Source organism: Kribbella sp. NPDC005582, from assembly GCF_040605415.1.
Classification (GTDB): domain Bacteria; phylum Actinomycetota; class Actinomycetes; order Propionibacteriales; family Kribbellaceae; genus Kribbella.
In genome coordinates this window covers 1-56924 of sequence record NZ_JBEXCU010000006.1, presented here as the reverse complement: position 1 = coordinate 56924, position 56924 = coordinate 1, and the positions used below count along the sequence as shown (strand labels likewise).

The 56924-nt window shown below is 68.3% G+C and carries 54 protein-coding genes and 1 pseudogene (1 of these 55 running past the window's edge); 19 read left to right on the top strand and 36 right to left on the bottom strand.

All coding sequences use genetic code 11. From position 1 onward, the window contains the following. The 4 genes from ABZS29_RS29585 to ABZS29_RS29570 all read right to left on the bottom strand — a co-directional run. On the bottom strand, window positions 1–321 hold the 5' end (the start) of the coding sequence (locus tag ABZS29_RS29585; RefSeq protein ID WP_355466730.1) for a LacI family DNA-binding transcriptional regulator. It extends 711 nt beyond the left edge of the window; only the first 321 of its 1032 coding nucleotides appear in the window; its start codon is at window positions 319–321; its stop codon lies off the left edge, out of view. A 204-nt stretch (window positions 322–525) separates the two neighbouring features. Further along, window positions 526–2220: a ribonuclease J gene (locus ABZS29_RS29580; RefSeq protein WP_355466728.1), complete on the bottom strand. Its 1695-nt coding sequence runs from the start codon at window positions 2218–2220 to the stop codon at window positions 526–528. Further along, window positions 2217–3131 carry a 4-hydroxy-tetrahydrodipicolinate synthase gene (dapA, locus tag ABZS29_RS29575; RefSeq protein WP_355466726.1) on the bottom strand — a complete coding sequence of 305 codons (915 nt, stop codon included), beginning with the start codon at window positions 3129–3131 and terminating at the stop codon, window positions 2217–2219. Before dapA ends, ABZS29_RS29580 begins: the two co-directional genes overlap by 4 nt. A gap of 117 nt (window positions 3132–3248) precedes the next feature. Then, complete coding sequence (locus ABZS29_RS29570; protein ID WP_355466724.1) at window positions 3249–4073, bottom strand: metal-dependent hydrolase; 825 nt, start codon at window positions 4071–4073, stop codon at window positions 3249–3251. A gap of 123 nt (window positions 4074–4196) precedes the next feature. Here ABZS29_RS29570 and argG point away from each other — a divergent pair, with 123 nt between their 5' ends. Then, a complete protein-coding gene (gene argG, locus ABZS29_RS29565; protein ID WP_355466723.1) occupies window positions 4197–5630 on the top strand; it encodes an argininosuccinate synthase in 1434 nt (477 codons plus the stop codon). 475 nt (window positions 5631–6105) lie between these two features. On the opposite strand, the gene ABZS29_RS29560 is transcribed toward argG, so the two are convergent. Genes ABZS29_RS29560 through paaA form a run of 6 tightly spaced genes read right to left on the bottom strand, consistent with a single transcriptional unit; the run spans window position 6106 to window position 10298 of the window. After that, entirely contained in the window at window positions 6106–6771 is a 666-nt protein-coding gene (locus ABZS29_RS29560; RefSeq protein WP_355466721.1) for an alpha/beta hydrolase, read from the bottom strand. Between the two features lie 38 nt (window positions 6772–6809). Next, window positions 6810–7901 carry a 1,2-phenylacetyl-CoA epoxidase subunit PaaE gene (gene paaE / locus ABZS29_RS29555; RefSeq protein ID WP_355466719.1) on the bottom strand — a complete coding sequence of 364 codons (1092 nt, stop codon included), beginning with the start codon at window positions 7899–7901 and terminating at the stop codon, window positions 6810–6812. After that, on the bottom strand, window positions 7902–8381 hold the full coding sequence (paaD, locus tag ABZS29_RS29550) for a 1,2-phenylacetyl-CoA epoxidase subunit PaaD (protein ID WP_355466717.1): 480 nt from the start codon (window positions 8379–8381) through the stop codon (window positions 7902–7904). Beyond that, window positions 8375–9109: a 1,2-phenylacetyl-CoA epoxidase subunit PaaC gene (gene paaC, locus ABZS29_RS29545; RefSeq protein WP_355466715.1), complete on the bottom strand. Its 735-nt coding sequence runs from the start codon at window positions 9107–9109 to the stop codon at window positions 8375–8377. The genes paaD and paaC overlap by 7 nt, the downstream gene beginning before the upstream one ends. Further along, window positions 9106–9384, bottom strand: coding sequence for a 1,2-phenylacetyl-CoA epoxidase subunit PaaB (gene paaB, locus ABZS29_RS29540; protein ID WP_132414127.1), 279 nt, complete (start codon window positions 9382–9384; stop codon window positions 9106–9108). The genes paaC and paaB overlap by 4 nt, the downstream gene beginning before the upstream one ends. Continuing rightward, window positions 9381–10298, bottom strand: a complete 918-nt coding sequence (gene paaA / locus ABZS29_RS29535) for a 1,2-phenylacetyl-CoA epoxidase subunit PaaA (RefSeq protein WP_355466713.1) — start codon at window positions 10296–10298, stop codon at window positions 9381–9383. The genes paaB and paaA overlap by 4 nt, the downstream gene beginning before the upstream one ends. 172 nt (window positions 10299–10470) lie before the next feature. Here paaA and ABZS29_RS29530 point away from each other — a divergent pair, with 172 nt between their 5' ends. Together ABZS29_RS29530 and ABZS29_RS29525 are read left to right on the top strand one after the other, a co-directional pair. Next, window positions 10471–11664: a DUF418 domain-containing protein gene (locus ABZS29_RS29530; RefSeq protein WP_355466711.1), complete on the top strand. Its 1194-nt coding sequence runs from the start codon at window positions 10471–10473 to the stop codon at window positions 11662–11664. Window positions 11665–11681: 17 nt separating this feature from the next. After that, entirely contained in the window at window positions 11682–12290 is a 609-nt protein-coding gene (locus ABZS29_RS29525; RefSeq protein ID WP_355466709.1) for a GNAT family N-acetyltransferase, read from the top strand. Here the strand turns inward: ABZS29_RS29525 and ABZS29_RS29520 are convergent. Beyond that, a complete protein-coding gene (locus ABZS29_RS29520; RefSeq protein WP_355466707.1) occupies window positions 12287–12715 on the bottom strand; it encodes a VOC family protein in 429 nt (142 codons plus the stop codon). The genes ABZS29_RS29525 and ABZS29_RS29520 overlap by 4 nt on opposite strands. A gap of 373 nt (window positions 12716–13088) precedes the next feature. Between ABZS29_RS29520 and ABZS29_RS29515 the strand changes: the two genes are divergently transcribed. Both ABZS29_RS29515 and ABZS29_RS29510 read left to right on the top strand, forming a co-directional pair. Beyond that, on the top strand, window positions 13089–13652 hold the full coding sequence (locus ABZS29_RS29515; RefSeq protein ID WP_355466705.1) for a helix-turn-helix domain-containing protein: 564 nt from the start codon (window positions 13089–13091) through the stop codon (window positions 13650–13652). Between the two features lie 78 nt (window positions 13653–13730). Further along, complete coding sequence (locus ABZS29_RS29510; RefSeq protein ID WP_355466704.1) at window positions 13731–15434, top strand: alpha/beta hydrolase; 1704 nt, start codon at window positions 13731–13733, stop codon at window positions 15432–15434. 412 nt (window positions 15435–15846) lie between these two features. Here ABZS29_RS29510 and ABZS29_RS29505 read toward each other — a convergent pair whose 3' ends face one another. The 13 genes from ABZS29_RS29505 to ABZS29_RS29445 all read right to left on the bottom strand — a co-directional run bounded on the left by ABZS29_RS29505 (window position 15847) and on the right by ABZS29_RS29445 (window position 32505). Further along, window positions 15847–18402: a tetratricopeptide repeat protein gene (locus tag ABZS29_RS29505; RefSeq protein ID WP_355466702.1), complete on the bottom strand. Its 2556-nt coding sequence runs from the start codon at window positions 18400–18402 to the stop codon at window positions 15847–15849. A gap of 44 nt (window positions 18403–18446) precedes the next feature. Next, a complete protein-coding gene (locus ABZS29_RS29500) occupies window positions 18447–18893 on the bottom strand; it encodes a hypothetical protein (RefSeq protein ID WP_355466700.1) in 447 nt (148 codons plus the stop codon). Next, complete coding sequence (gene dapB / locus ABZS29_RS29495; RefSeq protein ID WP_355466699.1) at window positions 18894–19640, bottom strand: 4-hydroxy-tetrahydrodipicolinate reductase; 747 nt, start codon at window positions 19638–19640, stop codon at window positions 18894–18896. A gap of 184 nt (window positions 19641–19824) precedes the next feature. Continuing rightward, window positions 19825–20829 carry a dipeptide ABC transporter ATP-binding protein gene (locus tag ABZS29_RS29490; RefSeq protein ID WP_355466698.1) on the bottom strand — a complete coding sequence of 335 codons (1005 nt, stop codon included), beginning with the start codon at window positions 20827–20829 and terminating at the stop codon, window positions 19825–19827. Beyond that, window positions 20829–21830: an ABC transporter ATP-binding protein gene (locus ABZS29_RS29485; RefSeq protein WP_355466696.1), complete on the bottom strand. Its 1002-nt coding sequence runs from the start codon at window positions 21828–21830 to the stop codon at window positions 20829–20831. Before ABZS29_RS29485 ends, ABZS29_RS29490 begins: the two co-directional genes overlap by 1 nt. After that, entirely contained in the window at window positions 21827–22723 is an 897-nt protein-coding gene (locus tag ABZS29_RS29480) for an ABC transporter permease (protein ID WP_355466694.1), read from the bottom strand. The genes ABZS29_RS29485 and ABZS29_RS29480 overlap by 4 nt, the downstream gene beginning before the upstream one ends. Then, on the bottom strand, window positions 22716–23642 hold the full coding sequence (locus ABZS29_RS29475; protein WP_355466692.1) for an ABC transporter permease: 927 nt from the start codon (window positions 23640–23642) through the stop codon (window positions 22716–22718). Before ABZS29_RS29475 ends, ABZS29_RS29480 begins: the two co-directional genes overlap by 8 nt. After that, a complete protein-coding gene (locus ABZS29_RS29470; protein WP_355466690.1) occupies window positions 23639–25222 on the bottom strand; it encodes an ABC transporter substrate-binding protein in 1584 nt (527 codons plus the stop codon). Before ABZS29_RS29470 ends, ABZS29_RS29475 begins: the two co-directional genes overlap by 4 nt. Window positions 25223–25528: 306 nt before the next feature. Beyond that, complete coding sequence (locus ABZS29_RS29465; protein ID WP_355466688.1) at window positions 25529–27229, bottom strand: ABC transporter ATP-binding protein; 1701 nt, start codon at window positions 27227–27229, stop codon at window positions 25529–25531. A 129-nt stretch (window positions 27230–27358) separates the two neighbouring features. Further along, a complete protein-coding gene (locus ABZS29_RS29460; RefSeq protein WP_355466686.1) occupies window positions 27359–28672 on the bottom strand; it encodes a pitrilysin family protein in 1314 nt (437 codons plus the stop codon). Then, on the bottom strand, window positions 28669–30885 hold the full coding sequence (locus ABZS29_RS29455) for a polyribonucleotide nucleotidyltransferase (protein ID WP_355467516.1): 2217 nt from the start codon (window positions 30883–30885) through the stop codon (window positions 28669–28671). Before ABZS29_RS29455 ends, ABZS29_RS29460 begins: the two co-directional genes overlap by 4 nt. 270 nt (window positions 30886–31155) lie before the next feature. Next, window positions 31156–31428 carry a 30S ribosomal protein S15 gene (gene rpsO, locus ABZS29_RS29450; RefSeq protein ID WP_344151080.1) on the bottom strand — a complete coding sequence of 91 codons (273 nt, stop codon included), beginning with the start codon at window positions 31426–31428 and terminating at the stop codon, window positions 31156–31158. 114 nt (window positions 31429–31542) lie between these two features. Continuing rightward, window positions 31543–32505, bottom strand: coding sequence for a bifunctional riboflavin kinase/FAD synthetase (locus ABZS29_RS29445; RefSeq protein ID WP_355466684.1), 963 nt, complete (start codon window positions 32503–32505; stop codon window positions 31543–31545). 118 nt (window positions 32506–32623) lie between these two features. Between ABZS29_RS29445 and ABZS29_RS29440 the strand changes: the two genes are divergently transcribed. After that, window positions 32624–33637 carry an SGNH/GDSL hydrolase family protein gene (locus ABZS29_RS29440; RefSeq protein WP_355466682.1) on the top strand — a complete coding sequence of 338 codons (1014 nt, stop codon included), beginning with the start codon at window positions 32624–32626 and terminating at the stop codon, window positions 33635–33637. 65 nt (window positions 33638–33702) lie between these two features. Here ABZS29_RS29440 and ABZS29_RS29435 read toward each other — a convergent pair whose 3' ends face one another. Genes ABZS29_RS29435 through ABZS29_RS29425 form a run of 3 tightly spaced genes read right to left on the bottom strand, consistent with a single transcriptional unit; the run spans window position 33703 to window position 35514 of the window. Continuing rightward, entirely contained in the window at window positions 33703–34584 is an 882-nt protein-coding gene (locus tag ABZS29_RS29435) for an NAD-dependent protein deacetylase (RefSeq protein WP_355466680.1), read from the bottom strand. A gap of 13 nt (window positions 34585–34597) precedes the next feature. Beyond that, window positions 34598–35158 (bottom strand): transcriptional regulator, encoded by a 561-nt coding sequence (locus ABZS29_RS29430; RefSeq protein ID WP_355466678.1) that lies wholly within the window; start codon window positions 35156–35158, stop codon window positions 34598–34600. Beyond that, on the bottom strand, window positions 35155–35514 hold the full coding sequence (locus ABZS29_RS29425; RefSeq protein ID WP_355466676.1) for a hypothetical protein: 360 nt from the start codon (window positions 35512–35514) through the stop codon (window positions 35155–35157). Before ABZS29_RS29425 ends, ABZS29_RS29430 begins: the two co-directional genes overlap by 4 nt. Before the next feature lie 56 nt (window positions 35515–35570). Here ABZS29_RS29425 and ABZS29_RS29420 point away from each other — a divergent pair, with 56 nt between their 5' ends. After that, the gene (locus ABZS29_RS29420; protein WP_355466674.1) at window positions 35571–36578 is read left to right on the top strand and encodes a PEP/pyruvate-binding domain-containing protein; all 1008 of its coding nucleotides are present in this window, start codon (window positions 35571–35573) and stop codon (window positions 36576–36578) included. Between the two features lie 364 nt (window positions 36579–36942). On the opposite strand, the gene truB is transcribed toward ABZS29_RS29420, so the two are convergent. From truB to rimP, 6 genes are all read right to left on the bottom strand, one after another. After that, window positions 36943–37830 (bottom strand): tRNA pseudouridine(55) synthase TruB, encoded by an 888-nt coding sequence (gene truB / locus ABZS29_RS29415; protein ID WP_355466672.1) that lies wholly within the window; start codon window positions 37828–37830, stop codon window positions 36943–36945. Further along, window positions 37830–38267, bottom strand: coding sequence for a 30S ribosome-binding factor RbfA (gene rbfA / locus ABZS29_RS29410; RefSeq protein WP_355466670.1), 438 nt, complete (start codon window positions 38265–38267; stop codon window positions 37830–37832). Before rbfA ends, truB begins: the two co-directional genes overlap by 1 nt. 98 nt (window positions 38268–38365) lie before the next feature. After that, complete coding sequence (infB, locus tag ABZS29_RS29405) at window positions 38366–41563, bottom strand: translation initiation factor IF-2 (protein ID WP_355466668.1); 3198 nt, start codon at window positions 41561–41563, stop codon at window positions 38366–38368. 162 nt (window positions 41564–41725) lie between these two features. Beyond that, window positions 41726–42007: a YlxR family protein gene (locus ABZS29_RS29400; RefSeq protein WP_355466666.1), complete on the bottom strand. Its 282-nt coding sequence runs from the start codon at window positions 42005–42007 to the stop codon at window positions 41726–41728. Window positions 42008–42051: 44 nt separating this feature from the next. Continuing rightward, a complete protein-coding gene (gene nusA, locus ABZS29_RS29395; protein WP_355466664.1) occupies window positions 42052–43044 on the bottom strand; it encodes a transcription termination factor NusA in 993 nt (330 codons plus the stop codon). 1 nt (window position 43045) lies between these two features. After that, on the bottom strand, window positions 43046–43564 hold the full coding sequence (gene rimP, locus ABZS29_RS29390) for a ribosome maturation factor RimP (RefSeq protein WP_355466662.1): 519 nt from the start codon (window positions 43562–43564) through the stop codon (window positions 43046–43048). A gap of 152 nt (window positions 43565–43716) precedes the next feature. Here rimP and ABZS29_RS29385 point away from each other — a divergent pair, with 152 nt between their 5' ends. From ABZS29_RS29385 to ABZS29_RS29340, 10 genes are all read left to right on the top strand, one after another. Beyond that, window positions 43717–44253: a cell division protein FtsK gene (locus ABZS29_RS29385; RefSeq protein ID WP_355466660.1), complete on the top strand. Its 537-nt coding sequence runs from the start codon at window positions 43717–43719 to the stop codon at window positions 44251–44253. Next, a complete protein-coding gene (locus tag ABZS29_RS29380) occupies window positions 44250–44660 on the top strand; it encodes a ferritin-like domain-containing protein (RefSeq protein ID WP_355466658.1) in 411 nt (136 codons plus the stop codon). The genes ABZS29_RS29385 and ABZS29_RS29380 overlap by 4 nt, the downstream gene beginning before the upstream one ends. A gap of 289 nt (window positions 44661–44949) precedes the next feature. Then, window positions 44950–45288 (top strand): cupin domain-containing protein, encoded by a 339-nt coding sequence (locus ABZS29_RS29375; protein WP_355466656.1) that lies wholly within the window; start codon window positions 44950–44952, stop codon window positions 45286–45288. Next, window positions 45281–46627 (top strand): class I tRNA ligase family protein, encoded by a 1347-nt coding sequence (locus ABZS29_RS29370; protein ID WP_355466654.1) that lies wholly within the window; start codon window positions 45281–45283, stop codon window positions 46625–46627. Before ABZS29_RS29375 ends, ABZS29_RS29370 begins: the two co-directional genes overlap by 8 nt. Before the next feature lie 6 nt (window positions 46628–46633). Next, a complete protein-coding gene (locus ABZS29_RS29365; protein ID WP_355466652.1) occupies window positions 46634–48985 on the top strand; it encodes an FAD-dependent oxidoreductase in 2352 nt (783 codons plus the stop codon). Further along, on the top strand, window positions 48982–49335 hold the full coding sequence (locus ABZS29_RS29360) for a hypothetical protein (protein ID WP_355466650.1): 354 nt from the start codon (window positions 48982–48984) through the stop codon (window positions 49333–49335). Before ABZS29_RS29365 ends, ABZS29_RS29360 begins: the two co-directional genes overlap by 4 nt. Then, complete coding sequence (locus ABZS29_RS29355; protein WP_355466648.1) at window positions 49332–50570, top strand: ATP-grasp domain-containing protein; 1239 nt, start codon at window positions 49332–49334, stop codon at window positions 50568–50570. Before ABZS29_RS29360 ends, ABZS29_RS29355 begins: the two co-directional genes overlap by 4 nt. Continuing rightward, a complete protein-coding gene (locus tag ABZS29_RS29350; RefSeq protein WP_355466646.1) occupies window positions 50567–51817 on the top strand; it encodes an MFS transporter in 1251 nt (416 codons plus the stop codon). Before ABZS29_RS29355 ends, ABZS29_RS29350 begins: the two co-directional genes overlap by 4 nt. After that, on the top strand, window positions 51814–53052 hold the full coding sequence (locus tag ABZS29_RS29345) for an ATP-grasp domain-containing protein (protein ID WP_355466644.1): 1239 nt from the start codon (window positions 51814–51816) through the stop codon (window positions 53050–53052). The genes ABZS29_RS29350 and ABZS29_RS29345 overlap by 4 nt, the downstream gene beginning before the upstream one ends. Window positions 53053–53108: 56 nt before the next feature. Continuing rightward, the gene (locus tag ABZS29_RS29340) at window positions 53109–53474 is read left to right on the top strand and encodes a YchJ family metal-binding protein (RefSeq protein WP_355466642.1); all 366 of its coding nucleotides are present in this window, start codon (window positions 53109–53111) and stop codon (window positions 53472–53474) included. On the opposite strand, the gene ABZS29_RS29335 is transcribed toward ABZS29_RS29340, so the two are convergent. Further along, window positions 53471–54352, bottom strand: coding sequence for an SDR family oxidoreductase (locus ABZS29_RS29335; RefSeq protein WP_355466640.1), 882 nt, complete (start codon window positions 54350–54352; stop codon window positions 53471–53473). The genes ABZS29_RS29340 and ABZS29_RS29335 overlap by 4 nt on opposite strands. 85 nt (window positions 54353–54437) lie before the next feature. On the opposite strand from ABZS29_RS29335, the gene ABZS29_RS29330 reads away from it, so the two are divergent. After that, on the top strand, window positions 54438–55013 hold the full coding sequence (locus ABZS29_RS29330) for a helix-turn-helix domain-containing protein (RefSeq protein WP_355466638.1): 576 nt from the start codon (window positions 54438–54440) through the stop codon (window positions 55011–55013). Window positions 55014–55023: 10 nt separating this feature from the next. Here the strand turns inward: ABZS29_RS29330 and ABZS29_RS29325 are convergent, their stop codons facing one another. Beyond that, window positions 55024–55554 carry a hypothetical protein gene (locus ABZS29_RS29325; protein WP_355466636.1) on the bottom strand — a complete coding sequence of 177 codons (531 nt, stop codon included), beginning with the start codon at window positions 55552–55554 and terminating at the stop codon, window positions 55024–55026. 224 nt (window positions 55555–55778) lie between these two features. On the opposite strand from ABZS29_RS29325, the pseudogene ABZS29_RS29320 reads away from it, so the two are divergent. Continuing rightward, window positions 55779–56205 (top strand): annotated as a pseudogene (locus ABZS29_RS29320) (AfsR/SARP family transcriptional regulator). A 23-nt stretch (window positions 56206–56228) separates the two neighbouring features. Here ABZS29_RS29320 and ABZS29_RS29315 read toward each other — a convergent pair. Further along, window positions 56229–56753, bottom strand: a complete 525-nt coding sequence (locus ABZS29_RS29315; RefSeq protein ID WP_355466634.1) for a flavoprotein — start codon at window positions 56751–56753, stop codon at window positions 56229–56231. Between the last annotated feature and the right edge of the window lie 171 nt (window positions 56754–56924).

Genomic DNA, 56924 nt, shown 5'->3' with positions numbered 1-56924 from the left:
GCCGATCATCACGACCGAGCCCGACGAGCGGGCCCACAGCTCGACCGCGCGGCCGAGCGAGGCGAAGAACGGGTCGCCGATGTCGCGGATGACCACCGCGATCGTCCCGGTCTTGCCGCGGCGCAGCATCCGGGCCGACTCGTTCGGCGTGTAGTTCAGTTCCTTGATCGCCGCCTGGACCTTCGCGGTCAGCTCGGGGCTGACGTTCGGCTCCTCGTTGACCACCCGCGACACCGTCTTCAGCGCCACGCCGGCCCGGGCCGCGACCTCCTTCATCGTGGGCCGGCGCTGCCCCGTGCCGTTCACACCGTTGATGCTCATCGCCGGCCCACTCCCTGTCTGTCCCAGTACCGAAGTACTTAGGGTATGTCTCTTGAGTCCGCGCCGTAGCGAGCATGTGCTCGGCGCGGTGCATCGGTGCGCTGGAGGGGAGGCCTCGATGCTTTTCCATCGTGGCCTTTCCTCCAGTGCGGCGAGGTGCCGTGCCGAGTGCAGCGCAGTAGGCGGGGAGTCAAGAGAGATGCCCTAACTCTGCACGACGATCGGGATGATCATCGGGCGCCGGCGGTGGGTGTCACTGACCCACTTGCCGACCACCCGGCGGATCACCTGCTGCAACTGGTAGATGTCGTCCACCCCGCCGCCGATCGCCTTCGCGATCTCCGCCTCGATCTTCGGCTTCAGGTCGTCGAAGACGGTGTCGTCCTCGGCGAACCCGCGGGCCTGGATCTCCGGTCCGGCGGTCAGCTTCCCGGTGACGGAGTCCATCACGGCGATCACCGAAATGAAACCCTCGTCGCCCAGAATCCGGCGATCCTTCAGCGACGTCTCGGTGATGTCGCCCACCGTCGAGCCGTCCACGAAGACGTAGCCGCAGTCGACCTTGCCGGCCACGACGACCTTGCGGTCGATCAGGTCGACCACCACACCGTCCTCGACGACGACCACGTTCTCCCGCGGTACGCCGGTCTGGATCGCCAGCTCGGCGTTCGCGTGCAGGTGCCGGATCTCGCCGTGCACCGGCATCACGTTGCGCGGCTTGACGATGTTGTAGCAGTAGAGCAGCTCGCCGGCACTCGCGTGCCCGGAGACGTGCACCAGGGCGTTGCCCTTGTGGACCACGTTCGCGCCGTGCCGGGTCAGGCCGTTGATCACCCGGTAGACCGAGTTCTCGTTGCCCGGGATCAGCGAGGACGCCAGGACGACGGTGTCACCCGGCTGGATCTGGACGACGTGGTGGTCGTTGGCCGCGATCCGGGACAGCGCCGACATCGGCTCGCCCTGGGATCCGGTGGAGACCAGCACGACCTGCTCCGGCGGGTAGTTCTCCAGCTCACGCATGTCGATCAGCGTGTCGCCGGGCACCTTCAGGAAGCCCAGGTCCCGCGCCACGGCCATGTTGCGCACCATCGAACGGCCGACGTACGCGACCTTGCGGCGGTGCTTGACCGCCGCGTCCATGACCTGCTGGACGCGGTGCACGTGGGAGGCGAAACAGGCCACGATGATGCGCTGGTTCTTCGCCTTGGTGAAGACGCCGTCCAGCACCGGCGCGATGTCGCGCTCGTGCGTGGTGAAGCCGGGGACCTCGGAGTTGGTGGAGTCGACGCAGAACAGGTCGACGCCCTCCTCGCCCAGCCGCGCGAACGCGTTCAGGTCGGTGATCCGGCCGTCCAGCGGCAGCTGGTCCATCTTGAAGTCGCCGGTGTGCAGCACCATGCCGGCCGGCGTCCGGATCGCGACCGCGAGGGCGTCCGGGATCGAGTGGTTGACCGCGACGAACTCGCAGACGAACGGGCCGATCTGCAGCTTCTCGCCCTCGACCACGGTCTGCTGCGGCACGTTGCGGTGCCGGTGCTCCTTCAGCTTGCCCTCGAGCAGCGCGAGCGTGAGCTGCGACCCGATCACCGGGATGTCGCCCCGCTCACGCAGCAGGTAGGGCAACCCGCCGATGTGGTCCTCGTGGCCGTGCGTCAGCACCACCGCGACGACGTCGTTCAGCCGGTGCCGGATCGGCTGGAAGTCCGGCAGGATCAGGTCCACGCCGGGCTGGTTCTCGTCCGGGAACAGCACTCCGCAGTCGACGATCAGCAGCTTGCCGTCGTACTCGAAGACGGTCATGTTGCGGCCTACTTCACCGAGGCCGCCGAGCGGGATGACCCGCAAAGCGCCCGGAGCCAGCGGTCCGGGCGCGTCGAGATGTGGATGGGGATGGCTCATGCAATCAGTCCTGCCAGTTTCAAGTCGGTGGTGAGCCGATCCATCTGTTCGGCGGTCGCCTCAACCAACGGCGACCGCAACGTCGCGTGCTCGATGACGCCGGCCAGCTGGAGCGCGGCCTTCACCATGATGGCGCCCTGGGTAATGGTCATAATCGTCTCGACGGCGGGCACCAACCGTCGATCAATCTCTTGTGCTCGGGCGAGGTCGCCGGCCAGTACGGCGTCAATCAGCTGCCGGTACTCCGGGCCGGCGACGTGGGCAACGACACTCGCGATGCCGACTGCGCCGATCGCCAGCATGGCGAGGTTCAGCTCGTCGGCACCGCAGTAGTAGAACAGATCGGTGTTCGCGAGCACCTTCGTGGTCGCGGCCAGGTCGCCCTTGGCGTCCTTCACCGCCACGATCCGCGGGTGCTCGGCGAGCGCGATCAGCGTCTCGGTCTTGATCTCCACCCCGGCCCGGCCGGGGATGTCGTAGAGCAGGTTCGGCAGGCCGGTCGCGTCCGCGACCTGCGTGAAGTGCCGCCGCAGACCCTCCTGCGGAGGCTTGTTGTAGTACGGCGTCACGACCAGCAGCCCGTCGGCGCCGGCGGCCTCGGCCTGCCGGGCGAGCTCGATGGTGTGCGCGGTGTCGTTCGTCCCGACGCCGGCGACGAGCTTGGCGCGATCGCCGACAGCCTCGCGGACCGCGCGGATGATGTCCGCCTTCTCCTGGTCGGAGGTGGTCGGGGCCTCGCCGGTCGTCCCGTTCAGGATCAGGGCGTCGTTCCCGCCGTCGACAAGGTGCGTGGCCACCTTCTGCGCCGCGGCCAGATCAAGGGATCCGTCGGGCTGGAAGGGGGTCACCATGGCCGTGGTCAAGCGGCCGAAAGGCAGCGCCGACGCGGCGAGGAGTTCTGGCGAGGACATGGTGCTCAGATTACCGTCCCGACGCCCTGAAGAAATGAGTAGGCCTGGTGGCTGTCCGCTCGGGGGTCCGGGCAGCCACCAGGCTCACTCGTCCTATCGGGCAGACCCATGGGGTCGTTACAGGTTCCACGAAAAAAGTCCGGAAAAAATTCTGTGTGCACTTTGAGTAACGTCTCCATCACTGAATGTAGACAAAACGAACGGATAGACGCCTGGCAGCAGCAGGATCCCGGCAATCAGCAACGCCGGTACGACGATCAGCCGCTCGACGCGGCTGTTCGTACTGAACCGGAGCAACCGGGGCAGGCGTAGTTCGTACCAGGTCTCGCCGCGGATCGGCAGCGGCCACAGCCACGGACAACCGGAGCGGGTCAGGCTGTCGCCCAGACAGTGCGTGAACATCCCGAGCCCCACGGCCACACCTATCCAGCCGCCGATCCCCGACAGACCCGCCTGGAGCGCGTCGGCCGGCGTCGTACCGGGGAGCGCCGTACCGAAGACGGAATAGGCAGTGGCTCCGAGGACCGCGAACAAGACCCAGTCGCCGAGCACGTGGGCCGCGAGCAGCAGTCCGGTGGCCGCGATGGCCAGCACTGCCCACTTGCCGCGGTCGCCCAGGCTGGCGGCGAGCATGCCGAGACCGATCGCGGCCGCCAGCGTATGCGTGGCATGGCGATGCTTACCGGTGCTGTCCTCGTCGCGTGGACCTTTGGTGAGGCGGTAGAGAACACCGGAGAAGGTCCGGATCGCACTGGAGATCAGGCCGGTCACCGGCCCGAGAATCCGGGACGCGCTCCCGCCGGGATGATCCAGGTCCGGTACCAACGCGTACCCCGCGGTCGCCGCGGCGAACGGCACCACCTCGGCCACCGAGGTCAGCCCGACCAGCGGCGCCACCGCCAGCCCCACGACCCACCCCGACAACGCATGCGACCGCCCCATCATTGGTGCGCCTCACTCCCCTCCAGCAGACCTCCATCCTCTCAATCCAGCCCCAGCAGTCACAACAGCCACACCCATCCCGGGCATTTTGCATAATCATTCAGGGTCATGCATACTCTTCCTATGTCCAAGGTGCTTACGTCGTTGCCGGTTGGTGAGCGGGTCGGGATCGCGTTCTCGGGAGGTCTCGACACGTCGGTCGCGGTCGCGTGGATGCGCGACAAGGGAGCGGTGCCCTGTACCTACACCGCCGATCTCGGTCAGCCCGACGAGCCCGACATCGCGTCGGTGCCCGGCCGGGCGACGGCGTACGGGGCCGAGCTGAGCCGGCTGGTGGACTGCCGCGCGGCGATGGTCGAGGAAGGCCTGGCCGCGCTCGCCTGCGGCGCCTTCCACATCCGGTCCGGCGGCCGGACGTACTTCAACACCACGCCGATCGGCCGGGCGGTGACCGGCACGATGCTGGTCCGGGCGATGCTCGACGACGACGTCCAGATCTGGGGCGACGGGTCGACGTTCAAGGGCAACGACATCGAGCGGTTCTACCGGTACGGCCTGCTCGCGAACCCGCAGCTGCGGATCTACAAACCCTGGCTGGACGCGCAGTTCGTGCACGAGCTCGGCGGCCGCAAGGAGATGTCGGAGTGGCTGGCCAGCCACGACCTCCCCTACCGGGACTCGGTCGAGAAGGCCTACTCCACCGACTCCAACATCTGGGGCGCCACGCACGAGGCGAAGACGCTCGAGCACCTCGACCAGGGCCTCGAGGTCGTCGACCCGATCATGGGCGTCGCGCACTGGGACCCGTCGGTCGAGATCGCCACCGAGGACGTCACGATCGGCTTCGTCCAGGGCCGGCCGGTGACGATCAACGGCAAGGAGTTCGGTACGGCGGTCGACCTGGTGCTCGAGGCGAACGCGATCGGCGGCCGGCACGGGCTCGGCATGTCCGACCAGATCGAGAACCGGATCATCGAGGCGAAGTCGCGGGGCATCTACGAAGCCCCGGGCATGGCGCTGCTGCACGCGGCGTACGAGCGGCTCGTGAACGCGATCCACAACGAGGACACGCTGGCCAGCTACCACAACGAGGGCCGCAAGCTCGGCCGGCTGATGTACGAAGGCCGCTGGCTCGACCCGCAGTCCCTGATGCTGCGGGAGTCCTTGCAGCGCTGGGTCGGTACGGCGGTCACCGGCGAGGTGACACTGCGGCTGCGGCGCGGTGAGGACTACTCGATCCTCGACACGACCGGCCCGTCGCTGTCCTACCACCCGGACAAGCTGTCGATGGAGCGCATCGAGGACTCGGCCTTCGGCCCGGTCGACCGGATCGGTCAGCTGACGATGCGGAACCTGGACATCGCCGACTCCCGCTCCAAGCTCGAGCAGTACGCCGGTCTCGGCATGTTCGGCTCGTCGAACCCGGCGCTGGCGTCGTCGACCGACCTGATCGGCCCGATGCCGACCGGTGGCGCGCAGGCCATCGCGTCCCGCGGCGAGGCCTCCGACGAGGACCTGCTGCTCGACCGCGCCGCCATGGAATCCGGCACCGACTGACGCAGTACCTGAGGTTTGGCTGGCCGGTCGCATCCGCTGCGGCCGGCCGGTTCCATTTGACGGGTCAGCCACTCGGCATGTGGGTGGGCTGGCCGCATGCAGTTGGCCCACCCACAACGCGCTGGGTCAGCCTGCCGGGTGAGCTTGTGCCAGCGCGACCGAAGCCACCGTGCCGAGTGCGAGCAGTCTGCGCTCGACTGTGGCCTGTGTGCTGTTCTCTATCGATTACCGGCGGCACTGTCCTCACAGTCGAGCTGGACTGCATCTCCGACCGCCACCGAAGCCACCTTGGTGAGTGTGGCTAGTTGCCGGGCAACTGCCGCGTGGCTGCTACGGGGCGCGCTTGCCCGTGGGCGCTCGTACGACGTGCGTGTGGGTAGGTGGGGTGATGCTCGCTCGGCGTCCGCTTTGGTGACGCTTGCTGGTACGACGCACACGGGCGGGTGGCGTTCGTGCGACGTGCTCGGGGGTGCAGTTAGGCGGGGAAGTGGGCTGTTAGTGCTGCTAGGAGTTGGGTGGGTTGGGTTTGGTGGATGTTGTGGCCGGCGCCTTCGAGGGTGACGAGGGTGCAGGTGGGGATGCGGGCTGCGGCGGCGGCTAGCTTCTCTTGCGGGACTGGGCTGGTGGTGCCGCCGCCGAGGATGAGGGTTGGTACGGCGATCTTCGGGAGGTCGGCGACGTAGGCGGGGTCGGGGTCGGCCAGCTGGGCGAAGATGGCGGGGAGGCAGGGCCAGTCGAAGCCGGGGTCTTCGGTGGGGCGCGGCGGGACGGTCCAGTCGCCGTCACCGTCTGGTGGTGGGGCGTCGACCAGGACCAGGCCGGTGAGACGGTCCGAGTGGTGTTCGGCGAAGAGGGCTGCGACGGTGCCGCCCATCGAGTGGCCGATCAGCAGGAACGGCCCAAGGCCGAGGGCGTCGACGAATTCCAGCAGGTCGTCACGCATCGCCTCGAACGAGTACGTCGGGGTGCGGACGCTCAGGCCGTGTCCGCGCTGATCGAGAACGAGCACTCGGCGGTGCTTGGCGAGCTCCGGGGTGACCAGGTCCCACCGCGTGCTGTTGCCGCTCAGTCCGTGCAGGAGGACGACCGGTGGAGCACCCGGGTCGCCGGCGTCGACGTACTCGAACTCTCCTGCAGACATAGTGATGCGCATGCCTGCAGTACTAGCCCCGCAGAGGGTCAGGCGTCGAAGTCGACGGTCACAGCCGAAGTGGTCGGGTGGGACTGGCAGGTGAGGACGTAGCCGGCGCGGATCTCGTCCGGCTCGAGCGCCCAGTTGGTGTCCATGCGAACGGAGCCGTCGAGGACCTTGGCTCGGCAGGTGCCGCAGACGCCGCCCTTGCAGGCGAAGGGGGCGTCGGAGCGGACGGCGAGGGTGGCGTCGAGAATCGGTCGGCCGTGCTCGCCCAAGGGGAAGGTGGAGCGGCGGCCGTCGAGGATGACGGTGACCTGCGCGGCGTCGGCGTCGGCGGTGGTGTCTTCGACGGCGGGCTTGGGGGCTTCGTCGCCGATGTGGAAGAGCTCGGCGTGCACGTGGTCGCGGGCGACGCCTTCGGCGAGCAGGAGCTCCTGGGCGCCGACAACCATCGCGTACGGACCGCACAGGAACCACTCGTCGACACTGGTGATCGGCAGGATCGTCGCGAACATGCGCTGCAACCGCTCCGCGTCGATGCGGCCGCTGAACAGCTCCACCTCGGTGGACTCGCGCGACAACACGTGCACCAGGTGGAAGCGCTCGGCGTACACGTCCTTCAGGTCGGCCAACTCGTCGGCGAACATCACCGACCCCGCAGTGCGGTTGCCGTAGAGCAGTGTGACGCGACTCGACGGCTCGACCGCCAGAATCGTGGCGACCAGTGAGAGCACCGGCGTGATCCCGCTGCCTGCGGCGACAAACGCGTAGTGCTTTGCGTTGGCCGGGTCGAGCGTCGTACCGAATCGGCCGAGTGGCGTCATCACCTCGAGCTCGTCGCCCACCTTGAGCTCATGCGCGGCGTACGCCGAGAACGTGCCACCGGGGATCCGCTTCACCCCGATCCGCAGCACGCCGGAACCAGCCGGTGAGCAGATCGAGTAACTGCGCCGCACGTCCTCACCAGTACGGCGAACTGTCAGGTGCTGACCCGCAGTGAAGTCGTACTCCCCCGCCAGCTCCTCCGGTACGGCGAACGTGATCGCCACCGAGTCGTCGGTGATCGTCTCGATCGCCGCGACCTTCAACGCATGGAACGTCGCCCGGCGCCGACCCACAACCGCAGTACTAGTCATCTAGATCGCCTTGAAGTGATCGAAGGGCTCGCGGCAACTGTTGCAACGCCAGAGCGACTTGCAGGACGTGGATCCGAACCGGCTGAGCTCCGACGTGTCAGGTGAGCCGCAGAGCGGACAGCGGATCGTCAGCGACACTGAAACCGGTCCGCCGACAGCACGCCGCCCGGTCGGCGGGGCGATCCCGTACTCGGTCAGCTTCGCCTTACCCGCTTCACTCATCCAGTCAGTAGTCCACGCCGGCGACAGCACCGTTTCGACATGGCCAGGGACACCCAGCGAACTAAGCGTCAGCTCGACCTCGTGCCGGATCAGATCCATCGCCGGACACCCGGAGTACGTCGGAGTGATCGTCACGACGACCTCATCCCCCTCGTGCCGCACACCGCGCAGCACTCCGAGGTCAGCGATCGTCAGCACCGGCACCTCGGGGTCAGCAACCTCACCGACCGCGTCGAGGATCGCAGCGTCGGTCACCATGTCGCCCCCGGGTGTGAGCGCGCCACATGCTGCAGCTCGGCCAGCAGGTACCCCATGTGCTCCGTGTGCCGACCACTCCGGCCGCCCTTGTGCTGGTACGACGCCTCTGGCCGGCTGCACGTCGATTCGTCGATCACCGCGAACACGCGGCGCTCCCACTCATCACGCAAGCCAGCCGGGTCCACAGCGACCGGGAGCCGGCGTACCAGCTCGTCGGACTCGAACATCTCCGCGGTGTACGGCCAGAGCGCGTCCAGCGCAGCCTGCATGCGCTGGTGGCTTTCTGCAGTACCGTCACCCAGCCGCAGCACCCACTGCGTCGCGTGGTCGACGTGATACGCGACCTCCTTGACCGCCTTCCCCGCTACCCCGGCCAGCGTCTCGTCCGCGCTCGTCCGGAGCTCGTCGTACAGGAGGTGCTGGTACGTCGCGAAGTACAGCAGGCGGGCCATCGCGTGGGCGAAGTCGCCGTTCGGCAGCTCGCACAGCTGGAGGTTGCGGAACTCACGCTCCTCCCGGAAGTACGCGAGGTCGTCCTCCGTGCGGCCGTCCATCGAACCGGCGTACTGCAGCAGCGACCGCGCCTGCCCCAGCTGGTCGAGCCCGATGTTGCCGAGGGCAACGTCCTCCTCGAGCTGCGGGGCGGCCGCGATCCACTCGGCGGTGCGCTGCGCGGCGATCAGCGCGTCGTCACCGAGCCGCAGTGTGTACTCGAACAGGTCGCTCACAGGTGCTCGACGCCTTCCGGAACCTCGTAGAACGTCGGGTGCCGGTAGACCTTGTCACCTGCCGGGTCGAAGAACTCGTCCTTCTCGTCCGGGCTGGACGCGGTGATGTCGGTCGCCCGCACCACCCAGATCGACACGCCTTCCTGGCGCCGGGTGTAGACGTCACGCGCGTTCCGCAGCGCCATGGTCGCGTCGGGCGCGTGCAACGAGCCCACATGCGTGTGCGACAACCCACGCCGCGAGCGCACGAAAACCTCCCACAACGGCTCGATCATGCGGCACGCTCCAGCTTCTTCGCCGCGTACGCCGCTGCCGCCTCACGAACCCAGGCGCCGTCCTCATGTGCCTTGACCCGGTGGGCGAGCCGCTTCTCGTTGCAGGGCCCGTTGCCCTTCACCACCTCGTACAGCTCGGTGTAGTCCGGCTCGGTGAAGCTGTAGTGGCCAGTGGCCTCGTCGTACACCAGTCCGTCGTCCGGGACGCGCAGCCCGAGCACATCCGCCTGCGGGACAGTCATGTCGACGAACCGCTGCCGTAGCTCGTCGTTGCTGTGCCGCTTGATCCCCCACGCCATCGACTGCTCGGAGTGCGTGGACGCTGCGTCCGGCGGGCCGAACATCATCAGCGACGGCCACCACCAGCGGTCCAGTGCGTCCTGCGCCATCGCCTTCTGACCCGGCGTGCCGTTGCACAACGTGTGCAGGATCTCGAAGCCCTGCCGCTGGTGGAACGACTCCTCCTTGCAGACACGCACCATGGCGCGCGCATACGGGCCGTACGAGCAGCGGCACAACGGCACCTGGTTGACGATCGCGGCGCCGTCGACCAGCCAGCCGATCGCCCCGATGTCGGCCCAGGTCAGGGTCGGGTAATTGAAGATGCTGGAGTACTTCTGCCGGCCGGCGTGCAGCAGGTCGAGCAGCTCGGCCCGGTCCACGCCGAGCGTCTCGGCGGCGGCGTACAGGTAGAGGCCGTGACCGGCCTCGTCCTGGACCTTGGCCATCAGGATCGCCTTGCGGCGCAGCGACGGCGCCCGGCTGATCCAGTTGCCCTCCGGCTGCATGCCGATGATCTCCGAGTGCGCGTGCTGCGCGATCTGCCGGATCAGGGTCTTGCGGTAGCCGTCGGGCATGGCGTCCCGCGGCTCGATCCGGCCGTCGGCGTCGATGGTCGCCTGGAAGCTGTCCATGCCCGCAGCATAGCCCAGATGTGACACTTTTTCTCCAGATCGACATGAGGTGTCACAACGGTGGTGCTGGACCCACCTCGGACAGGGGGTTCAGCGCACTGGGGCGGGCCGCCGCGCGACGGGAGGATCGTCATAACAGTTCAAGGGCTAAACAGTTGGAAGGCTGATCCTCGTGACGATCCAGCACACCCTCCCGGCCGCCGATCACCGCGGCCCGGTCACCGGCAAGGAACGGGCCCTGGCGCCCGACCTGATCCGCGGCGCGATGCTGCTGCTGATCGGGCTGGCCAACAGCGCGAACTTCGCGTTCGCCGGCCAGCCCGGCGTCGAGAGCGCGCCGCACGGCTTCGAGCGGCTGCTCAACTTCCTCAAACTCACCTTCGTCGACGCCCGGGCGTACCCGGTCTTCGCCGTGATGTTCGGCTACGGGCTGGTCCAGCTGGCCCGGCGCCAGCGCTCCTCCGGCGCCACCCCGGGCGCGGTTCGGCGCATCCTGCTGAAGCGGAACGCCTGGCTGATCGCCTTCGGAGCGGTGCACGCGACGCTGCTCTACTTCGGCGACTTCCTGGGCGCGTACGGCATCGTCGGCATCATCTGCACGCTGCTCCTGCTCAATCGCAGCGACAAGTTCCACCGGATCATCATCGGCATCTGGGTCCTCGAGATCGGGTACGTCGTCTTCGTCGCCGTCCAGGCCATCGCCACCACGATCGCGAGCTCCGGTCCGGCCCACGCACTCACCAACGTGCCGAACCCGTCGCTGGGCGCCGCGTCGTACGGCGAGAGCCTGCTGCACCGCCTGCACGAGTACCCGCTGCACACCGCCAGCGTCATTCCGTTCATCATCGTCGTCTGGCTGGGCATTTGGGCCGCTCGCAAGCACATCCTCGAGAACCCGGCCGCACACCGCACTCTGCTCACCCGTGTCGCCGTGGTCGGTATGAGCATCACTGTTCTGGGCGGTCTGCCGCTGGGCCTGGTCGGTGCGGGCTGGCTGCACGTCGACGAGGCTGCTGTCGATTCACTGACGATGCTGTCGCACGTGAGCGGAATGTTCGGCGGTCCTGGATACATCGCCCTGTTCGGCCTGCTGGTCGCCCGCATCACCAGACTGACGCTGCCGGTGCGAGCGATCTCCGCACTGGGTCAGCGGTCGATGTCGGGCTACCTGTTCCAGTCGGTCGCGTGGATGGCACTGCTGGCGCCGTTCACTATGGATCTCGGACACCGCTTCGGCAGTACGGCGTACGCCGCCCTCGGGTGCGCGGTCGCGGTCTGGCTGGTCTCGGTGATCGGCGCCTACACGATGAGCCGCCGCTCCTACCGCGGTCCCGCCGAGACCCTCCTGCGCCGGCTCGTCTACTGATTGAGAGGATGGGCAGCGTGAGTGACTTCGGCGTACCAGAGCCTGCGAACCTGTCCGACCTCTCCGGCGGCGAGCCGCCGGTGGCCGAGACCAGTGTGCGGCTCGCGCTGCCCGCCGAGGCGAACGCGATCGGCGAGATCCAGGTGGCAGCCTGGCGGGCGGCGTACGCGGGGCTGCTGCCCGCCGACGTCCTGGCCGATCTGAACCCGGCGCAGTTCGCCGCCCAGTGGCGCGCCGCACTGATCGCTCCGGGTGAAGCCCGCAACCGGGTGATGGTCGCCCTGGCCGGCCGCACGCTGGTCGGCTTCGCGGCCATCACCGCCTCCGACGACCCGGACGCCGACAGCCAGTACGACGCTTTGATCGCCGAACTCGCCGTCCAGCCCGAAGCCACTCGCGCCGGTCACGGCTCCCGCCTCCTGAACGCGGTCGTCGACACCGTCCGCGCCGACGGCTTCCGCCGGGTCACCGTCTGGATCAACTCCACCGACGACGTCTCCCGCGCCTTCTACACCGACGCCGGCTGGGCCCCCGACACCGCCCACCGCGAACTCGACCTCTACGGCGACGGCTCGGTCCGGATCAAGCAGATCCGCCTCCACACCGACCCGGCCGCCGAAGCCTAGGCCACACAGAACTCGTTGGCCTCCGGGTCCTGCATCACCACGAGGTCACCGTCTCCGCGCCGCAGCACCTGAGCGCCGAGCCCCACCAGCCGCTCCACCTCGGCCTCGATCGCGGCCCGACGCTCGTCGCCGGCCAGCCCGGGTGCCACCTTGATGTCCAGGTGCACCCGGTTCTTGACCGCCTTCGCCTCCGGCACCTGCAGGAAGAAGATGTCTGGCCGGTCCCGCACCTTGTCCACCAGCGTGCGCCCGGTCGGCCGCTGGTCGACCGGGATCTGCTGAGCGTCCGCCCAGTCGTCCCAGGTCAGGAACCCGTCCGGCACCGGCGTCGGGAAGTCGTACCCGCCCAGCGCCCGCATCCAGAACCGGGCCACCCGGTCCGGTTCCGCGCAGTCGAACACGATGTGCAGATCGAACGCCGTCATGGCACTCCCTGAGCTTGATGAGCCGGACGCCCAGGCCATCACAACTGGCGCTCGCCGTCCATCACCCCGCCTGAGCGAGCCCCCGATCCGCAGTTGTGATGGCCTTCAGCTCCGCCCTCACCCCAGGCACGGTCCCCCACTCCGCATCCATCCCGCGAGTGAGCCCAGTCTGCCGACAAGACCCGAGTGTCTGCAGATTGCCGTCGGCAAACGCTCTCCAGCGACAAGGTCCTTCCACTCGACGCCCATCCGCACACTGGGTCCACTGGCGTGACACCACGGATGCCCGGTGGCTTCACTGGCCGGGAGCACGGCGGGTTCGGTCGCGGGCGGTGGGGCGGGCGTCGGCCCTGGAGGTGGCAGTCTTGCGGGCATGACTGAGGTGCGGGTTAACGAAGTTGGGGACATGGTGCTCACCGGCGCCGAGGCGATGCGGGTGCTCGCGGACCCGGTGCGGTTGGCGATCACCGATCGGCTGACGCGGCATGGGGTGGCGACGACGGCGGAGCTGGCCGAGGCGGTGGGCGTCGGCGCCGACGAAGCAGCAACGCATGCTGAGCGGCTGGCCGCGGTGGGTCTGGTCAAGCGAGACGGGGAGAGCTGGGAGGCGTGCGGGCGGGGGATCTACTTCGAGATCCCCGAGGACGGCACAGAAGACGTGCAGCAGGCGGCACGTGCCCTGAGCAACGCGATGCTGCTGAGCTACGAGCACCTCCCGCGCCAGTGGGTCGAGGGCACCGAGCCCGAACTGGAGCTCGACTGGGCCCGGTCGGCGGGACTCTTCAACGCCGGCATGTGGTTGACCGCCGCGGAACTGCGCAAGGTGCAGGAGGATCTCGAGGTCCTGCTGATGCCTTACCTGCAACGCAAGGAGCCGACCCCGGACTCGCGGCGGGTGCGGATGCTCGCCTACTTCTTGCCGCCGAAAAGCGACTAGCCGGGGGTGGTGCTCGACCGCACTCGGCTGACATGACAGATTGCGACGGTCCGATCACGCTTTGCCGTTGGAGTCTGTATGAAGCTCGTCTCCCTGGCCGTTGGCCTGGGGCTGTCCGCCGCTGCCGTTCTCGTCGTTCCGGGGTCGGGTGCCACCGCCTCGATGCAGCCGGAGGTGGTCGTCGACAAGGCGCGGCCGGTGGCGAACAAGTACCTGGATCAGAAGCTCACCTGGCGGCAGTGCGGTGACGAGGAGCTGCGGACGTATTGCGCGAAGCTCATCGCGCCCCGCGACTGGGCGAATCAGTACGCCGGGCACGACATCCAGCTCGCGATCAGCAAGGTCGCCCCTGAGCACGGCAAGCCGAGCCGAGTGGTGTTCGGCAACCCCGGCGGACCGGGTGGCGCCGGGCTCGGAATGGCACCGCACCTGGCCAGTCAGAAGCCGCTGGCCAAGGACCATCTGGCGGTCGGATTCGACCCCCGCGGTACCGGCGACAGCACCAACGTCACCTGCCAGGGAACGCCGGGCTACACGATGGACGCGCGCGACCGCGCCCCGTGGAACCTCGATCTGATCGCCCAGGCCTCCAAGCTCGCCCAGCCGTACTGCGATGGCCAGTCCCGCGGTCTGCTGCCCTACATCACCACTGGGCAGACCGTGCAGGACATGGATCTGATCCGCCAGCTGCTGGGCTTCGACAAGATCGACTTCGTCGGCTACTCCGGCGGCACCTGGCTCGGCGCGTACTACCAGACCTACTTCCCGCAGCACGTCGGCCGCTTCGTGCTGGACTCGAACACCGACTTCACCAGCCCGTGGCTCAGCACGTTCACCGCGCAGCCGGCCGCGTTCCAGCGCCGGTTCCAGCAGGACTTCGCCACCTGGGCGGCCAAGTACGACGCCAAACTGCACCTCGGTACGACGTCGCACCAGGTGGTTCGCAACTACGAACGGTTACGGGCCGCCCTGAAGAAGCAGCCCGCGGTCGAAGAGTTCCTCGAGGCCGGGGTCCGGATCACCTACGACCAGAACACCCTCGACGACCTGGTCTCCGGGGATATGTATACAAAACTCGACTTCTACTCGCTCGCGGTCGATCTCGCATTTCTTCGCGACCTTTCCGCGGCCCAGACAAAGGGCGGCCCGCGCGCGGCTCAACGACTCGTCGACGGCCTCTCACCGGCTCGCCGGCACGAGCTCGTACGCCGTGCCCACCGCAGTACCGTCGGCCTGCCCGCCCTGGGCGACGACTACGAGGATGCGACCTTCACCGCGATCACCTGCAACGACACGGCCTGGCCGCAGGGACGTGAAGCCGCCGATGAACTCGCCGACGACCTCGGCCCGCGGAACCCGCTGATCGGCTGGAGCATGAACGAGAACCCGTGCTTCTACTGGAACCGCCCGCGGCTCACGCTGCCGCAGCCGACCGGCGCCGGCCTGCCCACAACCCTGATGGTGCAAAGCCAGAACGACCCGGCCACCAACTACACGCTGGCCGCGGCAGCCCACCACCGGTACGCCGGATCGCGGCTGCTGACCGTCACCGGCGAAGGCGACCACGGCGTGTACGGCGGCGTGAACAAGTGCGCGGACCGGATCATCAACGCGTTCCTCACCACCGGCCGGACCCCGGCCACCGATGTGAGCTGCCGGGGCGAAGGCATCCCGGCGCCGTCCACCCCGGAGCCGATCGACGCCGAGGGCAACGAAGGCGCCGGTTCACCGCTGCGCCGGGTCGCGGGATTCACCGCGGTTCTTTCGGGGTATCTGCACTGACGAATTCCTGAATCCGCAGCGACCAAACGCTTGATCCAGTATTTGGAAAACGGCAATTACCAGCGGTCCTGGAATGACCCACCGAAAGGTACTCGTCACCGTCGGCGAAATCCTGGCGAGGCTTTCGTTGTCAGGACATATTTGTCAGGGCGATGTCAGGGTTCCGTCCCTGTGCGACGCAGCGTGACTTCGGCAATCTGGTCTCAGCGCGGGAGAGCCGGGCGTCGACCGGGAGGGCTCGACGAAAGGTTCTGGCGCTGGACGTGGCTTCGGCCGGCTGCAGTGTGGGGGGACTGCCTGGGGGGTCAGACAGGGGCGCAGCCGGCCGAGACCACGCACCCGTCCCGCGCATCCTTGATCCCTCGCGGGGCACCGTCGATCCCCCAGGTCGTGGTGCCTCGCGAGGCAGGTACTACAGGTACCTGGACCGGTCCGGATCAGGTGCCGGACCTTGTACCGGGTAGCCGTCGGCGACGGCGGCCAGCGGCGCTGAGCGCCCGGCGGACCAAGCCGTCCGGAAGGCACGCCGGTCGAGCGACTCCTCCACCGCACTCCGCGTCGCCAGGTGGTCGGCCTTCTCGACTTCTGGCACCGGCGCCTGGATCACCTCGCGGAGACCGTCCGCCGCTCCCAGCAAGAACGCGGCGTACTCGCTGTTACCGCGCTGCTGCGCGACAGTCGCGAGCTCTTCGAGCACACTGGCCGTTCGCCAGCGGTCACCAAGGTCCCGATGCTCAGCCAGGCTCTCGTCGAGCAGATGCACCGCACGCTCGGTCAAACCGCGACGCCGCTCGACTATGCCGAGCTGATTGAGCGACCACGCCACACCCTCGCGATAGCCGAGCCGCTGCGACAGCGTCAGGCTCTCCTCCAGCAGGTCCTCGGCCTCGACCAGCTCACCCTTGTACTGCGCGACGGCGCCGAGGCTGATCAGCGACCACGCCAGTCCCTCGCCGTCGCCTAGTCGCCGGAAGCTGTCCCGCGCCCGGCCGCAGCGACGGGCAGCGACGTCCAGGTCGCCGCGCAACCACGCGACGAATCCGAGGTGGTTGTGCGCCCATGACATCCCGGACTGGTCGCCGAGCGACTCGAAGAGGTCGTAGCTCTGGCAGTGCAGGTTCTCGGCGGTCCGGTAGTCGCCACGCTCTCGCGCCACTCCCCCGAGTCGCTGCAGCACCAACGCCGTACCGGCTGTGTCCTTGAGTTCCTTGTACTGCGTCAGTGCGGTCTCGAGCCGCGCGGTCGCCACGTCGTACTCGCACTGCAGGAACGCCAACATGCCGGCGCCGAGGTTCGCCTTGGCCAATGCAGGCGTCACCTCGTCCGAAGGTGGCGACAGCGCCAGCGAACGCTCAAGCCATTGACTGCCTTCGGCGTAGTGACCACGCAGGTAGCAGAACAACCAGACCGCACCGGAGAGTCGCAGTGCTTCAGTGACCGACCTCGTCTGCAGCGCCCAGGTCATCGCGGCCCGCAGGTTGTCGTGCTCACTCTGCAGACGCGCTAGCCACTCCTCCTGGTTCGCACCGCGCAGCTCACGCTCCGCCTGCTCTGCCAGATCGATGTAGAAGTGCGCGTGCCGGCGGATCGCTTCATCCACGTCGGATGTCGCTCGTAGCCGATCCGCAGCGAACTCCCGGATCCCGGCGAGCATGTAGTACCGCGCGACGCCACTGTGCCTGGTCACTCGGATCAGCGACTTGTCGGCCAGCCGTCCGATCAGGTCGAGCGCCTCGGCGCGTGCCGCAGGCCCTGGCTCGGTCTCGCCCGACATCACCGTCGCAGCGGCGCCCAGCGTCCAGCCGCCGACGAAGACCGACAGCTGGGCGAAGACCTCGCGCTCCCGCTGCGTCAGCAGATCATGGCTCCACTCGATCGCACCACGCATCGACTGCTGTCGCGGTGAGGCCGTCCGGTCACCACCGGCGAGGATGCCGAACGACGTCTCCAGCTCACCGGCCAGCTCTTCGATCGTCATCACGTTCATCCGGGCGGCGGCCAGCTCGATCGCCAGCGGCATGCCTTCCAGCCGGCGGACCACCCGGGCCACCTGCTCCAGCTGCCCGGTCGGGTCGTAGCCACGCGCGCTCGCCCGATCCACGAACAACTGGACGGCGGCGGACTGCTCGGCCTGGTCGTCGTCCAGCGGCAGTGCGAGCGGCGGTACGACGTACACGTTCTCGCCGGGGACGCGCAGCAGCTCGCGGCTCGAGGCGAGGATCGACAGATTCGGGCAGGACTCCAGCAGTGCGGCACAGAGCTGCCCGACGGTCGAGACCACATGCGAGCAGTTGTCCAGCACCAGCAGCAGCGCGCGCTGGCCGATCTGCTCGGCGATCTCGTCGGTCAACCGGGCGGTGTCCAGCGGATGGAGCCCGATCGACACCGCGACGGCCGGAGCCACCGCCGGACCGTCGGTCAGCGATCCGAGCTGCACCCAGCAGACGCCGTCCGCGAAGTCGCCGGCGAGCTCGCTCGCAACTGCGATGGTGAGTCTGCTCTTACCGATGCCGCCCGGTCCGGTCAGCGTCAGCAGCCGGGTGCCACGCTGGCCGAGGAAGCGCCGGGCCGCAGCCACCTCGACCGCGCGGCCGATCAGCTCGTTCGGCGCGGCCGGCGGGCGCTTGAGCACCGGCTGCGGGGACTCGGCCTCATTGCGGGCGGACGTCGTGAGCTGCGTGCGCTCGACGCTATTCAGTCGCAGCGCGTCGGCGAGGAGTCGCAGTGTGTGGGCCCTGGGCGCACGTCGGCGACCTCGCTCCAACGCCGCGATCGCGTCGACACTCAGACCGGCCAGCTCCGCCAGAGCCTCCTGCGACAGCCCGGCGTCTCGCCGATGCCGGCGCAACAGGCCGCCGAACCCAGCCCCCTGTACGTCGTCCGAACCGCGGCGAGCTCCGTCGGACGACACGGTCGGCTCCACCCAGTTTCCGGCCTCGACGTGGCGGTTGCCACGCACGTTCCCCACGAAAATATCCTTTTCCGGCCCGGATTGTCAGTGATCGGGCCAGATCAGTCCACGTCGGCCGCGTGCCGGGCGATCGCCTGGCGCATGGTTGCCCGCGCGCGCCTGCGGTCCCCGGCGGCGTCGTACGCCGTCGACAGCCGGAACCATACCCGCCAATCGTCCGGCGAAGCCTCGGCTTCGGACCGGTACTGCTCGAACGCCGCATCGGCGGCTGCCCGATCGATCCGCCCGGAGGGCCGCCGGGGCAGATCGTCGACCGGCAGTCCGCCGCTCGCCTCCAACTCCCGGGCCAGCCCTTCGGTCTGCGAGCCGAACCGCAGCTCCCGCCAGACCAGGTACGCACCGAGCACCGGAATCACCAGTACGGCGACGCCGAGGCCGACCGCGACCGGATCTCCGGTCCCGATCAGCAACACCCCACGCCAGCCGAGCAGAGCGGCGTACGCGACGAAGACGACCGCCAGCACGATCGCCGTCTGCTTTGCCTTCATTTAGTCAAGATCCATGAAGTGCTCGAGCCCGACGGTCAGCCCCGGCGTGGTGACGATGCTGCGGACACCGAGCAGCACACCGGCCATGAACGACACCCGCGCCATCGAGTCGTGCCGGATCGTCAGCGTCTCGCCCTCGTCACCGAACAGCACCTCCTGGTGCGCGATCAGTCCGCGCAGCCGCACGCCGTGCACGCGAATTCCCTCGACGTCGGCGCCGCGCGCTCCGTCGAGCGCCGTCGTGGTCGCGTCCGGGATCGGCCCCGATCCGGCCTCCCGACGAGCCTCGGCGACCAACTCCGCCGTACGGCGGGCTGTGCCGGAGGGCGCGTCTACCTTGTCGGGGTGATGCAGCTCGATGATCTCGACCGACTCGTAGAACCGGGCCGCCTTCGCCGCGAACTGCATCATCAGCACCGCGCCGATGGAGAAGTTCGGCGCGATCAGTACGCCGACACCCGGCGCCGCGTCGAGCCACGACTGCAACTTCGCCAGCCGCTCCTCGTCCCAGCCGGTCGTCCCGACCACCGCGTGGATGCCGTTCTTGATGCACCACTCGAGGTTGTCCATCACGACCTCGGGCCGGGTGAAGTCCACCACGACCTGAGCGCCGGCCGCGGACAGTTCGGCCAGGTCGTCGCCCTGGTCGAGCTCCGCGACCAGCTGCACGTCCGCAGCTTCCTCGACCGCCAGACACGTCTGAGCGCCCATCTTGCCCTTGGCTCCCAGTACACCAACCGTGATCATCCGCGCCCTCTCGCTGGTCCCGTCGACCCCCAAAGGATCTCATCCGCCCCAGCCATCCCCCGCCGGCCCCACCCAGGTCGCCGCCATCTGATGGGTTCCCCCATCAGATGGTGGGTTCTGCACCCGCATGCGAGTGCAGAACCCACAACTGCGTGGGTCAACCCAGCAGATGCGTCGGAGGGGGTCAGGCTGAGGCGGCGGGGGTGTAGGCGGCTTGGGCGTCCTCGGCGAAGTGGCAGGCGACCGCCTGGCCGGTGGGGATGGGGCGGAGCTGGGGTTCCTCGGTGCTACAGCGGGCCTCGGCGCGCAGGCAGCGGGTGTGGAAGCGGCAGCCGGACGGCGGCGAGACCGGGGAGGGCGGGTCGCCGGCGAGGACGATCCGCTTGCGGCCTTGCCGGGCCAGGCCGGGCTCGGCGGACAGCAGCGCCTGCGTGTACGGATGCGCCGGTACGTCGTACACGTTCTGATGATCGCCGAGCTCCGCGACCCGGCCGAGGTACATGACGGCGACCCGGTCGGAGACGTGGCGGACGACGGACAGGTCGTGGGCGACGAAGATGATGCTCAGCCCGAGCTCACGCTGCAACCGCATCAGCAGGTTGACGACCTGAGCCTGGACCGACAGGTCGAGCGCCGAGACCGGCTCGTCGCAGAGCAGCACATCGGGGTTGAGCGCGATCGCCCGCGCGATCCCGATTCGTTGCCGTTGGCCACCAGAGAACTGGTGCGGGAACTTGGTCTCGTCCTCGGCCCGCAGTCCGACCAGCTCCAGTAGCTCGCGGACGCGCTTGCGGATGTCCATCCCTCGGGAGACATCCGGGTGCACCTCCAGCGGCTCGGCCACGATCTCGCCAACCCGCATCCGCGGGTTCAGGCTGGAGTACGGGTCCTGGAAGACGACCTGGACGTTCTGCCGCCACTTCCGCAGTTCGCGACCGCGCAGCTTGCTGACGTCCACACCGCCGTACTCGATGGAGCCGGCCGTCGGCTTCTCCAGCGCGGCCAGCAACCGGACCAGCGTGGACTTGCCGCAGCCGGACTCGCCGACGATGCCGAGCGATTCGCCCTTGCGCAGCGTCAGGTTCACGCCCTCGACCGCGCGGACCAGCGTCTTGGACCCGAAGCTGAGCGCCGGGCTGATGTCGTAGTGCTTCACCAGATCCGTTGCCACCAGCAACTCTTCGGCCATCAGACGGCCTCCTTCTCGGCCAGCGTCGTCCGGCGGATGCACGCGGCATCCCGGCCGGGCGCGACAGTCAGCAACGGCGGTACGTCGTGCGCGCACTCCTCGATCGCGAGCGGGCACCGCGGCCGGAACGCACAGCCGGACGGAATCGCCCGCAACGACGGCGGCGTACCGGGGATCGTCGGCAGCTCCTGCCCTTTGAGGTCGGCCGACGGCATCGAGCCGAGCAGCCCCTCGGTGTAGGGATGCACGGGATGATCGAGCGCCGCGGCCGTCGAGGCACGCTCGACGACATGACCGGCGTACATCACGACCACGTTGTCCGCGACGTCACTCACCACCCCGAGGTCGTGAGTGATCAGTACGACGCCCATGTCGCGCTCGGCCTGCAGTTCCGCGATGAGCTCGAGGATCTGCGCCTGCACGGTCACGTCGAGCGCGGTGGTCGGCTCGTCCGCGATCAGTACGTCGGGGTCGAGCGCGAGCGCCATCGCCAGCATCACGCGCTGCCGCATTCCGCCGGAGAACTCGTGCGGATAGTCGCGGGCCCGCTTCGCCGCGGCCGGAATCCGGACCTGGTCGAGCATCTCCGCGGCCCGCTTCAGCGCGTCCCGCTTCGAGAGTCCACGATGCACCCGGAAGCACTCGGCGATCTGCGTCCCCACCGACTGCACCGGGTTCAGCGCGGACAACGAGTCCTGGAACACCATCGTGATCCGGTCGCCGACGATCTTGCGCCGTTCCTTCGTCGTCATCGCGATCAGGTCGGCGCCGCGGTACTCCGCCGTACCGGAGACGATCCGGCCGGGCGGCATCTCCAGGATCCCGGTCAGGGCCTGCGTCGAGACGCTCTTGCCCGAGCCGGACTCGCCCAGGATCGCCAGCGTCTCCCCCGCCCGCACCTGCCACGAAACCCCGTCGACAGCGCGCACCGAACCCCGCGGCGTGTCGAACTCGACGGTCAGGTTGTCGACCTTGAGCAGTACTTCACCGGTGGCAGTCATCGAATCAGTTTCGGGTCGAGGGCGTCCCGGATCGAGTCGCCGATGATCATGAACGAGATCGTCATCGTGGAGATGAACAACGCCGGCCAGATGAACAGGTGCGGAGTGTCCCGGTACGACGCGGCCACGCCGAACTGCGATCCCCACGAGATCGACGGCGGCTGCAGCCCGACGCCCAGGAAGGTGAGTGCCGCCTCGAGCCCGACCATGCCGCCGATGCCGAGGGTGGTCATCGCGAGCAGTGGCGCCATCGCGTTCGGGAACACGTGTTTGCGCAGGATCCGGATCGGTGGGACACCGATCGAGCGGGCGGCCAGCACATATTCACGATTGCGGACCGAGAAGACCGTTGCCCGCATCAACCGCATGCCGCCAGGCCAGCCGATCAGCAGGATGACGCCGACGATGATCCAGATGCTGCGGTTCGGCACCGAGTTGAGGATCACGATCAGCACGACGAGACCAGGGATCGAGAACAGCACGTCGGCGGTCCGCGAGATGATCGCGTCGACGAAACCCGGGAAATAGCCGGCGAGCAGGCCGAACGTTCCAGCCAGCACGAAGACGCCGAAGCTCGCGCAGATACTCACGAGCACCGACGGGCGCGCGCCGTACACGACGTTGGCGAAGTAGTCGCAGCCCTGGATGTCGAAGCCGAACGGGTGCCCCGGACCGCGGCCCTGACGGCTCTTGCCCAGCTCGCAGAAGCGTGGGTCGGCCGAGGTGAACACCTTCGGCACGGCCGCCATCGCGAAGAACACGAGCAGCAGCAGGCTGCACAGCACGAACTGCGGTTTACGCAGCAACGCCCGCAGCAGCTCGCGGTTCGACAGCGTCCGCCCGTCGCCGAGCTCCTGGGCCTCGACGCTGACCACCGCTGTGACATCAGACATGACGCACCCTCGGATCCAGGATTCCGTAGAGGAGATCCACCAGCAGGTTGATCACGATGAACGAGAGGAAGGCCAGCGTCGACAGCAGCACCACGACCCCGCCCTCCTTCAGCTTGATCGCCTGGAACATGAACTGCCCCAGACCGGGCAGGTTGAAGATCGACTCGGTGATGATCGCGCCGCCGAACATGCCGGCCAGATCGAGCCCGATGAACGTGACCACCGGCAGCAGCGCGTTCGGCAGGATGTGCCGCCACAGCACCCGCTGCTCCCCCAGGCCCTTGGCCCGGGCGGTCTTCACGAAGTCGGCGTTCACCGTCTCCACGATCGACGTCCGCATCAGCCGCGCCAGCCCGGCGAACCCGAGCAGCCCGATCACCAGCGCCGGCAGCAGGTACGACGTGGGGAAGCCCTCCAGCACCCCGGAGACGGGGAACCACTTGAGCTGGACACCGAACAGGAACTGCGCGGCGAAGTACGCCACCAGCCCCGGGACGGCGAGTAGCACGAGCGTTGCCAGCAGCAACGACCTGTCGATCCACCCGTTCCGCTTGAACCCGGCGTAGATGCCGAACAGCAGCCCGAAGGTCCACTGGAACGCGTTCGCCAGCAGCGTGAGTTTCAGCGTCACCGGGATCCGCAGCCGGAGCTGGTCGGCGATGTCCGCGCCGGCGAACGTCGTACCGAAGTTGCCGGTCAGGATGTCCTTCATGCTCAGCAGGTACTGGACGATGAAGGGATCGTCGAGGTGGAACTGGGCCCGCTTGGCCGCCAGCACGGCGGCCGGGATCGGCTTGTCGCCGGCCAGTTCGCGCAGGGGGTCCCCGGGCATCGCGAAGACGAGCGCGAAGACCCCCAGCGTGACGATCACACCGATCGGAATCGCCGCGAGGATGCGGCGAGCGACGTACCGGATCACTTGAACGTGGCCCACAAGGCCGAGACGCCGACGTACTTCGACACCCGCGGCTCGATCTTGTCCGAGTGCAGGTAGGCGTTCGACTTGGTGAACAGCGGGATCAGCGGCATGTCCTCGAGCGCGATGTCCTCGGCCTGCTGGTACAGCGTGATCGCCTTCTCCGGGTCCGGCTCGGCGTCGCCCTTGGCCAGTACGGCGTCCAGCGCGGGGTTGTTGTAGCCGGAGAAGTTCGCGTCGCCGTTGGACTTGAACATCGGGGTCAGGTAGTCCTCGATCGACGGGTAGTCGTGACCCCAGCCGCTGAACCGCAGGCCGTCCAGCTTGCGGGTGTCGGCGAGCTGGGTGATCTCGGAACCGGCCTTACCGGTGTACTTGACCTCGAGGCCGAGGTTCTGCCGGATCATGTTGCCGATCGCCTCGGCGTTGATCTGGCCGGTGGCCGACGTCGTGCTGTAGTTGATGTTCACCGGACCGGAGAAGCCGCCGGCCTCGGCGAGCAGCTGCTTGGCCTTGGCCGGGTCGAAGTCGCAGTACTTGCAGGCGTCCGCACGGTAGCCGTCCATGTCCGGCGAGACCAGGGCCTTGGCCGGCTCGGACAGGCCGATCAGGTCGGCGAAGGCCTTCCGGTCGATCGCCATCGAGAACGCGTGCCGCAGCTTCGGGTTCTTGTAGCGCTGATCCCAGGCCGGCATCGTCAGGTAGTTCGCGCCGGAGCTGACGCTGGTCACCCACTTGTCCGGGGCGTCGTCCTTGAAGGTCTTCACCTTGGTCGACGGCACGTCGACGAAGTCGAGGTTGCCGGCCAGGAACTCGTTGTACGCCGTGTCCGCGTTCGGAATGAAGCGGTAGGTGATCGAGTCGGCCTCCGGCACCAGCGGGCCCTTGTAGCCGTCCCACTTGGCCAGCTTGATGTCGTCACCGGCATTCCAGTCGGCGGCCAGCTTGTACGGGCCGTTGCCGATCGGCTTGCGCTTGTAGGCGTCCGGGTTCTTGCGCACCTCCTCCGGCAGCGGCGCCAGGCCGAGGTACTGCAGGGTCAGCCCGAACTGCGAGAACGGCACCTTGAGCTTGACCGTGAAGGTCAGGTCGTCGACCTGCTTCAGGCCGCTCAGCGTCTTCACCGAGGTCGGCTTGGGCGTCGCGCCGTCCGGGGTCTCCGGGTTCAGCGCCTCGTAGCCCTCGACCTTGGAGAAGAAGCCGTTGTTCTTCCAGGCGTTCGAGCCCTGGGCGGTCAGGTTCCAGCTGTCGACATAGTCCTTGGCCGTCAGCGGCTGCCCGTTCTGGAAGGTGTTGCCCGGGTGCAGCTTGATCGTCCAGGTCTGGCTGGTCTTGTCCGGCGTGACCGAGTCGGCCATCACGTTCAGCAGCTTGCCGCTGTTCGGATCGGTCGTCACCAGCGGCGCGAACATCGCCATCGCGATCTGGATCCCCGGGCTGCCGTTCTCGTTCAGCGGGTTGATGTACTCCAGCGGCTCGGCCGCGATCGCGATCACCTCGCTCTTGGCCCCACCTCCGGAGCCGCCGTCCCCACCCGACTTGCCACCACACGAGGCAAGCACCAGCGAGAGCCCGAGTGCCACCCCCACTACCCCAGCTAGACGTCGCACGGTCGAACCAACTTCCTCGGCAAAACGCCGTTCGGCGGGCGGAACATGCGCCATGCTCGCTGGTCGAAACTGCGCATGTCAACGTTGTCAGCCCACAAAACGCCCTTGGTAACGCAGGCGTTACCAAGGAAAGACCTCAGATGACCTGTCCGCCCACCCGCTCAACCGACCCACTTTAGTGGGGTTTCGGCCCGAAGTCATCAGATGTCAGCCCGAGATTCCTGACACGGCAGTATGTGCGCACAAACGCGCAGTCAGCCGGCCGTGGCGGGCGCCGGGTCACCCCTGCTGTGTTGCGAACAGCCGAGCGAACCGGGCGTCCACTTGAGCCATCAGTTGCCGGTACGTCCCCTGCTGGACAACCGCGCCGCCGTCGATGACGTAGATGCGCTCCATCTCGGTGAGGGTGGAGGCTCGGTGGGAGACGACGAGGGTGATCCGGGTGGCCTTGGTCCGGCGAAGCTCGGCGAAGATCTCGCGTTCGGCCTCGGCGTCGATCGCGGAGGTGGGTTCGTCGAGGATCCAGACACCGGCGCCGCGCAGGCGAATCCGGGCCAGGGCCAGCCGCTGCCACTGACCGCCGGAGATGCCGGTGCCGCCCCACTGCTGACCGAGGTGGGTGTCGAGCGGGAGATCGGCGGCGAAGGTACCGGCCAGCGCGGCGCGAACGGCGTCATCAGACACGTCGTGCGGTGAACCGAGGGCGACGGCATCGCGGAGCGTGAACTCGAAGCGGCCGAACTCCTGCACGAGCAGACCGAAGTGACCGAGCCGCTCGGCCTCGCTCAGCCGTGCCGCATCTTGCCCGTCGATCAGCACCTGACCGCGGTCGGGCTGCAGGGCGCCGACCAGCAGGTTCACGACGGTCGACTTGCCCGCTCCGTTGACGCCGACCAGCGCGACCAGTTCGCCGCGCCGGGCGCTGATGGTCGCGGCCCGCAACGCCGGCGTACGGGCTCCGGGGTAGGTGAAGCTGACGTTGTCGAGGGCAACAGACTCCACCGCCGGTACGACGGCCTGCGCGGCCGCAGGCGGCACACCACCCACAAACCCCCGGTACGTCGCCGCGCGGGGAGCCGCGGTCACGATGAGCCCGAACGCGTATCCACACAGGCGAATCGCGTTCAGCCCGGAGATCGTTCCGGCGACCGCGGCAGCAGCCGCTCCCCCACTGGCGCCGTCGACCACGAGCGCCACCAACGCACCGCCGAACAACACCACGGTCGCCAAGGCGGCGGCCAGTTCGAGCGACATCGCCGTACGGATCATCCGGTCGAGCACCCGGGTCGCGGCGGCGCGGTAGGTGATCGCGAGACTGGCGAACTTGGCGCCGGAGCCGAGGACGGCGAGCTCGGTGCCGGAGCGTTGCTGGAGCAGCTGTTCGGTCGCGTACGCCGCGCGCCGGTCATTGGCTGCGACCTCCGGCCAGCTCCGCGACTCCATCCGGGCGATCGCCGTGAACGCCAGCACCGTCGGCACCAGCGCGGCCAGCACGAGAACGCCCGACAGCGGATTGATCGACCCGATCGCGACGCAGAGGACGACCGCGGTCACCGCAGCGCCGAGCACCTGCACCGGCTGGTTCGCGACGGCACTCATCGGCTCGATCGAAGCCTGACTGGCTTCCAGGTCCGTGACCACCTCCGGATCCGCCAGCCGGCTCGGACTCAACCGAGCTGACGTGCGCAGCAATTCGGAGCGGTAGTGCAAGCGGAGCCGCAGCATCAGCCGCTGCCCGGCATCCCGAGCCATCGCACTCAGCGGATACATCGAGCCCACCACAGCAGTGAGCGCCAGCAGCAACCCCCAGGGCCGCTCCCCTGCGGTCAGCCGGTCGACCAGCTCACCAATCAGCACCACCTGAAGCCCGGGCAGCGCGGCCTGAGCCAGCACCAGCAATGAGCACAGGGTCAGCCAACCGGGTGCGACCCGGGCGGCGTCGGTCAGGGAGTCGCGGGCAGTACGGAACGCGTCGAGCATCGTGATCCTCGCAGAAGACAGGCCGGAGCCGCGCTGCGGAAACAGCGCGGGAACCGTCGGCCGTCAAGTGCTTGTGATCGCGTTCAGCGTGCGATCCAGTGGCAGATCACGTGTGACGTGCGCACGAGGCTACAACGTGAAGGCGTTCGTGTCTTCCTTGAAGGGGCCCATGACCGTGAGCGCCGGAGTGCCGGCGTAGAGCTCGGCGGCCAGGGCGGTGACGTCGTCGAGGGTGACGGCGTCGATGGAGTGCAGGATCTCGTCGACCGTGGGCAGTTCGCCGTAGACGAGTTCGGCTTTGGCGATCCGGGTCATCTTGGCGCCGGTGTCCTCGAGGCCCATCACGACGGAGCCACGCATCTGGCCCTTGCCACGGAGGAGCTCGTCGGGGGTGATGGTGCCGGAGGCAATCGACTCGAGCTCGGCGCGGACGACGTCCAGGACCTCGGGCGCCTTCTTGGGCAGGCAGCCGGCGTAGACGCCGACCATGCCGGAGTCGACGTACGCCGAACCGAAGGTGAAGACCGAGTAGGCCAGGCCGCGCTTCTCGCGGACCTCCTGGAACAGCCGGGACGACATGCCGCCGCCGACGATTCCGTTCAGCACGCCGGCGGCGTACCGGCGCGGGTCGTTGCGGACCAGACCCGGCAGACCGAAGACCATGTGCGCCTGCTCGACGTCGCGGTGGTGCACCTGCACTCCGCCGTACGTCGGGATGCGGCGACCGGAGGGGCGGCGCATCGGGGCCGGATCGGCCTCGGTGGTGACCCAGTGGCGCTCAAAAGCCTTGCGGACAAGGCGAACGACGTCGCTGTGCTCGACGTTGCCGGCGACCGAGACGACGATGTTCTCGGGCTTGTAGCGGCGGCGGTACCAGCCGACCACCTGCTGACGGGTCAGCGCGGCGACCGATTCCGGCGTACCGGTGATCGAGCGGCCGAGCGGGGAGGTGCCCCACAGTTGCTCGGCGAACAGGTCGTGGATGTGGTCCGACGTCTCGTCGGCGTGCATCGCGATCTCTTCGTCGATGACGTCGCGCTCACTCTCGACGTCCGTGCTCGTCAACGTGGCGGACGTGATCATGTCGCAGATGACGTCGACCGCGAGCGGCAGATCGGAGTCCAGCACCCGCGCGTAGTAGCAGGTGTACTCCTTGCCGGTGAACGCGTTCATCTCGCCGCCGACCGCGTCGATCTCGGCCGAGATCTCCAGCGCGTCGCGGCGCTCGGTGCCCTTGAACAACAGGTGCTCGAGGAAATGCGTCGCGCCGTTCAGCTGCTCCGGCTCGTCGCGCGAGCCGACGCCGACCCACACGCCGAAAGTGACCGAGCGGAAACCCGGTACGGACTGGGACAGCACACGAAGCCCGGAGGGCAGGACGGTCCGTTTGACCGGACCGCCCGCCTCCGGGCTCAGCAGAGTGCTGGTGATAGCTCTACTCACTCGGCGGAGTCAGCAACCTTCTCTTCAGCCTTGTCTTCACCCTCGACCACCGGGATCAGCGAGAGCTTGCCGCGGTCATCGATCTCAGCGATCTCGACCTGCAGCTTCTGGCCGACCGAGAGCACGTCCTCGACGGCCTCGACGCGCTTGCCACCGGCCAGGCCACGCAGCTTGCTGATGTGCAGCAGGCCGTCCTTGCCCGGGAGCAGGCTGATGAACGCACCGAAGTTGGTCGTCTTCACGACCGTGCCCAGGTAGCGCTCACCCTTCTCCGGCATCGTCGGGTTCGCGATCGCGTTGATCATCGCGCGCGCGGCGTCGGCCGACGGGCCGTCCGTCGCACCGATGTAGACGGTGCCGTCGTCCTCGATGGAGATGTCGGCGCCGGTCTCGTCGGTGATCTGGTTGATCATCTTGCCCTTCGGGCCGATGACCTCTCCGATCTTGTCCACAGGGACCTTGACCGAGATGACCCGCGGCGCGAACTCGCTCATCTCACCCGGCGCGTCGATGGCCTTGGCCATCACGTCCAGGATCGTCAGGCGGGCTTCCTTGGCCTGGGTCAGCGCACCGGCGAGCACGCTCGCCGGGATGCCGTCGAGCTTCGTGTCCAGCTGGAGAGCCGTGACGAAGTCCTTGGTACCGGCGACCTTGAAGTCCATGTCGCCGAACGCGTCCTCGGCGCCGAGGATGTCGGTCAGCGCGACGTACTCGGTCTTGCCCTTGACCTCACCGGAGATGAGGCCCATCGCGATACCGGCGACGGGGGCCTTCAGCGGCACACCGGCGTTCAGCAGCGACAGGGTCGAGGCGCAGACCGACCCCATCGAGGTGGAGCCGTTGGACCCGAGGGCCTCGGACACCTGACGCAGCGCGTACGGGAAGTCCTCGCGCGACGGCAGCACGGGCACCAGGGCCCGCTCGGCCAGCGCGCCGTGACCGATCTCGCGGCGCTTCGGCGAACCGACCCGGCCGGTCTCACCGGTCGAGTACGGCGGGAAGTTGTAGTTGTGCATGTAGCGCTTGCGCGTCTCCGGGGAGAGCGTGTCGAGCTGCTGCTCCATCCGGAGCATGTTCAGCGTGGTGACACCCATGATCTGGGTCTCGCCGCGCTCGAAGATCGCCGAACCGTGCACACGCGGCAGGACGCCGACCTGCGCCTTCAGCGGCCGGATGTCGGCCAGCCCGCGGCCGTCCATCCGGATCTTATCCTTGAGCACACGCTGCCGGACCAGCTTCTTGGTCAGCGAGCGGAACGCTGCGGACAGCTCCTTCTCACGACCCTCGAAGGACTCGGTCAGCTTCGCGAGCACCGCGCCCTTGACGGCCTCGATGGCGTCCTCGCGGTCGTGCTTGCCGGTGATCGCCAGCGCCTCGGTGAGCTCGTCGGTCGCGGCCTTCTCGACGGCGGCGAACGCGTCGTCCAGGTAGTCCGGGAAGACCGGGAACTCGCCGACCGGCTTGGACGCCTTGGCGGCCAGCTCGGACTGCGCGTCGACCAGGGTCTTGATGAAGCCCTTGGCGGCCTCCAGGCCCTCGGCGACGACCTCTTCGGTCGGCGCCGTCTTGCCGGCGGCGACGGCCTCGAAGGTGCCCGGGGTGGACTCGGCCTCGACCATCATGATCGCGACGTCACCGGAGTCGGTGACCCGGCCGGCGACCACCATGTCGAAGACGGCGTCCTCGAGCTCGGTGTGGGTCGGGAACGCGACCCACTGGTTGCCGATCAGCGCGACGCGGGTGGCGCCGATCGGGCCCGAGAACGGCAGCCCGGCGATCTGGGTGGACATCGACGCGGCGTTGATCGCGAGCACGTCGTACAGCTTGTCCGGGTTCAGCGCCAGGACCGTGATGACGACCTGGATCTCGTTGCGCAGGCCGGAGACGAACGACGGCCGCAGCGGGCGGTCGATCAGCCGGCAGGTCAGAATGGCCTCTTCCGAGGGCCGTCCCTCGCGACGGAAGAACGAGCCCGGGATGCGACCCGCGGCGTACATCCGCTCCTCGACGTCGACCGTCAGCGGGAAGAAGTCGAACTGGTCCTTGGGCTTCTTGCTGGCCGTGGTGGCCGAGAGCACCATCGTGTCGCCGTCGAGGTAGGCGGCGGCGGAGCCGGCGGCCTGCTGGGCCAGACGGCCCGTCTCGAAGCGGATGGTGCGGGTACCGAAACTGCCGTTGTCGACAACGGCCTCAGAAAACTGTGCGCCGTCCATCGGCGCGTTGGTGGATCCCGACACGGGATACCCCTCTCTCCTACACAGTGTTGACGACTGCGAGGCGCGAGCTTCCGGGGTGCCGGTCTTCGATCGAGGCCCGCGGATCCGATGATCCGAAGGTCACTACCGAGGACCGGGTCCTCCCGCTACGCGCTTCGCGTCGCCTCGTTACGTCTGTATTCAGTTGTCCCACGCCCGCGACATCATGCGCTGGGCATGGATACGCGAGGAGCGGCCACCCAACCTCGGCGGCCGCTCCTCACGACGTCATCGGCGAAGGCCGAGCCGCTCGATCAGGGACCGGTAGCGGTTGATGTCCTTCTTCGCCAGGTAGTTCAGCAGCCGGCGGCGCTGGCCGACGAGCAGCAGCAGGCCACGACGGCTGTGGTGGTCGTGCTTGTGCTCCTTCAGGTGCTCCGTCAGGTGCGAAATGCGGTGCGTCAGCAGCGCAACCTGGACCTCGGGGGAGCCGGTGTCACCCTCGGTCAGGGCGTACTCACCCATGATCTTCTTCTTCGTGGCAGCATCAACAGATGACACGGAGTTCCTCTCGATTTCCGTTGCGCGGCGCACCGGGGCTTCGTCACCCGAGCACTCTCGATCCGCGGCCGTCAGACGGCAGCGCCCAGAGTATCAGTCCGTGGACGCGTCACCCTAATTCTGTGTAAGAGTGCGGCGCGCCCCGTCGACATCGGCCTTCATCTGGACCAGCAGGTCGTCGATGGTCTCGAACCGGATCTGGCTGCCCCGGAGCCGGGCCACGAAGTCGATCGCGATCCGGGCGCCGTACAGCTCCAGGTCGTCGCGATCCAGCACGTACGACTCCACCCGGCGGTCGACCCCGTCGAAGGTCGGGTTGCTGCCGACACTGATCGCGGCCGGCATCGGCTCGCCGTACGACGGACCTCCCGCGGCCGGGGTCAGCACAGTCAGCCACCCGGCGTACACGCCGTCCAGCGGTACGGCGGCGATCGGGTCGGCCGGGATGTTCGCCGTCGGGTAGCCGAGCTCGCGCCCACGCTTGTCGCCCTCGATGACGACCCCGGTGACGCGCAGCGGCCGTCCGAGCGCCTCGGCGGCGGCCTCCACGTCGCCTTCGGCCAGCCGCTGCCGCACGTACGTCGACGACCACGGCTGAGCGTAGCCGGCCAGGCTCAGGCCCTCGACCTGGAACCCGTACGTCGCTCCCGCCGCGACCAGCGTGTCCACGTGCCCGGCGGCGCGGTGGCCGAACCGGAAGTTCTCCCCCACGACGACCGCCTTGGCGTGCAGCGTGCCGACCAGGACGCGCTCGATGAACTCGTCCGGCGACCAGCCCGCCACGTCCTTGTCGAACGGCAGGATCAGCACCGCGTCGGCGCCGTGCTCGATGAGCAGCTCTGCCCGTTGACCGGGCTCACTCAGCATCAGCGGCGCACTGTCGGGCCGCAGCACCCGCATCGGGTGCGGGTCGAAGGTGAGCGCGACCACCGGCAGCCCACCCAGCTCGGCCGCCCGCGTCCGGGCGTGCGCGAGCACCTCCTGGTGTCCGCGGTGCACTCCGTCGAAGTTGCCGATGGTGACGACCGACGGGCCGAAATCAGCGCCCACCTCGTCCAAACCGTGCCAGACCTGCATAAGAGCAGGATTCCATGTCGCTCACCGCGTCGGAGAGGCAGGTCGGCTGTCACCCCTTGTAATCGGACGGTGACCCAACTTAGGGTAGGCCCGCATCGCCGAACCTTGGGGAGGTCCAGTGAAGTTCCACCGTGCGATCGCGGCGGTCACCGGGTTGCTGATGACGACGGCGCTGACCGTCGCCGCGGCGGCTCCGGCCGATGCCGTCTCGTCGCCCTACCGCGAGTACGTCGCACTCGGGGACTCCTACACCTCGGCGCCGTTCGTGCCGATCCCGGACCTGCTGTCGCTCGGCTGCGCCCGCTCGTACAGCAACTACCCGAAGATGGTGGCCGCCGCGTTCGGCGTCTTCAACTTCCGGGACGTCAGCTGCGGCGGCGCGGACACCACCAACATGCTGAACCCGCAGAGCACGGTCCTCGGGACGGCACGGCCGCAGTTCGACGCGCTGACCCCGACCACCGACCTCGTCACGGTCGGCATCGGCGGCAACGACTTCGGCGTCTTCGGTTCGATCGTTGGTACCTGCCCGGGGCTCCGCGCCTCGGATCCGGTCGGCGCACCGTGCAAGGCGCATTTCACCGTCGACGGCGTGGACACGCTCAAGGCCAAGATCGCGCAGACCCAGACCCGGATCGCGACCGTTGTCCAGGGCATCAAACAACGGTCGCCGCAGGCAACGATCGTGCTGGTCGGCTATCCGAAGATCGCGCCCGAGCACGGCACCTGCCCGGACATCCTGCCGTTCGCCGACGGCGACTACGCCTACCTGTACTCGATCGAGCAGGCGCTCAACGCCGCCGTGTCGAACGCGGCCGCCGCGACCGGAGCGACGTACGTCGACACCTTCGGGCCGTCGACGGGGCACGACGCCTGCGCGCCGGACGGCCAGGCGTGGATCCAGGGCAAGGATCTGAACCTGCTCCGCGCGGCCAACTACCACCCGCGCTTCGAAGGTCAGGCCGGAGTCGCGTCGCTGACCGTCAAGAAGCTGACCGGCAAGCCGGCCACTGTCACCGCGTCCGAGCAGGCCGCCTGGGCCGCCAAGGGCCGGCAGCTGACCAAGCAAGCCGCAACCTCCCCGGCCGTGAAGGCCGCCAGAGACCGCGTACGGACCAGCGCGCAACGCTGACCCTTTCCAATCCGTACGCGACCCCGGGTCGGGCCACCTCACGCGTGGCCCGGCCCGGTGGTGTTTTACGGCAGGCGTGCCGTCAAGTCCGTGAGCGCCTGGCCGAGCGGCAGGTTGATCCGGTGCACCGCATACGGGTCGCCACGGGTGATGCCCTGATTGACGATCACGACCGGCGTACCGGCCTTGGCGGCGTGCCGGACGAAGCGGAAGCCGGACATGACGGTCAGGGACGACCCCAGCACCAGTACGGCGTCCGCCGCGTCGACGAGGCGGTAGCAGCGCTGGACGCGCGGCTTGGGCACGTTCTCGCCGAAGAACACGACGTCGGGCTTGAGCACTCCCCCGCAGACCGTGCACGGGACGACTGTGAAGTGCCGCACGACCTCGTCGGGCAGGTCGACGTCGCCGTCCGGGTTGATCCGGGTCGCCTCGGCCTCGAAGTCGGTGTTGGCCGCGCGGAGTCTCGCGTCGAGGGCTTCGCGGGCGGACGTCGTACCGCAGTTCAGGCAGATGACGCGGTCGAGGTTGCCGTGCAGCTCGATGACGTCCTTGGTCCCGGCGGCGGTGTGCAGGCCGTCGACGTTCTGCGTGATGACGCCGGACAGGTAGCCGCGGGCCTGCAGTGCGGCGACGGCTCGGTGGCCTTCGTTGGGATGGGCGCGAGCGATCGTCCGCCAGCCGAGGTGGCTGCGCGCCCAGTAGCGCTGCCGACCGGCCTCGCTGGTCGCGAAGTCGTCGTACGTCATTGGGGTGTGCGTGCGCAGGCTGCCAGTCTCGCCGCGGTAGTCCGGGATGCCGGACTCCGTCGACAGGCCGGCGCCGCTGAGCACCACGACGTTTCCGGCCGCGACGATCTCGGCGAGCGGCTCGGTGTCCGTCGTACCGGGCTCGAGCGCGAGGACATCGGGGCCGGGAGCCCACTGCAAGGTCGGACGGGAACGCACGTCTCTAGAGTACTTACCGGCGCACGCCGAGGGTGGCGATCAGGTCCTCGTGCAGCTCGAACCACACTCGGTGGCGCTCCTCGACATCTTTGGCTGCCGCATAGCGGGTGTCGTAGCCGTGAAAGCGATCCAGCACGGCGGTCAGCCGGGCTGTCAGCGGAGTGAGCGCCTGGCCGATCGCTGCGAGCTCGTCGAGCACGCTCTGGTCCCAGACGGGATCGGTGTGGTCGTTGAACGCCAAGGGGTCGTTTTCGGTGGGCCTGAGCTGCCAGTTGGTGCAGGCGGCCTGTAGACGGCCATTGAGCGGCAGGAACTCGTCGTACGTCGCTTGGACGGTCGCCCGGTGCGGTCCGAGCTCAGCCGCGAGCCTGCGTTCGTTCTCGGCCCGGCCGGCGTCAGTGAGCGACCAACCGCCCAGACCGGCGAATTCACTCCAGCTGATCCAGCCATAGGCCTGGTAGTCGAGCAGGAGCTCCTTCACCACCGCTGCATCGAGGCCGAACCGCTCTGCGATCGCATCGTCATCGCCCACGCCGAGTAGGCGCACTGCATGCAGAACGAGCACCTCCGTCATGGCTGGTCCTGGCGAGCCGTGAGGCGATCGAGCCGTTGCTGACAGGCCTGGGGTGAGTTGAGCCCGAGCGCGCGAGCCATCTCCGCCCAGGTGATGCCGAGACCGCGCGCAGCGAACATCAGACCGGTCTCCAGCTGATCGACTTCCGCTCGCGCCGCCGGCAGCAACTGCAGCGCGGCGATCGCAGCCTCGCGGTCGTCGGTGTTCGAGGCCAGGAACAGCTGGATCAGGTCGACCGCGGTCGGCGGGACCGGCGCGGGCTGCCAGGGACGGCGGTCGAGGTCGCCGAGCTTCAGCAGCTCCTGCCGGGCGTCCGCCTCGCGCTGCGCCTGGGCGTGGTCGTCGTTGCGTTGCATGCTCGAACAGTGGATCATCAACAAAAAGTTGTCAACAAAACATTGAAAGGAGCTTCGTGATCGATCTCTCCGCGGCTGGTCCGGACGCGGGCCCGAAGGCAGCCACGCTCGGCCGGCTGCTGCGCGCCGGCTTCCCGGTTCCGCCCGGTTTCGTCCTTCCGCCCGGCGCCGAGCTTCCGCAGGTCGAGGACCGCCTGTACGCCGTTCGCTCGTCCGCGTCGACCGAGGACACGGCGACCGAGTCGGCCGCCGGTGTGTACGACTCGTTCCTGGGCGTGCGTCGGGCCGAACTGCCGGACCGGGTCGCCGCGACCAGGGCTTCGCTGTGGTCAGCACGGGCGGCGGCGTACCGGCATACTGGGGCAGAGATGGCGGTGATCGTGCAGCAGCACATCGACGCGGACGTCTCCGGCGTGCTGTTCACCGGCTCACCAACCGTCGTGGAAGCGTCCTGGGGTCTCGGCGAGAGCGTGGTGGGCGGTCGCGTCACGCCCGACTCGTTCACCATCGTCGACGGCCGGATCACCAAGCGACTGGGCGATAAAACCACCCGAGTCGACCGCACGGCCACGACCGCGGTCTCCCCCACCGACCAAGCCCGCTACTGCCTCACCGACAGCCAACTGCGCCGACTCTGGCAACTAGGCCAGGCAGTCGAACAGCACCTGGGCGCGCCGCAAGACATCGAGTTCGCCTTCGAGGGAGACCATCTCTGGCTCCTCCAGGCGCGCCCGATCACCATCCCCCTGCAAGGCATCGCCGGCAGCCCCGGCACCGCCACCGGCCCCGCTCGCCCCGTCCACTCCCCTGCGGACTTCCCCCGCGTCCGCCCCGGCGACATCCTGATCTGCCGCTACACCGACCCGGCCTGGACGCCGCTCTTCCGCGTCATCGCCGGCATCGTCACCGAAACCGGCGGCCGCCTCTCCCACGCCGCCATCGTCGCCCGCGAACACCGCATCCCCGCCATCCTCGGCGTACCGAACGCCCTCAACATCCCCGAAAACACACCCCTAACCCTCAACACCACCACCGCAACCATCACCCGCCACCCCCCACCTTGAGCACCCCTCAACCACAAATCGCACCTCGCAACGACCGAACGGTGCTCAAGGTCGCGCAGACGACACCTTGAGCACCCCTCAACCACGCAATGCGCGGGGGAATGGTCGAACCGCGCCCAACGTCACCATCACCGCACCTTGAGCACCCACCAACCACGAATCGCACCTCGCAACGACCGAACCGTGCTCAAGGTCGCGCGACGGATCCACCTTGGGCGCGCATCAACCACCGGAGGTGTGTGGAAGTGGCTGAGCGGTGCTCAAAGTGGTGAGAACGCGAGCGGCGTGAGGTGCGGAGGGAGCCCGGGGTGATCGGCGGGTGGGGCTCCCGTCGGTGGCTGTGGTGCCTTCGACCCCCGGCGCGCTAGCCGACGAAGACCGCCGTTGGCTTGGCCAGCGGGCCATGCGGTTCGTACAACGCGAGGAAGGTGCCGGTCGGGTCGAACATGGCCGTCTGTCCGGCCGGGAGGTTCAGGCCGGGGATGGGCCGGCCGGTACGGATGGCGGCGGCTTGTTCGGGGTCGGCGTCGTACCGGGGGAAGGTGCCGGCGGCAACGTCTGCGATCGGCAGCCAGACGAAGTCCTCGGCGAGCTCCTCGAGAGTGTGCGCGACCTTCAGGTCGAAGGCCCCGACCCTGGTACGGCGAAGTGCGGTCAGATGACCGCCGACGCCGAGATCGGCGCCGAGATCGCGAGCCAGGGCACGGATGTAGGTGCCACTGGAGCAGTCGACGGAGATGTCGAGATCGATCCAGGTCTCGCCGACGCGGATATCGACGATGTCGTAGCGCGACACCGTGACCGTGCGGGCCTTGAGCGTGACCTCTTCGCCGGCGCGGACCCGCTCGTACGCGCGCTTGCCGTCGACCTTGATCGCGGAGACGGCCGACGGGATCTGCGAGATCTCACCCGTGTACGCCGAAGCCGCGGTCCTGATCGCTTCCTCGGTGACGCCGTCCACCGGCGCGGTCGAGACCACCGTGCCCTCGGCGTCGTCGGTGGTGGTCACCGCGCCGAGGCGGATCGTGGCGTCGTACGACTTGTCGGCCAGCTGCAGATGACCGAGCAGCCTGGTCGCGCGGTTGAGACCCGCGACCAGGACGCCCGTCGCCATCGGGTCCAGCGTGCCGGCATGGCCCACCTTGCGGGTGCCTGCCAGCCGCCGGACCTTCGCGACGACCGTGTGCGAGGTCATCCCCGCGGGTTTGTCGATCACGACGATGCCGTCCGAGGACGGCGTGAAGCCGGGCACTAGTCCTGCTCGTCCTCGGCGTCGTGGGGCTTCTTGTACGGGTCGGCGTCACCGGCCGGCTTGGCGCCGGCGGCGGCCTTGGCCACCTCGGCGTCGGCCTGCCGGGCCTTCTCGAGGAGCTCCTCGATCTGACCGGCCGTCTCCGGGATCGCGTCCAGGTAGAACGCGAGGCTCGGTGCGCGGCGCAGCCCGAGGGCCTTGCCGACCTCGCTCCGGATCAGCCCGCGGGCCGACTCCAGCGCCGCGGCCGTGGAGGCACGGTCCTGCTCGTCCCCGTACACCGTGTAGAAGACGCTCGCCTCGCCCAGATCGGCGGTCAGCTTCGCGTCCGTCACGGTGATGAAGCCCAGCCGCGGATCCTTGACCCGGCGCTCCAGCAACTCGGCGACGAGCACCTGGATCCGGTCGGCCAACTGCTTGGCCCTTGCTTCGCCCATCAGGGCTCACTCCCTCATTCATGAAGAACGTCCGGAGAGACGTTGACCGTCTCTCCGGACGCTACTCCTCGACGGCCCTCAGCGGGCCGTCACCTGGATCAGCTGCGCGGCTTCTCGCGGAGCTCGAAGGACTCGACGATGTCGCCGATCTTGATGTCGTTGAAGTTGTTGACGGTCAGACCGCACTCGAAGCCCTCGCGGACCTCGGACGCGTCGTCCTTGAACCTCTTCAGCGACGACAGCTCGCCGTTCTCGACGATCACCGCACCGTCGCGGATCACCCGAACCTTGGCGTTGCGCCGGATCAGGCCGCTGGTGACCCAGCAACCCGCGATGTTGCCCACCTTGGAGGAGCGGAAGATCTCGCGGATCTCCGCCTGGCCGAGGACGGCCTCCTCGTAGATCGGCTTCAGCATGCCCTTCAGGGCCGCCTCGATGTCGTCGATCGCGGAGTAGATCACCGAGTAGTACCGGATGTCGACACCCTCGCGCTCGGCCACGTCGCCGGCCTTGCCCGCCGGCCGGACGTTGAAGCCGATGATGACGGCGTTCGAGGCCATGGCCAGGTTGACATCGTTCTCGTTGATCGCACCGACGCCGCGGTCGATGACGCGCAGGTTGACCTCGTCGTCGATCTCGATCCGGACCAGGGCGTCTTCCAGCGCCTCGACCGAACCCGACACGTCGCCCTTCAGGATGAGCAGCAGTTCCTGCGTCTCGCCCTTCTCCATCGAGGCCATGAAGTCCTCGAGGGTCCGGCGGGCACGACGCTTGGCGTTCGCCGCCGCACGAGCCCGGGCTTCCCGCTTCTCAGCGATCTGCCGGGCCATCCGGTCGTCGTCCACCACCAGGAACTTGTCGCCCGCACCCGGTACGGCGGTCAGACCGAGCACCAGCACCGGACGCGACGGGGTCGCCTCCTGCACCGGGTCGCCGTGCTCGTCGAGCATGGCCCGGACCCGGCCGTACGCCGGTCCCGCGACCATCGAGTCGCCGACCCGGAGCGTTCCGCGCTGCACCAGCACGGTCGCCACCGGACCACGGCCCTTGTCGAGGTTGGCCTCGATCGCGATGCCCTGGGCCGGCATGTTCGGGTTGGCCCGCAGGTCCAGCGCCGCGTCCGCGGTCAGGATGACACCCTCGAGCAGCCCGTCGATGTTGATCCGGGACTTCGCCGAGACGTCGACGAACATCGTGTCGCCGCCGTACTCCTCGGGCACCAGGCCGTACTCGGTCAGCTGACCGCGCACCTTGGCCGGGTCCGCGCTCGGGACGTCGATCTTGTTGACCGCGACCACGATCGGGACACCCGCCGCGCGAGCGTGGTTCAGGGCCTCGATCGTCTGCGGCATCACGCCGTCGTCGGCCGCGACCACCAGGATGACGATGTCGGTGGCCTGCGCACCACGAGCACGCATGGCGGTGAACGCCTCGTGACCCGGGGTGTCGACGAAGGTGATGGCGCGCTCTTCGCCGTCGACCGTGGTGGTCACCTGGTAGGCACCGATGTGCTGGGTGATGCCACCGGCTTCCTTGGCGACGACGTTCGCCGACCGGACCGCGTCCAGCAGCTTCGTCTTACCGTGGTCGACGTGACCCATGACGGTGACGACCGGCGGCCGCTTGACCAGCTCGGCCTCGCCGCCCTCGTCGGAGCCGAAGTCGATGTCGAACGACTGCAGCAGCTCGCGGTCCTCGTCCTCGGGGGACACGACCTGGATGTCGTAGTTCAACTCGGTGCCCAGCAGCTGCAGGACCTCTTCGTTGACCGACTGGGTCGCGGTGACCATCTCACCGAGGTGGAACAGCACCTGGACCAGCGACGCCGGGTCGACGCCGACCTTCTCGGCGAAGTCCGTCAGGGACGCGCCACGGGCCAGCTTCACGACCTCGCCGTCACCGTGCCGAACGCGCACGCCGCCGACCGCGGGGGCCTGCATGTTGTCGAACTCTTGACGCTTCGCACGCTTCGACTTGCGGCCACGACGCGCCGGACCGCCCGGACGCCCGAAGGCACCCTGCGTTCCGCCACGACCCCGGTTGCCCGGGCCGGGACGGCCACCGCCACCACCGGGAGGGCCGCTCGGGCCGCCGCCGGGACGGAAACCGCCGCCACCACCGCCACCCGGACGCTGACCGGCACCGGGTCCACCCGGACCGCCGCCACCCGGACGACCACGACCACCGGCGCCACCACCGCCGCCGCCCCCACCGGGGCCGGACGGACGACCGGTGAACGTACCGGCCGAGGACTTCGGCATCATCGCCGGGTTCGGGCGCGGAGCACCCGGTACGCCGCCCGGACGCGGCGGACGGTCGCCACCACCACGACGGTCGTCACGACCGCCGTCGCGAGCGGCCGGCGGACGCGGAGCCATCCCAGCCGGGCTGGGTGCACCCGGACCGGCCTGGCCGCCACCCTGGCCACCAGGGCCGGGACGTGCGCCACCGCGCTGCATGCCTTGCGTGGAGCTGAACGGGTTGTTGCCCGGACGCGGTGCACCCGGACGCGGGGCACCACCCTGGCCACCCGGACGCTGGTTGCCGCCCGGACGGGGCGCACCCGGACGCGGCGCAGCGCCGGCACCTGGGCCACCCGGACGCGGAGCCGAACCCGGACGGGGCGCAGCGCCCTGACCGGAGCTCTGACCACCCGGACGCGGGCCCGGACGGTCGGCACCCGGCCGCGGTGCGGACGGAGCCGCCGGAGCGGACTGCTGGGTGGCCTCGGGGGCCGGAGCCGCCTTGGCCGCCGGAGCCTCGAAGGACGGTGTGGCCGCGGGGGCCTCGACCTTCGCGGCGGGAGCCTCGACCGGCGCTGCCGGAGCAGCGGCCGGAGCCTCGACCGGTGCGGCCGGGGTCTCGGCACGCGGACCAGGCTTCGGGCCCGGGCGCGGGCCCGGCTTGATGCCTGGGGTCGCTGCCTTGGCGGCCGGAGCCACCGGTGCGGCCTCGGCCGCGGGGGCCTGCGCCACCGGAGCCGGAGCGCTCTCGGCGACCGGCGCCGGACGCTCGGCCGGAGCCGCAGGGGCAGCCGGCTCGGACTGTTGTGCCGGCTCGGCGGCGACCGGAGCGGTCGCCTGCGGCGCGGCAGACGTACTCGCGGCGGCCTTCTTGGCCGCGCGCTTCTTCGGCGGGTTCTTCTCGAACTCTTCCGCCAACCGCCGGACAACCGGCGCCTCGATGGTCGAGGATGCCGATCGAACGAACTCACCCATGTCGTTCAGCCTGGTCAGAACGACCTTGCTGGTAACTCCGAGCTCTTTCGCGAGCTCGTAGACTCGGACCTTTGCCACTACTCTCCCTCTGGTCCGAGCCTGGGGCCGCGGACCGTTAGTTGACGTACATGCTCATCGCATTGCACTCATCGGTAGACACTCATCGAGTGGTCATGAGTCGATGACCCGCCTTCATGTCGGTCACGGCGGTCCGGTCGGACCGCCCTGTGTACAACTTGATTATTGCTCTTTACCGATCTGCTCGCGCAGGCCGGTGGTCTCCAGCGGTCCCGGAACCTTGAAGGCCCGCGGGAACGCCTTGCGCCGGACGGCGAGCTCGAAACACTCGATCGTGGGGTGCAGATGCGCCCCACGGCCAGGTGCCCGACGCCCGGGATCCGGGAGGACAAGTCCTCCGGACACCGTCATCCGCAGCAGGTCGGCCGGGCTGGATCGTTTCCGGCACCCGATACAGGTGCGCTCCCGGACCTTGTCAGGGCGCGCGTCTGCAGTTTCTGTCACAGTTCCTCGGGGTGTGGTGACGACTCAGTCGACCGACCGAGAGATCAGTCTACCTTCTTGTCCTCACCAGTCACATCGGTATCCGGCCGGATGTCGATCCGCCAGCCCGTCAGCCGGGCCGCGAGCCGCGCGTTCTGGCCCTCTTTACCGATCGCGAGGGACAACTGGTAGTCCGGTACGACGACGCGCGCGGCGCGGGCCGCGGCATCGACTACCTCGACAGAAGTAACCTGCGCCGGCGACAGCGCATTCCCGACGAAGGTCGCCGGATCGTCGCTGTGGTCGATGATGTCGATCTTCTCACCGTGCAGCTCGTGCATGATGTTGCGCACGCGCTGGCCCATCGGGCCGATGCAGGCGCCCTTGCCGTTCACCGACGGGTTCAGCGTCCGGACCGCGATCTTGGTCCGGTGCCCCGCCTCGCGGGCGATCGCGGTGATCTCGACGGTGCCGTCGGCGACCTCCGGGACCTCCAGCGCGAACAGCTTCTTGACCAGGTTCGGGTGCGTCCGGCTGACCGTGATCTGCGGGCCCTTGAAGCCCTTGCGGACCCCGACCACGTAGACCCGCAGCCGCGAACCGTGCTCGTACTTCTCCCCCGGGACCTGCTCCGGCGCCGGCAGCACGGCCTCGATCTTGCCGAGGTCGACCATCACCGAGCGCGGGTCGCGGCCCTGCTGGACGACACCGGAGACGATGTCGCCCTCCTTGCCGGAGAACTCGCCGTACCGGACGTCGTCCTCGGCGTCGCGCAGCCGCTGCAGGATGATCTGCTTGGCCGTGGTCGCCGCGATCCGGCCGAAGTCGGCCGGCGTGTCGTCGTACTCGCGGATCAGGGTGCCGTCCTCGTCGAACTCCCGGGCCAGCACACTGACGTGCCCGGTCTTGCGGTCCAGCTCGGCGCGCGCGTGCTGGTGCGCGCCCTCGGTGCGGTGGTAGGCCACCAGCAGCGCCGCCTCGATCGCCTCGGCCACGATCTCCAGGGAGATGTCCTTCTCCCGTTCGAGTGACCGCAGGACGGCCATGTCGATGTCCATGTCAGTTCTCCTCCACCGTGCCGTCGGCAGGTGTTTCTTCGTCGTCGCCGGCAACCCGGTTGAACTCGATCTGGATCTTGGCCTTCTCGACGTCGGCGTAGGCCACCGCCTCGAGCTTGCCGTCGACATCCAGTTCGGCCGCCTCGTCGGAGGCGGTCTTGATGCGGCCGGTCAGCTTCTTGCCGCTGGTCAGCGTGACCGCGACCAGCCGGCTGATGTTGCGGCGCCAGTGCCGCGGCAGCGTGAGCGGCCGGTCGACGCCGGGGCTGGAGACCTCCAGCGTGTAGGCGCCCTCGCCCATGATGTCGTCTTCGTCCAGCGCCTTGGAGATGGCGCGGGTGACATCGGCGATGTCGTCGAGGTTGATCCCGCCGTCGCGGTCGACCAGCACCCGCAGCAACCGGCGCTTGCCGGCCGGGGCGAGGTCGACGGCCTCCAGGTCGCAGCCGAACTGCGCGACGATCTTCTGGAGGAAGTTCTCGAGGCTCGTGGTGTCCGTGTGGTCAGTCCTTCGGCTCACAGGTAGACCTGCCTCTCTGCAGTTGTTCGCCCGTCCCGCCACTCGGCAGACCGGCCGAGGGCAGTAGCCCACCTTATCCGGCCGCGAGCAGTGCTCAGGTCACCGGCTCGTCTCAGCGCGATCAACGACCTGTCACCGGGTAAGGTTCCGGGGTGCCGAACGAACCCCTCCGACTCTCGCGCCGCGTCGCGCTCCTCACTTCGGGGGCGCTGCTGCTGGCCGGATGCAAGGACGACCAGGCCGGTGGGCCGGGAGCCGTCGACCCCGGGTCCGGCAAGACCAAGTCGCAGGACGCACCGACTGTCGACCCGGCGGTCGTGGCGGCGTTGAGCACCGCGGCCGGGCTGGTGAGTTCACTGACCACCCAGTACGCCGCTGTCGGCGCCAAGTTCCCGGCCCTGAAGCCCAAGCTGGCGGCTGCGGCGAAGTTCCACGCAGGTCACCTCGCCAAGCTCCAGGAGACGGCCGGAGTGACCGCGCCGAAGGCCGCCAAGCCTTCCGCCGTGCCGGCCAACTCAGCCGCCGCCCTGACAGCCCTCGCCACCCAGGAGAAGGCCGCTTCGGTCGCCCACGCTGCGGCTGCCGCCAAGATCTCTGGCCCGCCGGCCCGGCTGCTCGCAATGATCGCCGCCTCCGAGGTCCAGCTCGGTTCCACGCTTGCCCCGGCCCGAAAGGCGGCCTCCTCATGACCGAGCTGGAAGCACTGCAGGCCGCGCTGGCCGGCGAGCACGCAGCCCTGTACGGCGTCGGCGTGGCCGGCGGGAAGCTCAGTGGCGCCAAATTCAAGGCCGCGACCGACACCTTCGAACGGCACCGCGACACCCGCGACAAGCTCAGCGACCTGATCGCGGCCGCCGGCGAGACCCCGGTCGCCGCGGAACCGGCGTACGACCTGCCGCAGCCGGTCACCAACGCGGTCAGCGCGGGCGCGCTGATCCTCGGCATCGAGCGCCGGCTGGCCGCTGTCTACGGCGATCTGATCGAGGCGGCCGAGAAGCCGGCCGTTCGCCTGCTCGCCGTCGACGAGCTGCTCGCCACCGCCGGCGCCCAGGTGACCTGGGGCGGCGCCCCGGTGGCATTGCCCGGCGCCGTCTAGATCCGCTCCGTGATCAGGCAGACACGGTCCGCCGCTAAATAACGGCGACAACGAAGGAATTCCGGCGGAGTTACGCTTCGACCGGAAATTCGTAGCGTATTCCCCTTTACTCGCAGCGCGACTTTACCTATATTTTCGGCCACGGAGACTGGGGGGTCACCGGGTTCCACGACGACCGCGTTGGTGGCGCAGGTCGCAACGTTTTCGGCACGTTTCAGTGCCTTGTTCCGTGTTTCCTTTTCAACTTCTTCGGTCACGCTCGCGGCGTGATCATGGAGGGTGGCGAAGCATGCGTACTTTCGACCTGAATACTGGTGAAGACCAGTTTGTCAAAGATTTGCGAGTGGTCCGCTGGGAACAGTACGGCCTGACGCGCGAGGTGCCGTTCCAGGCGATGTGGTACTCCGTTCCACCCGGTTCGGAGAGCCCGCTCGACCAGCATCCTGAGCTCGAGCTCTCGCTCGTCGTGGCCGGTACGGCGCATGTGCTGACCGGCGGCACGACGTACGAAATCCAGCAGGGCAACGCGTTTCTGCTCCTCAGCACCGAGCAGCACGTCGTACAGAACCGGTCGGACTCGGTCGAGCTGACCGTGTTCAGCGCCTATTGGATGCCCATCGATGAGTGAGATCAAGGTCTTCACGTTCCCGCAGCCGACCGTCAACGGGCCGCTGCACGTCGGCCACCTGTCCGGCCCGTACCTGGCCTCCGACATCGCGGCCCGTGCGGCCCGCGCCCGAGGCGAACAGGTCCTGGTCACCAGCGGCCTCGACGTTCATCAGAACTACGTCCTCACCAGAGCCGAGAACGAGGGCCTGAACCCGCACGCGATGACCGCCGCCTTCCGCGACGACATCCTCGAAACCTACGACCGGGCCCGGATCGGCTACGACCGGTTCACCGACCCGCTCGGCGACGGCCATCCGCCGGTGATCCGGCAGTTGATGGACCACTTGGTCAGCTCCGGCGCAGCGCCGATGCGCGAAATCACCTTGTACGCCTGCAACGACTGCGACCGGACCTTGCACGAGTCCTATCTCACTGGTCTCTGCGGCGAGTGCAAGGAGCCCGCGGCCGGCGGCGCCTGCGAGGTGTGCGGCACCTTCACCCGGGTCGAGACGATGATCGATCCGGTCTGCGGGCGCTGTGGCGGTGAGCCGCGACCGTTCCAGGCCACGGTCCCTGTCCTGCGCATGGAGGACCATCGCGCCGCGCTGGTCGAGACGTGGCTCCGGGCGCAGCTGCCCCCGGCCGTCCGCGAGCTCGTCGAGCGCGTCCTGCGGAACGGCCTGCCGGAGATCCCGCTCGCCTTCCCGACGAACTGGGGCATCGAGGGCGACGGACCGCTGACGGGCCTGCGGATCTGCCCGTACACCGAGGTAGCACTGACCGATCTCTACGGCATCGCCCGCGCCGTCGACCCGAGCGCGAGCACTGTCGACGGCTACCTGGCCGCGATCGGCCGGATCGGCGAACTCTGGCATTTCCTCGGTCTCGACAACGCATTCTGGTACGCCGTCTACTGGCCGGCCGTGTGGGCCGCGGCCGGAGTGACCCGGTCACCCCTTTCCGGACTAGTCGTGAATGAGTTCTACACCTCCGACGGCGCGAAATTCTCGACCAGCCGCAAACACGGAATGACAGCGACGGAATTACTCAGCCGCCGGGACCCGTCAATCGTTCGTTTGTTTCTGGCCTGGGACCGGCCCGACCGTTTCCCGAGCGATTTCACCGAGCATTCTTTCGACACTTTCGCCGGGTACGCCGAACCGCTGCTGGCCGGCGTCCGGCCGGTCTCCGAGCCGCTGGACCCGGCGCTGGCCGCGATCGAGCTGGCCAGGGGCGAGGCGGCACTCCGGCCGAGCGATTTCGACCCACCACTGGCCGCTCGCTGCCTGCTCACCTTGCTGGCCGGCGGCGTCCACGAGACCGGATCGCTCCGCGCCGCGCTCACCGGGCTCGGGTGAACCCCGGTGCGCATCGGCGTGATCGGCGCGGGGATCGCCGGATCACTGCTCGCTTGGCGGCTCAGCGGCCGGGCGAGCGTGGACCTGATCACCGGCCTGCCCGGGACGGACGCGACCGCGGCCTCGGGTGGTGGCGTCCGCGGCTTCGAGACGCATCCGCTGCAACGGCGGCTGGCCATCGACAGCTTGACCGAGCTGCTCGGCACGCTCCACGACCAAGCGGCGTACACGGAGACCGGGTGCACCTACCTGCTCCCCGAGTACGACGGCCTGGCGGCTGCTGTCGCCGAGGTGGAGCACGCGCATCCGGGATCGACGGCTGTCCTCGACCGCACCGAACTGAGTCGCCGCGGCTGGCAGGGCCTGCCCGAAGGCACCGTGGGAGTCTGCGAGCGCAGGGCCGGGTTCATCGACCCCGATCGGCTCCGGCACACCGTCGTACGGCGTCTGGCTGCCGGCCGGACATGTCGCGTGCTGACCGGACCCGTGCTGCGACTGCTCCCCCAGCCGGACGGATCGGTCGCCTGCAGGCTCCCCGGCCGGACCGAGCAGTACGACGCGGTAGTGGTCGCCACAGGCTCGTGGACGCCCAGCTTCCTGGCTGAACACCAACTGACTGACCACACCAAGACGAAGGCGATCCAGATCGCCCTGTATCGCGTGGCCGGCGACCTGCCGACCATGTTCGTCGACGAGACCAGTGACCTGTACGGACGGCCGACAGCTGACGGCCGGCTCCTCCTCGGGGTCGACACCCAGCGCTGGTCCGTCCCACCCGGCAGCACCGCCCCGATCCCGGACCTGGCCGCCCAGGCGGTCCGGATCGCGGCCCAGCGGCTGCCACACCTCGAGTTGTCGGCGCCCGACCACCTGGTCAGCACCGCCGACTGTTATGCCGATCCACCGGTTCTGACCCTTTGGCCGGTCCCTGGTGGAACCCATCGGCTCTACACCTTCACCGGTGGTTCCGGGGGCAGCGTGAAGACCGCGCTGGCCGCAAGCCGGACCGCCGCGAGCGAACTGCTCGACACCCTCAACTCCACTTCGCGGACGGAGAACCAGCGCATGACGATCACCGAACGAGGTATCACCCAGCAGCAGCGAACCACGCCCCGCTACCACACCGTGGGTATCGGGGCCGGACCCTCCAACCTCTCGTTGGCGGCGCTGTACAAGAACGTCACCAGTGAGCGGCTTGCGCTGTTCGACTCCCGGCCGGGCACTGGCTGGCACACCCCACTGCTCTACCCCGGGGTCCGGATGCAGACCGGCTGGATGAAGGACCTGGTGTCGCTGGTCGATCCACGCCACGAGCTGACCTTCCTGAACTACCTGGTCACCTCCGGGCGGCTCTACGCGCTGATCAACTCCCAGTTCGACTCGCTCCCCCGGATCGAGTACGAGCGCTACCTGACCTGGGCCACCGAGCGGCTGGGCGTCGTGAACTTCGGCTCCCAGGTGGACTCGATCTCGATCACCGACGACGGCTTCGAGATCAGCGTCGACGGTGCGCCGGTGGCCCTGTCCGAGCACTTGGTCCTCGGACTCGGTACGCGCGCTGTGCGGCCGGCGTACCTGGGTGGTCTGCCTGCCGAGCGCGCGTTCATCGCCGACGACCTCGGCCAGCGCCTCGCCACGCTGGACCGGACCGCGCCGACCGCAGTTGTCGGTGGCGGCCAGACCGGCCTGGAGTCGGTACTGCGGTTGCTCGGCGCCGGGTTCACCGACATCAAGTGGATCGGCCGGAACCAGTGGTTCCGCAGCATCGACGACTCGCCGATGGCCAACGAGCTCTACCGCCCGTCGCACATCCAGTACCTGCAGGGCCTGAACCGCAGCACGCGCCGGCAGATGATCGACGACTCGCGATACAGCGGTGACGCCATCACGCCGGGCGGGCTGCGGGCGCTCTACCAGGCCAACTACGACGGGTTCCTCTCGCTGGGTCAGTTCCCCGTCACGCTGCTGCCCGGCCGCGATGTCCGTACGTCGGATCTGCTGTCCGACGGCAACATCCGGCTGTGCTGCTCGACCGCGACGCTGCCGGAGGAGCTCGTCGTACGGCAGGTGATCGTCGCGGCCGGTCGCGAGCACGTGAAGGCACCGCTCGACGACGACCTGCGCGAGCGGATCGAGACCGACGACGACGGGCACGCGCTCGTCGAGTCGGACTACTCGGTGCGCTGGAAGGGCATGAACGGCCACAAGATCTTCACGTTCAACGCCAGCCGCTACAGCCACGGCCTGACGAACGCGGGACTGACGCAGCTTCCGGTCCGGGCCGCGATCGTGCTGAACTCGATGTTCGAGCGGGAGATCTACCCGATCTCCGACGACGTCTGCGCGGTGAACTGGTGACCCCCGACGTCGATGGGATGTGGTTCCAGCTGGAGGTCGACGATCCCGCGGGTGGCGCGCCGTACGGGCAGTATCACCGGGAGAACGACGTCGTCTGGGCGGAGTTCTATGCCGGCGGCACGTTACGCAGCGGCCGGCTGGTCGGGCGGTTGCGGGCGGACGGTTCGTTCGACGCGTCGTACTGCCTGCTGACCGAGACGGGTGAGCTGATCAGCGGCGCCTGTCACAGCATTCCGGAGTTCGATGCCCAAGGCAACATCGTGATCTCCGACCACTTCGAACGAGCCGACGGCACCTCCGGGGTGAGCCGGATCCGGCAGATTCCCGGCCCTCTCAGGGAGGCATCATGAGGCCCCACCTGCTGGTGGTTGCCACCGGCATGCGGTTGTTCCGCGAGTACATCCTGCGCTCGATCGCGCCGCAGTACCGGCTGCACATGTTCCTGCACTCCGAGCCGACGTGGGAGAAGGAGTACCTCGACGGCTGGACGGTGCTGGAGAGCACGCTCGACGCCGACGCGCTGGTCGCGGCGGCGACGAAGCTGCACCAGGACGACCCGATCGACGGCGTGCTCTGCTGGGACGAAGCACGGATCCTGCAGACCGCGCACGTGGCCGAGGCACTCGGTCTGCCGGGTGGCGACGTGGCCATGATCAACCGATGCCGCGACAAGCACCTGACCAGGACGGCGCTCGCCGAGCACGGCGTACCGCAGCCGAAGTCGGTGCTGCTGGACACGGTGCAGGAGGCGTTGGCCACGGCCGACGAGCTCGGCTACCCGATCATCCTCAAGCCGCGGGCACTCGCCGCGAGCCTCGGCGTGGTCAAGGTGAACGACCCCGCCGAGCTCCGCGACAATTGGGGTTTCGCCCACGACACAACCGTGCCCGAAGCGCCGCACTACGACGTGAAGGTGCTCGTCGAGGAGTTCGCCGACGGCTACGAGATCAGTATCGACGCCGCGGTCTTCCACGGTCAGGTGACGCCGTTCTGCCTTGCCCGCAAGGAGATTGGCTACCCGCCGTACGCCGAAGAGATCGGCCACTTCGTCGACGCCACGGACCCACTGCTCGCCGACGACCAGCTGCAACAGGTGCTGGTCGACGCGCACAAGGCGATCGCGTTCACCGACGGCGTCACGCACACCGAGATCATGATGACGGCCGACGGCCCGAAGGTCATCGAGATCAACGCCCGGATCGGCGGCGACCTGATCCCGTACCTCGGACTCCGGGCGACCGGGGTCGATCCCGGGCTGGCCGCGGCCGCGGTCGCTTGCGGACGGCAACCGTCACTGGTACCGGATCGGTCGTTGGTCGGCGGCGTGCGGTTCTTCTACGTCGACGAGAACGACACCGTGCTCGACTCCGTCGCCTTCGACGAGATCGACGCGCCGGAGATCGACCAACTCGTCGTACTGATGGAGCCCGGGCAGACGACCAGTCCCCCGCCCGACGGCACGTTGTGGGGCCGGATCGCCTACGCGACCGCGGTCGCCGGCTCAGTCGCGGAGAGCCGGACCGGTCTGGACGCGGCCGAGCGCGCGCTGCGCTGGAGCGGGCACCCGAAGGAGCCATCCCAATGAGCACGACTGCTGAAAGCACCGGGATCTGGCAGACCATCCGGGAGGCGCCGGCGCCGGTGAAGGCGTTGCTGGTCGGCGTCTTCGTGAACAAACTCGGCTGGTTCCTGCAGGTCTTCCTGGTGCTGTTCCTGACCACCTCGAAGGGGTTCACGCCGGTCCAGGCCGGGACGGCGCTCGGCGTGTACGGCGCCGGTTCGGTGATCGGCCTGATCATCGGCGGTTCACTCACCGACCGGGTCGGGCCGCGGGCCTCGGTGATGATCAGCATGTTCGGGATGGCCGGCTTCGTGCTGGCGATCGCGTACGTGCCGAGCTACGCGGCGGTCGTCGTCGTGATCGCGCTGGCCGGCGCGGTCGGGCAGTTCTACCGCCCGGCCTCGGCCGCGCTGCTGACCGAGCTCACGCCGCAGAACCGGCAGGTGATGACGTTCGCGATCTACCGGCTGGCGATGAACCTCGGTACGACGGCGGCGCCGCTGATCGGTGCCGCGCTGGTCGCGGTGTCGTGGAACCTGCTGTTCATCGGTGAGGCGCTGGCTGCGCTCGCCTATGCGGCGGTGGCGATCATCGCGCTGCCGGGGCGTTCCAAGGCTGCACCGGCTGCGGATTCGGCTTCGGCTTCGGAACCGAAGGGCAGCTATCTCGCCGTACTGCGGGATCACAAGTACATGCTGTTCCTGGTCTGCATGTTCATCAACGCCGCGATCTACATGCAGTACCTCGCCGTACTGCCGCTGCACATGAAGGCCGAAGGGTTCTCGACCTGGTGGTACAGCGCGATGGTCGCGCTGAACGGCTTCATCGTGATCACCTGCGAGTTGCTGGTGACGAAGGTCGTGCAGAACAAGCCGGCCCGGACGGTCGCGATGACCGGCTTCGTCCTGCTCGGCGGCGGGCTCGCGTTCTACGCCCTGCCCGGCGGCCTGGCGATCTTCGTGATCGGCACGCTGCTCTGGACGCTCGCCGAGATCATCGGCGGGCCGACCATGTTCGCCTATCCCGGCATGGCCGCACCGAAGCCGTTGCTCGGCCGGTACGTCGGTGGTGCGCACGCGATGTTCGGTCTCGGGTCGGCGCTCGGTCCGTTCTTCGGGGTCTGGGTGTGGAACAGCGTCGGGGCGCAGGTGTGGCTGTGGTGCGGCGTTCTCGGTGCGGTCGGGCTCGTGCTCGCGTACGTCGGGATGGCACCCGCTCGTGCTGAGGAAGCAGTCGACCTGACCCCAGTCGCAGAAGGAGGACAAGCATGAGCGATTACACGATCATCGTGGACCCGTTGTCGACCGGGCAGGAGTATCCGGCCGCGTTCCGGGAGGCCGGTCGGCGGCCGGTCGCCGTACTGAGTGGGTTGGAGCCGCCGCCGGCGTACACGACCAGCTGGAATCCTCAGGACTTCGACCACGTGCACTACTTCACTGGCGACGTACTGGCACTGGCCGAGGAGCTGCGGCAGTACGAGCCTGAGTATTTGGTGCCTGGTGCCGAGAGCGGCGTCGAGCTGTGTGACCAGCTCATCGAAATCCTGTTGCCGGGGACGGGCAACGTGCCGGCGCTGGCGTCGGCGCGACGGGACAAGTGGGACATGGCGCAGGCGTTGACAGCGGCCGGCGTACCGCGGTTGCGGCAGGTCTTGACCGCGGATCCGGCCGAGGCCGAGGAGTGGTTGCGGGCCAACGACCTGCTCGGTCGGCGACTCGTCATCAAGCCGCCGAAGAGTGCCGCGGGCGACGAGGTGTACGTCGTCTTCGAGGGCGGCGACTGGCGCGAGCGCTTCCACCGCGTGCTCGGCCGGGCCAACAAGATGGGGCTGATCAACGACGCCGTACTGATCCAGGAGTACGCCGAAGGAACGGAGTACCTGGTCGACACCTACAGCGTGGACGGCGTGCACGCGCTGGTCGACGTCTGCCGCTACACGAAGGTCGGCCGCGGCGACAAGATCGGCATCTACCGCCGGATCGACTTCCTCGCCGAAGACGACCCGGAGGTCCAGGCGCTCTGGCCCTACACCCGCGATGTCCTCGACGCGGTCGGCATCCGAATCGGCTGCGGTCACGTCGAGGTGATGATGACGGCCGACGGCCCACGCCTGATCGAGGTCGCCGCCCGCCCGGCCGGCGGCGGTCACCAGATGGTCAGCGAACTGGCCACCGGCGACAACCACATCAAGCGGACCGTCGCGCATCGCGTGCGCGGCGAGGTGCGAGACGGGTTCGACCTCGTCCAGCACCTGCGCGGCGTCTTCATCATCGCGCCGTCCGAAGGCTACTTCCGCAACCGCGAGGTCTTCGACGGCATCGAGTCGCTGAAGTCTTTCCACTGGATGAAGATCCTGCACGAACCGGACGCCGTCGTACCGGCGACGGTCGACCTGTTCACCTGCCTGGCCTGGGTGATCCTGATCCACAGTGACCCGCAGACCCTCGACGAGGACTACGCCCGAGTACTGGAGATGGAGGCCGGCATCGTCATCGAGACCCCCTAGCGCGTCCGGGTCCGGGCGGACCACCAACCGCCCGGGCCCAATGCGACAATCTTTGGATGCTCTCTGCGCGCTGCCCGTGCGGCCTCCCCGCCACCTACGCCGACTGCTGCGGCGCTTTGCACGACGGCCGCCGCACGGCCGCAACCGCCGAGCAACTCATGCGCTCGCGCTACTCAGCCTTCGTCGTCGGCGACACGGCGTACCTGCTCCGCACCTGGCACTCCACCACCCGCCCGCCGCTGCTGGAGCTCTCCCCCACCATCCGCTGGACCGGCCTGGAGATCCTCGCGACGACTGACGGCACCGCCTTCCACAATTCAGGCACGGTGTCCTTCCGCGCCAGCTACCGCGGCGGCTCCCAGCAAGAGAACAGCCACTTCACCCGCGAAGACGGCGAGTGGAAGTACGTCGCCCCTGCTTAAGGCTGGATGTTTTCGAGGTCTGCGAGGAGACCGGGGTGCTTCGGCTCCCAGCCGAGAGTTTCGCGGGTGTGCGTGCTGGATGACGGCTGGTCGGCGGCGAAAATCTGGCCGAGCGGACCGAACTCCTCGATGGAAACCGGCTTCACCGGAAGGTTGAGGCGGCGGGCGATGACTGCGGCGATGTCGCCGACCCGATCGCCTTCGTCGGCCACGGCGTGCCAGTAGGTGCCGGCTTCGGCATTCTCCAACGCGAGCCGGAACAGCACGGCCGCATCGAGCGCATGCACGGCGGGCCAGCGCTGCGTGCCGTCGCCGGGATAGGTCACGACGCCGGCTCTGCGCGCCAACTGCGTGAGCAGGCCGGCGAATCCCCCGTCGCCTTGGTTGTGCACCGTGCGCGGCAGCCTCACAGCCGAACTCCGGACGCCTTGCTTCGCCAACTCGACCACCGCCGCGACCGCCGTACTGCGGCCGCCGACCAGACTCTCCGTCGACAGCGGATCAGCTTCGGTGGACGGTCGGCCGGGCGCCGTCGGCGTACCGGAGACAGTGACGAACGGACGACCGCTGCCGACCAACTCCGCGCCCATCGCCTCAAGCGCGGCAGTCTCCTCGGCCACCGACGCCAGCACGGCCTCGGCACTACTGAAGTCGTTGCTAAAGGCAAGATGAACGACTCCATCGGCCTGCCCGACGGCCGCACGCAGCACGTCCAGGTCGGCAAGCGACCCTCGGACGGTCGTGGCGCCTGCCTGTACGGCGGCCTGCTCGGAAGCGTCGGAGCGAACAAGCGCAAGGACGGTGTGACCGTTGCCGAGTAGTTCGGCAGTGACAGCCGACCCAACCAGCCCGGTAGCACCGGTGACGAACACGTGCATGGAATTCTCCTGCCAAGTGACGGGACCTTTGTCCCATCACTGTAGCGCGCGACGGGACAAAAGTCCCATCACCTATGATGGTGCCATGAGTCGCTGGGAACCGGGAGCGCGCGAACGCCTCGTCGTTGCCGCCGTCGACCTGTTCACCGAACAGGGCTACGACGCCACCACGGTCGCGCAGATCGCCGACCGCGCCGGCGTCACCAAAAGCACCTTCTTCCGCCACTTCCCCGACAAGCGCGAACTCCTCGCCGCCGGCCAGGAAGCGATGAGCCAGCTCCTCACCGAAGGCATCACCGAAGCCCCCGCTGACGCAACACCGTTGGAAGCGGTCGCCGCCGGCCTCGAACGCGTCGCCACCATGCTGGGCCCCCTCAACCGCGAACTCGCCCCACGCCTCAAAGCAGCCATCGCCGCCAGCACCGAACTCCAAGAACGCGACGCCCTCAAGACCGTCGGCCTCACCGCCGCCATGGTCGCCGCTCTGGCCGCCCGAGGCATCGCCGACCCCGTTGCCGCCTTGGCCGCCGAGCTAGGCGTCCTGGCCTTCAAGCGCGGCTACGCCACCTGGCTGGAATCCGACCGCCCCGACGCCCCCTTCGCCCCGTATGCGTTGGCGGCCCTGGACGAACTACAAGCCGCCCGCTCCGCCCTCGGCTGACAAAGCCGGTTCACCTGGCTTGGGCGACGGCCTGCAACTGCGGTAGCAGAAGGTCCGCTTGCTTCGCGCGAGCGGAGATGCCGAGCAGCTCGCGAGCCAGCAGGACCAGTGAGATCGGGAACATCACGACCGCCACCAGAATCACGAAGACCGCGGCGAGGCTGTCCAGGGGCGAGTCGTTGCTGCGAGAATCGCCGCTGCCCGGCGCGGAGAAGTTCAAGCTGTCGCTCTTCCCCGTCTCGAGGAGACACCGCAACTTCGGCTTGTACGGCCGCACCGTCACCTTGCTCCCGTCGGCGAACCGAAGCCTGACGCGGCTGCGGATGAACATCCCACGGGACACCGTCGTCACCGCGGGCAATTGACGCCACGGACGGTCCGGTCGCTCGAGGACCGAGACTCCACCCTCGTGGACGTACAGCCCCGTGATGGTCTTCTTCATCAAGACCATCGTCACGCCCACCGGCAGCGGAGCCGCGCACGCAGCGCGGATCTCTTCGGCCGTATACCGCGGCAAGGGACCGTCTTGGATTTCCCCCATGGTGTCTCCTCCGAGGCCACGACCAACGCGTCCCGCAAGGCTAGCCCCTTTCCGCCGAGCGTCGGCAACGACACGTAGTGTCGGATCCGCCCGGGCGGACTCACGCTCAGCCGGAAGCCCAGGAGGCACCGGGAGCGGACTACTCCATGTCCTAACCATCGGCACTCAGGTGAGGGCTTTGTCCCCGTGGGCGGCGATGACGCCGGAGCGGAGCCGGTAGAAGGTTGGGAAGCGTCCGCGAAGCCGACACCTCCACCGAACTCTGCCAACGCGCCAAACTGTTGCGCTCAGCAACGAACCTGTGGCGCGACGAGCCGTTCGCCGACATCGACTCCCCCGTCCTCCACAACGAAGACGTCACCCCGCTGGTCGAACGGCACCTGCTCGTCGAGGAACGCCGCATCGACGCCGACCTGGAACTAGGCCGCCACGCCGAACTGGTCCCCGACCTCCTCATCCTCGTCGCCCGCCACCCCTCGCGAAAAGCTCTGGACCCAACTGGCCACAGCCCTCTTCCGCTCCGGCCGCCGCGCCAACGCCCTAGCTACCTACCGCGAAGTAGACCGCATCCTCGCCACCGAAGTAGGCATCAACCCCGGCCCCGAACTCCGCGACCTCCACCAAGCCATGCTCACCAACGGCGCTCTGTGAACCATCCGCCGATGTCGTTGTCTCTAGGCAGCAGCCCGCAACGCCATGCTCCACGGGAAGGACGCCACTGCAGAGCCACCAGTCCGAGGTGGATGCGGCTCGAACTCCCCCGGCCCGAACAAGACGCGAACCCCGGCGGCGCGCAGGCTCTCGACACTCCGAACAAACACCGCATTCGCCGCCAGAGCCTGGTTAACAAAGGGAACAGCCACGATGCGTACGCCGGCCCCCGTCAACTCGGCCAGCTGACTCAGCGCGTAGTTGTCGGCGATACCTGCCGCCCACTTGTTGATCGTGTTGTAGGTCGCCGGCGCCACGATCACTGCATCAGCAGGCGGCACCGCCTCGTCGCCCTCAACACGATAGGTAGTTCGCACCTGATGCCCGGAAACCTTCCGAAGCTCATCGAGATCGACAAAGTACTCAGCCGCGGCCGCGGTCACGATGCAGTAGGTATCCCAACCCTCCTGCCGAGCCAGGTCGATCATCTCCGCGACCCGCTCCGCAGGACCAGCGCCACACACCACTAGATATAGAACACGACTCATGCCTCGGCTCCTCGGCTCCTGCCCACAGCACCATGGTTCGAACAGACTTTCCCAGCGACCCGCGCTCGAGCCTCCTCGGGACTGCCCCCGGTTCGGTTGACTCCTGATCTGTGAGGACTTGGGTCCTTGCTGGAAGGATGTCTGTCATGCCGAAAGCTTTTCCTGAGGAGT

Bases quoted from the DNA above. Each gene is read 5' to 3' on its own strand.
- ABZS29_RS29570 (WP_355466724.1), bottom strand. From the start codon at position 4,073: ATGGGGCGGTCGCATGCGTTGTCGGGGTGGGTCGTGGGGCTGGCGGTG.
- ABZS29_RS29515 (WP_355466705.1), top strand. From the start codon at position 13,089: ATGACTGAGGTGCGGGTTAACGAAGTTGGGGACATGGTGCTCACCGGC.
- argG (WP_355466723.1), top strand. From the start codon at position 4,197: ATGTCCAAGGTGCTTACGTCGTTGCCGGTTGGTGAGCGGGTCGGGATC.
- rbfA (WP_355466670.1), bottom strand. From the start codon at position 38,267: ATGGGCGAAGCAAGGGCCAAGCAGTTGGCCGACCGGATCCAGGTGCTC.
- nusA (WP_355466664.1), bottom strand. From the start codon at position 43,044: ATGGACATCGACATGGCCGTCCTGCGGTCACTCGAACGGGAGAAGGAC.
- ABZS29_RS29580 (WP_355466728.1), bottom strand. From the start codon at position 2,220: ATGAGCCATCCCCATCCACATCTCGACGCGCCCGGACCGCTGGCTCCG.
- ABZS29_RS29355 (WP_355466648.1), top strand. From the start codon at position 49,332: ATGAGGCCCCACCTGCTGGTGGTTGCCACCGGCATGCGGTTGTTCCGC.
- ABZS29_RS29380 (WP_355466658.1), top strand. From the start codon at position 44,250: ATGACCGAGCTGGAAGCACTGCAGGCCGCGCTGGCCGGCGAGCACGCA.
- paaB (WP_132414127.1), bottom strand. From the start codon at position 9,384: ATGATCGAGCCGTTGTGGGAGGTTTTCGTGCGCTCGCGGCGTGGGTTG.
- ABZS29_RS29375 (WP_355466656.1), top strand. From the start codon at position 44,950: ATGCGTACTTTCGACCTGAATACTGGTGAAGACCAGTTTGTCAAAGAT.
- paaA (WP_355466713.1), bottom strand. From the start codon at position 10,298: ATGGACAGCTTCCAGGCGACCATCGACGCCGACGGCCGGATCGAGCCG.
- ABZS29_RS29330 (WP_355466638.1), top strand. From the start codon at position 54,438: ATGAGTCGCTGGGAACCGGGAGCGCGCGAACGCCTCGTCGTTGCCGCC.
- ABZS29_RS29465 (WP_355466688.1), bottom strand. From the start codon at position 27,229: ATGCTCGACGCGTTCCGTACTGCCCGCGACTCCCTGACCGACGCCGCC.
- ABZS29_RS29425 (WP_355466676.1), bottom strand. From the start codon at position 35,514: ATGCAACGCAACGACGACCACGCCCAGGCGCAGCGCGAGGCGGACGCC.
- dapB (WP_355466699.1), bottom strand. From the start codon at position 19,640: ATGATCACGGTTGGTGTACTGGGAGCCAAGGGCAAGATGGGCGCTCAG.
- ABZS29_RS29455 (WP_355467516.1), bottom strand. From the start codon at position 30,885: ATGGACGGCGCACAGTTTTCTGAGGCCGTTGTCGACAACGGCAGTTTC.
- ABZS29_RS29445 (WP_355466684.1), bottom strand. From the start codon at position 32,505: ATGCAGGTCTGGCACGGTTTGGACGAGGTGGGCGCTGATTTCGGCCCG.
- ABZS29_RS29560 (WP_355466721.1), bottom strand. From the start codon at position 6,771: ATGTCTGCAGGAGAGTTCGAGTACGTCGACGCCGGCGACCCGGGTGCT.
- ABZS29_RS29340 (WP_355466642.1), top strand. From the start codon at position 53,109: ATGCTCTCTGCGCGCTGCCCGTGCGGCCTCCCCGCCACCTACGCCGAC.
- ABZS29_RS29315 (WP_355466634.1), bottom strand. From the start codon at position 56,753: ATGAGTCGTGTTCTATATCTAGTGGTGTGTGGCGCTGGTCCTGCGGAG.
- ABZS29_RS29485 (WP_355466696.1), bottom strand. From the start codon at position 21,830: ATGACTGCCACCGGTGAAGTACTGCTCAAGGTCGACAACCTGACCGTC.
- ABZS29_RS29520 (WP_355466707.1), bottom strand. From the start codon at position 12,715: ATGACGGCGTTCGATCTGCACATCGTGTTCGACTGCGCGGAACCGGAC.
- paaD (WP_355466717.1), bottom strand. From the start codon at position 8,381: ATGGTGACCGACGCTGCGATCCTCGACGCGGTCGGTGAGGTTGCTGAC.
- ABZS29_RS29510 (WP_355466704.1), top strand. From the start codon at position 13,731: ATGAAGCTCGTCTCCCTGGCCGTTGGCCTGGGGCTGTCCGCCGCTGCC.
- ABZS29_RS29370 (WP_355466654.1), top strand. From the start codon at position 45,281: ATGAGTGAGATCAAGGTCTTCACGTTCCCGCAGCCGACCGTCAACGGG.
- paaE (WP_355466719.1), bottom strand. From the start codon at position 7,901: ATGACTAGTACTGCGGTTGTGGGTCGGCGCCGGGCGACGTTCCATGCG.
- ABZS29_RS29325 (WP_355466636.1), bottom strand. From the start codon at position 55,554: ATGGGGGAAATCCAAGACGGTCCCTTGCCGCGGTATACGGCCGAAGAG.
- ABZS29_RS29430 (WP_355466678.1), bottom strand. From the start codon at position 35,158: ATGACGGAGGTGCTCGTTCTGCATGCAGTGCGCCTACTCGGCGTGGGC.
- ABZS29_RS29480 (WP_355466694.1), bottom strand. From the start codon at position 22,723: ATGTCTGATGTCACAGCGGTGGTCAGCGTCGAGGCCCAGGAGCTCGGC.
- ABZS29_RS29335 (WP_355466640.1), bottom strand. From the start codon at position 54,352: ATGCACGTGTTCGTCACCGGTGCTACCGGGCTGGTTGGGTCGGCTGTC.
- ABZS29_RS29500 (WP_355466700.1), bottom strand. From the start codon at position 18,893: ATGAAGGCAAAGCAGACGGCGATCGTGCTGGCGGTCGTCTTCGTCGCG.
- ABZS29_RS29345 (WP_355466644.1), top strand. From the start codon at position 51,814: ATGAGCGATTACACGATCATCGTGGACCCGTTGTCGACCGGGCAGGAG.
- dapA (WP_355466726.1), bottom strand. From the start codon at position 3,131: ATGTCCTCGCCAGAACTCCTCGCCGCGTCGGCGCTGCCTTTCGGCCGC.
- ABZS29_RS29490 (WP_355466698.1), bottom strand. From the start codon at position 20,829: ATGGCCGAAGAGTTGCTGGTGGCAACGGATCTGGTGAAGCACTACGAC.
- ABZS29_RS29350 (WP_355466646.1), top strand. From the start codon at position 50,567: ATGAGCACGACTGCTGAAAGCACCGGGATCTGGCAGACCATCCGGGAG.